Below are 56,762 nucleotides of genomic sequence, written 5' to 3'. Positions count from 1 at the left end.
CAAGGCCCGTGATAAGGCGCCAGGCATCGAAGCGCGCAGCCAGCTGCTTGCGATAAAGCGAAGGGCGCAGCAGATGACGCTTGAGCGCGAAGTGCTGGCGGATGGGGCCAAAGGTTGAGAGAAAAGCCTGGGCGCGCTCAGGCCGGCGAAATCCTCGCATGCGCCGCTCGCGCTCACGGGTGGGCTGATGGCTGTTCTCGGCGCGGTTGTTCACGCGGGCACAGGACTTCACGAACACGTGCCGCACGTTCGCCAGCTCCGGGATCTCGGCTTTCGCAGCCGGATAGCTGCGCAGTCGGTCGGTGACGATCTTGCGGGGAACCTCCGGGCAAGCCGCGAGCACGCGCTTGAAGAAGCGTTTCGCGGCCGTCTTGTCGCGGCGCTTCTGCAGAAGGATGTCGAGCTCGGCACCATGCTGATCGACAGCGCGCCACAGCAGATAGGGCTCACCGCGCAGCGTCACGAGCATTTCGTCCAGATGCCAGGTCGAGCCTGGCTTGCGACGCGCGGCCGTGGCGCGATGTGCGAAGCTCGCGCCGAACTTGTCGCACCAGCGCCGGATCGTCTCGTAGCTGACGACCACACCGCGCTCGAACAGAAGCTCCTCGATGTCTCGCAAGCTCAGTTGAAATCGAAAATACCAGCGCACCGCTTGGCTGATTACCACTGCGGGAAACCGGTGCCCGTGGTAGAGCGATCTCGTCGTCGTTTGCATTCGGCAATGCTTACGACATCGCCAACGTGACAATGCCCCGTAATCAGTTCGGCTGACATTTTGTTGGTCCAGTTTGCAGATAGGGCATTCGCCTGCTTCTTCTTGTGTCATCGAGGTTCGCTTCGTAGTTGTGAGTTGTAGGCGCCATACCAGGCGCTTCGGGCCCAAAGCAGTCATCGACTCAGGCGGAAGGCGGTCATTGCGCAGCGAGCCGAATCTCGAACTTGACTAGCGCTGGTCGGGCACCTCTCGGACGTGTTGACCTTCGTACGTGGGGATGTACTGCCGCGGGATTGGTCCTTTGATGCGGCCGCCTTGCTGGGTCTGCTCCCATGCGTGAGCAAGCACGCCGACAGACCTTGAAAGACAAAACAGTCCCCGGGCCAAGGGTGCGGGAAAGCCGAGCTCGGCGTAGATGACCGCCGTCGCCCCATCGATGTTCATTGGGATGGGCTTGCCCTTGCTCGCACTCAGCTTCGCCTCGACGGCCCGGCCGATGTGCGCGTATCGTCCGCTCACCTCTCCACGGCCAGCCGCCTCGTCAACGAGTTCCAGCAGCGGCGCGCTTCGCGGGTCGACAGGGTGGAAGCGATGGCCGAACCCTGAGATGACCTTGCCGTGCATTTCAACAAACGCCCGAAGCCCTGCGTCGACAGCGTCGTCCTCGGGCAGGCCGGCGTCGATGCGCGCAGCGATGTCCTGATAGAGTTTGACCGTCTGCTCGCCAGCGCCGCCATGGACATCGCCAAGGACGTTGACCGCAGATGCCATTGCGCTGTTCAACCCCACGCCGCAGGTCGCAGCCATGCGCGCAATCGCGATGCTCGGCGCCTGTGGGCCGTGGTCGACCGCGGACATCAGCGCGGCCTCCAGCAGTAGGCCTTGGGTGCGGGTCGGTAGCTCGCCCCTCGTCATCAGCCAAATCATCTGGGCCAAGCTCACCTTCTGGCGAATCAAGTCTTCGATGGGGTACCCGCGGTAGCGGATGACCCCGGGAGACATGTCGATGATGCTCGTGCGCCACCAGTCTTCCGTGGTCTTTCGAGCGTCCGAGGACGTGGCATCGGTCATATCGCTTTCTCCGTTCTGAGAGCTTCGATTTCCGAAGCCGAGTGGCCAAGGCTCGCCAGGATTTCCTCGGAATGCTGACCCAGCGTCGGCGGAGGCGAGTCGACTCGCGGCGCCTCCCCGTTGACCTTGAAACCAGTGCGGAGGAGGCGGATGTCGCGACCGACACCCGGCGCGTCCAGGAAGGTTCCCACCATGCCGCGCTCGGCAACCTGGGGATGCTCCAGGGCCTGCGGCACGCTGTAGACCGGCCCTGCCGGCACGCCGGCCTGATTGAAGAGCTTCCACCACTCGTCCGTGGAGCGAGAAGCCATGGCCTCCTCGAGGATGGCCTTCAGCTCGAAGCGATGCTGGAGCCGACTCTGTCGTTCGTTGAAGCGGCCATCTTGAATGAGCTCCGGCCGGCCGACCACATGGCAGACGGCTTCGAACTGTTCTTTCTTGTTCGCTGCAATGTTCAGAAGTCCATCGCCCGTTCGAAACGTTCCCGACGGACTCGCAGTCACGTTCTCATTGCCCATCGGCTTGGGTTCTCGTCCAGCGACCAGGTGATTCGAGACCGCCCAGCCCATCGTCGACATCACGGCCTCCAACATGGAGACGTCGATGAACGTGCCACCCTCGCGGCTTCTGTCCGCCAGCGCTGCAGCAACGGCGAACGCGGCTGTGATGCCTCCAATGGTGTCCGCCATGGGATAGCCGACGCGATACGGTGCGTTCTCCGGCGCGCCCGTGATGCTCATGACACCGGACATGCCCTGGATGATTTGGTCGTATGCCGGCAGGTCCCGAAGAGGCCCCTCTTGTCCGAAGCCCGAGATGGCGCAGTAGATGAGCTTTGGGTTTTCCTTCAGCAGCTCTTCGTAGCCGAGGCCCAGGCGCTTCATGACCCCCGGCCTGAAGTTCTCCACGAGCACGTCGGCGGTGCGCACGAGCTTGCGAAAGACATCCTTCCCCAACGGATGCTTGAAGTCGATGGTGATGGAACGCTTGCCGGGGTTCTGCGCCAAGAAGGACACGCCCATGTAGCGCTTGTTCAGTTCGGCGTCGGCGCCGAGCTGGCGTGCCAGGTCTCCGCCATCGCGAGTCTCGACCTTGACGACGTCGGCGCCCATGTGAGCGAGCTGGTGACAGGCGAAGGGACCGGCGAGCACGTTGGTCAGGTCCAGGACGCGGATGCCGCGAAGGGCGTTGGTCATTTCAGCCTCCTCATTCGGCCTTGATGCCGGCCTGCTTGATGACAGTAGTCCAGCGCTGGATTTCGCTGTTCCCCAGTTGCGTGGCCTGTGCTGGCGTGTTGGCGACGACGGTCATGCCCATCTCGGCGAACTTCTTCTTGGCCTCGGGTTGAGCAAGTGCAGCGTTGAACGCCTTGTTGAGCTTGTCGATGGTCGCCTGGGGCGTACCTGCCGGCGCACCGATGCCAATCCAGTAGTCGATGTCCATCTTGGGGATACCGGCTTCCTTGGCGCTGGGTACATCGGGGAGCATTGCGTTGCGCTCGGCGCCCGTCACCATCAGGGCACGCAGCTTGCCGCTCTTGATGTGCGGCAGCGCGGTGGGGACGGAAGTGAAGAGCGCCTGCACCTGGTTGCCCATCAAGTCCGTCAGCACAGCGCCGGCGCCCTTGTACGGAACGTGCACGATGTCCACGCCCGTGGTGCTCTTGAACAGCTCGCCTGCAAGGTGGGTGTTCGTGCCATTGCCGCCTGACCCGTAGTTGAGCTTGCCCGGCTGCGCCTTGGCCAGTGCGATGAACTCTTGAACGTTCTTCGCCGGCACGGCGGGGTTCACGACCAGCACGTGAGGAACCTTGACCGCCGTCGTGACTTGCGTGAATGCCTTCTGTGGGTCGAACGGGAGCGTTGGAATCAGCCCAGCAGCGATGGCATACGACAGCTCGACCGTCATCAGAGTGGTTCCGTCTGGTGCGGAGCGTGCGGCCGCACCCCAGCCAACTACACCACCGCCACCGGTGCGGTTGTCCACCACCATGGGCGCATCGACGCCGGGTGCGGTGAACTGAGCGAGTGCGCGCGTTGCCAGGTCGGCGCTTCCGCCGGGTGCGTAGGGAACGATGATGGTGATGGGTTTCTGAGCAAGCGCCGATGCACTGAGCAGGCCGGCCGCACCGGCAAGAACCAAGGCGCGACGGATAGAGCTGAATTTCATGATGGTCTCCTGAATTGGTTGAAGGAAATCTCAGTCGAGCTTCGCGCCCGACTCCTTGACCGCGACGCCCCAACGGGTGTTCTCCGTCTTCAAGAACGCACCGAGTTCTGCGGGCGTGCCGCCGCGCGCGACGCTGCCCTCATCCTTCAGGCGGGCAACGACCTCGGGTCGCGCGAGTGCGGTGTTTATGACCTGATTCATCTTGGCAATCGCCTCCGACGGCGTGCCGGCCGGGGCGACGAGCGCCTTCCAGTCTTCCGCGACGAAACCCGGATAGCCGGATTCAGCGACGGTCGGGACGTTCGGCAGGACGTCGATGCGCTTGAGCGACGTGACAGCGAGCGCGCGCAGCATGCCGCCTTTGACCATCGAGATGATGCTGGGCGGGGTCGCGAAGTAGATGTCGGTCTGCCCACCAAGCAAGTCATTCGTCGCCGGGCCGGCGCCCTTGTACGGCACGTGCATGACCTTGATGCCTGCCCGTTTGGCGAACATCTCGCCGCCGACATGGCCTACGGTGCCGGTGCCCGCGGACGCCATCGTCAGTTGCTTGGCCTGACCCTGCGTCTTGAGGTCTGCGAGGGATTTGATGGGCGAGTCTGCGCGCACCACCAGAACGAGGGGTTGCGAGGCCAGCAGTACCACGGGCTCGAAGTCCTTCAGCGCGTCGAAGGGCATCTTGGTATAGAGCGTCGGGTTGATGGCCAGGTTGGCCGTCTGCCCCGTGCCGAAGGCGTAGCCATCCTTTTTGGCCTTGGCGACGGCGTCCATGCCGATGTTGCCGCCGGCGCCGGGCTTGTTGTCGACGATGAAGGTCCACTTGTCTTTCAAGGTCACCTCGTTCGCGACCAGGCGCGTCAGCACGTCGGTGCCACCGGCGGGCGGGAACGGCACAACGAGCTTGATGGGCTGTGACGGATAAGCGGCTTGGGCGCTGGCGGCCGCCCCGCAAAGCGCGAGTGCGGCGAACATGACGAGGCGGAAGGCGTGCTTCTGGGATTCCAAGGGAAGTCTCCTGATGGATGTAGACAGCGGGAAAGGGCCGGGGCGTCAGGCAAGTCGGTACACGCGACTTGCCGTCCCCTCGAACAGCGCTCGCCGCTCATCGGCACCGGCGCTGGAGGTCAGTCGTTTGAAGGCGTTCCAGCACGTGGCATAGCTGTAGGAACCCTTGTCGACAGGGAAATTGCTTTCGAACATGCAGCGGTCTGCACCGAACAGCTCGATGCAGGGCTCCATCCATGGGAGCCATGTGTCGACCAGTTGGTGGGAAGTGGGCGGTGTTGCGCCCTTCTCGAACTCGAAGCCGTTGATGCGCATGCCGAGGCCGCCGAGCTTCGCGTAAACGTTGGGCAGCTTCGCGAGCTGGCGCATGCCATGCAGCCATGTCTCGAACACCTGCGGGCGGAGGCCCTCGTAGGCTCCGATTCGAACGATGCCGCCGCAGTGGTTGATGACCACAGGGGTGTCGGGGATGGCTTTGGCGAGCTCGAACAGCTCGGGCAGTTGGTGAAAGAACAGCCAGGCGTCGTAGGAAAGGCCAAGCTCGGTTAACTGCGCGACGCCCTGACGGTAGCCCTTGTCCACTAGCAGGCCTCTGGGCGCGGCGGACAGCGGGTTGACGAGGGACGAATCCGCGTCCCAGGTGCTCAGGTGGCGCACGCCCTTGAACCGGCCTTGGCCCGCTTGGACATGAGCCTCGAGGACTTCGCGCACGTCAGCGCCCAGGCGAAGGTCGGCATGGCCAACGATGGCCTTGGCCACTTCGGGAACGCCACTGGCGTACTGCCGGGCAACCGCGGAAACGAACTCAGTTTCGCCAACCGGCTTGAGGGCGGCGGGCCCATCCACTCGATAACGGGTCTGAGCCTGCATGTAGACCGATGCGACGACGTTGTGGCCTGTGCGCGCGTCGTCCAGGAAGTCGTCAGCCAGGTAGGTCCAGGCGGGTCGCTCGTAGAAGTGATGATGGGCGTCGACGATGCGCAGGCCAGGCTCAAGGACTTCCTCCTCCTCCTGCAGAGCAAGCCAATCGGCGCGAACGGCGAGGTAATTGGTACTGCTCATCTTTGTCTCCTGTGCATCTGTTATAGTTCTATCCAATAGAACCAGGTTCTGCTCAATAGAACTATAAAGGCGAACTTTCCCTATTCGAATGCGGGTAAACCCTTTGATTGCGCTTCGTGAGCCCGTGGCGGGCGCCGTGTCACACTGCGGTCCGCAGCTCTGAAAGAAGCGCGTCCACGATTGCCTGGTGATTCCCATGACCGAAACAAAGCCCGCCGTTCAAACTGCCGATAGCGCCGAATCCAGCGGCGTTGCGGTGTTGGACAGGGCCTTTTCGCTGCTCGCCGCCTTCGGCGCGACGGACGCGGCGTTGACGCTCACCGAACTGTCAAAGAGGACCGGGCTGTACAAGAGCACGGTGTTGCGTTTGCTATCGGCGCTCGAACACGGTGGCTTCATTCGCAAGCTGGCCGATGGGCAGTACGCCATCGGTCCGCAGCCGCTTCGCTTGGCTTCGATTTATCAGCGCTCGTTTCAGGTGGGGCATGTCATCGAGCCCATCCTGAAGCATCTCAGCGTTGCGACAGGCGAGACCGCATCCTTCTACGTCAGGCACGAGGACAAGCGAATCGCGCTCTTCCGGGTCGAACCTTCCAGGGCGGTGCGTGCGTCGGTGCAGATAGGCCAGGAATACGCGGTCGCGCAGGGTGCATCGGGCAAGGTCCTGCTTGCGTTCTCGCTACCTGCAGCCCCCGAATACCAAGCCATTCGCGAGCAGTTCTGGGCAGTGTCCTATGGAGAGCGAGACCTCGAGACCGCATCAGCTGCCGCACCGGTGTTTGGCGTGACCGGAGAACTCCAAGGGGCGTTGGCTATTTCGGGGCCGCGGGCGCGGCTCGCCCCTTCCGAGGCCATGTACGAAGCATGTCGTCATGTGCTGGAGGCCGCTCGCGAGGCAACGATGGCCCTCGGAGGGCTTGCGACTCACTATGCGCAGAGTCTTGAGCGAATCACTGCCGAAAGCTTCGACGCGCCCACAGCGGTCTTGGTCAGCTGACAACCACATCATCGCCAGGAAGCGACCAACGTTCTGCGCAAGTTCTGCGACGACTATGAAGGTCGGCTACTGGCCTCTCTGGCGACATCACGCGGGCGTGAGGAGGATCGCGTTAGAGAAGACCGTGACGCCTGTCGCTGGCGTGGAAATGGTCAACTGCCTCAGCGATCGACCTTGATGCCCGACGTCTTGAAAATGCGCATCCATTTGCTTGCTTCTGCTGTGATGAAGGCCGCGAAGTCTGCTGGCGAACGCCCGTCGATGCTGCGGTAACCGGTCTTGATCAGCCGTTCTTGGGTGGCCGGTTCCTGCAGGATCTGCTTCAACGTGACAATGCCCCTTAAGCCTGCATCCGATCGTGGACAACTACGCCACGCACAACCACCCCGACGTGCAGAAGTGGCTGGCGCGGCATCCGCGCTTCGTCATGCACTTCACGCCCACCAGCGCATCGTGGCTGAACATGGTCGAGCGCTTCTTCCGCGACATCACCGACAAGCGCATTCGGCGTGACAGCTTCACCAGCGTGGCAGAGCTGGAACTGGCCATTGACCTTTACGTCGCCCATCACAACATCGAGCCGAAGCCGTTCATCTGGACCGCACGCGCCTCTGACATCCTCGCCAAGGTCACGCGGGCCAAAGCTGCTTTCGCGGCCACTGCGGGATAAGTACAGAACAGAGTGGCGCACTGCACTAGGACGGACGGCCATGGGCGGCGGCGCCGCCGAGGCCACAGGTTCCATCGGATACTTGGCCCCACACAGGCTCGTCAAGAACCTGCGCTGATGCGCGCGTCACCTAGCGACGACGACTCATTGCATAGGACTCGAGCGGTATCGCCTTGATTCGGGACGCTTTTCCTGCGCAGCCGAAGGCCTCGAAGCGGTCGACGCACAATTCGCTTGCTGCCGCCATCGCTTCCTTCAGGAACTTTCGCGGATCGAATTCGCCACGATCCTTCATCATGGCGCGCCGCATTGCACCAGTCATGGCCAGGCGAATGTCGGTATCGATGTTGATCTTGCGTACGCCGTGTCGAATTCCCTCCTGGATTTCGGCGACGGGCACGCCGTAGGTCTGCTTGATCTCGCCGCCGTTGTCCCGGATCACCTGCAGCCAATCCTGCGGAACCGACGAAGAACCATGCATCACCAGATGCGTATCCGGAATGCGCGCGTGAATCTGCTTGATCCGGTCGATCGCGAGGATGTCGCCCGTCGGCTGACGGCTGAACTTGTAGGCGCCGTGCGATGTGCCGATGGCGATGGCCAGCGCATCGACACCTGTTCGGGAGACGAAGTCGGCAGCCTGGTCCGGATCGGTCAGCATCTGGTCGTGCGACAGCACCCCGGCGGCGCCGACGCCGTCTTCCTCGCCCGCGGTGCCCGACTCCAGCGAACCCAGGCAGCCCAGCTCGCCCTCCACCGAGACGCCGACGGCATGCGCCATCTCCACCACCCTGCGGGTCACGTCCACGTTGTAGTCGTAGCTGGCAGGGGTCTTGGCGTCTTCTTCGAGGGAGCCGTCCATCATCACGCTCGTGAAGCCGGAGCGGATGGATTGCATGCACACGGCCGGGCTCGCGCCGTGGTCCTGGTGTATCACGATCGGGATGTCCGGGTACATCTCGGCGGCGGCCTCGACCATCTTACGCAGGAAGGGCTCGCCCGCATACTTGCGCGCGCCTGCGGAAGCCTGAAGGATGACGGGGCTGTCCGTCTTCTGCGCCGCCTGCATGATCGCCTGGATCTGCTCCAGGTTGTTGACGTTGAAGGCCGGCACGCCATAGCCATGTTCTGCGGCGTGGTCGAGAAGTTGACGCAAGGAAATCATTGCCATTCAAAGCTCCATGAGTTTCAGGTTGTTGAGGGCATCACGCAGTGCGCTCTTCGAGCGCCTGCACAGCGGGCAAGGTCCTGCCCTCGAGAAATTCGAGAAACGCACCGCCGGCAGTGGACACGTAGTCGATCTGCGCCGCCACGCCAAAGGCGTTGATGGCGGCCACGGTGTCGCCGCCCCCGGCAATGGTGAAGGCCGGCGACCGGGCGACCGCCTCCGCCAGGCTTCGCGTCCCGGTGGCAAACGGCGCCAGCTCGAACACGCCCAACGGGCCGTTCCATACGATGGTCTTGCACCGGTCGAGCTCGGCGACCAGTTGCCGCATCGACGCCGGACCGAAGTCCAGCACCATTTCGTCCCCGCGAATCTGGTCGATCGACCGCACACAAGACCCGGCATCGGCCGACAACTCGGTTGCCGTAACCACGTCGCTGGGCATGAAGAGCTTCGCCCTCCGGGCGTGGAGCGTGGCGAGGACTTCGTGGACCTCGTCGACCATCCCCGGCTCGCACAGTGACTTGCCGACCGGGTGTCCGGCCGCCAGCAGGAAGGTGTTGGCCATTCCGCCCCCCACCACCAGCAGTTCGACCTTGGCCGCCAGCGCGTTCAGCACCGACAGCTTGGTCGAGACCTTGGCACCGCCGACGATGGCCGCCATCGGCCGCGCCGGCGTCGCCAGCGCGCGACCCAACGCCTCCAGCTCGGCGGCCATGAGCGGCCCGGCGCAGGCTTCGTCGGCGAGCCGCGCCAGCGCTTCCGTGGTGGCCTCGGCCCGGTGCGCCGTAGCGAACGCATCGTTCACGTAGACGTCGAGGAGCCGGGCCATCCGTGCGGCGAGCGCAGGCGCGTTGGCCTTTTCGCCGACATGGGCCCGGGTGTTTTCCAGCAGCACCACACTGCCCGGCCGCTGGTCGAAGCCGCCATCGAGCCAGTCGACCACCAGGGGCACCTGCACGCCCAGCAACTCGCCCAGTCTCGCCGCAACCGGCGCCAGCGAATCCTTCGGCGCCAATGCGCCTTCGGTCGGGCGTCCCAGATGCGAAGCGACCATCACGCGGGCGCCTTGCTGCAACGCATAGCCGATGCCGTCGAGACTGCTGCGGATGCGCGAGTCGTCGGCGATCTGGCCCGCCGCGTTCAAGGGAACGTTCAGGTCGCAGCGGATGAAGACCCGCCGGTCGCGCATGTTCACCTGCTGCATCGTCTTGAAGGCCATGGGCTTGCTCACGCCCTCGCCATGGCGGCTGCCGTGTCGATCATGCGGTTGGAGAAGCCCCACTCGTTGTCATACCACGCGCAGACCTTCACGAGCCGCCCCGACACCTTGGTGCAGGTGGCGTCGAAGATGCTCGAGCGTGCATCGTGATTGAAGTCCATGGACACCAGGGGCTCGTCGCTGTATCCGAGCAGGCCGTGCAGGGGCCCCGTCGCTGCCGCGTCCTCCACGAGACGATTGACCTCCTCGACCGACGTGTCGCGCTCGGCCAGGAACACCAGGTCGACCAGCGAGACGTTCAGGGTCGGCACCCGCACCGAGAACCCGTCGAGGCGGCCCGCCAGCTCGGGCAACACCAAGCCTACCGCGGCGGCAGCACCGGTGCGGGTCGGAATCATGGACTGCGTCGCCGATCTCGCCCGGCGCAGGTCCTGGTGATAGACGTCGGTGAGCACCTGGTCGTTGGTATAGCTGTGGACCGTCGTCATCAAGCCATAAGCCATGCCCATGCCGTCGTTCATGACCTTCGCCACGGGAGCCAGGCAGTTCGTGGTGCACGAGGCATTCGAGACCACGGTGTGCGACGCGCGCAGGGTCTCGTGGTTCACGCCGTAGACGACAGTCGCATCCACGTCGGTACCGCCCGGTGCGCTGATCAGCACGCGCTTCGCGCCGGCCGCGAGGTGCGCCGCCGCCTTGGCCTTGCTCGTGAACAGGCCGGTGCACTCCATCACGATGTCGACGTCGAGCTCGCGCCAGGGCAGGTCGGCAGGGCTGCGCATCGAGAAGACCTTGATTCTCCGGCCGCCCACCACGAGTTCGTCGCCTTCGTGCGAAACCGGCAAGGCGAGGCGTCCGTGGGTCGTGTCGTAGCGCGTCAGATGCGCATTGGTCCGTGCATCGCCCAGGTCGTTGATGGCCACGATCTCGAGCACGTCGTACTGATCCGATTCGAACAGCGCGCGCAGCACGTTCCGGCCGATTCGGCCATAGCCGTTGATGGCAATTTTGATCGTCAATTCAAACTCTCTTTGCGTCGGTTGGATTGAAAAAAGGGCATCACTCGGAGATCAGCGCGCAGGCCGCGGAAGATTGCTCCCCCAGTTCCAAAGCACGTGCCAACAGCGCGCAGGCCGAGGAAGATCGCTCCACCAGTGCCAAAGCACGTGCTGCGACCGTCTCTGCGTCGATGCCGAACAGCCTGAAGAGCGCCGAGGCGGGCGCCGAATCGCCGAAGCGATCGATGCCGACGACGTCGCCGTCCTCCCCGACGAACTTCCACCACAAGCCGGTGCTGCCCGCCTCGACCGCGATGCGCGGCAGGTGGCGCGGGATCGTCTCGCGCCGGTAGGCCGCGTCCTGGCGTTCGAACGCTTCCAGGCAGGGCACCGAAACTACGCGCGCCTCGATGCCCCGCTGCGCCAGCAGATCGGCCGCCGCCATGACCACGGCCACTTCGGAGCCGCTGGCCAGCAGTGCCACGCGTTCGTCCGACGGGCGGCGCAAGATGTATGCACCGCGGGCGATGGACGCCAGGCGTGGCGTCGAATCCCCGGCGTGCGGCAGCGCCTGGCGCGTGAGAAGCAGGCAGCTCGGCCCGTCGGACCGGTGCATCGCCTCGCGCCATGCCACCGCGGTCTCGGTCGCATCGGCGGGCCGCCACACGTCGACGCCGGGAATGAGGCGCAGGCTCGACGTGTGCTCCACCGGCTGGTGCGTCGGACCATCCTCGCCCAGGCCGATCGAGTCATGGGTGAACACGTACACGACCGGCAGCTTCATCAGGGCTGACATGCGCACGCCGTTGCGGGCGTAGTCCGAAAAGACCAGGAAGGTGCCGCCGAACGGTCGGAAGCCGCCGTGAAGTGCGACGCCGTTCATCACGGCGGCCATGCCGAACTCGCGAACGCCGTAGTGAATGTGGTTTCCCGTTCCCTTGGCCAGCAAGGGCGTGTGCCCACGCCAGTCGGTGAGGTTGGAGCCGGTCAGGTCGGCCGAACCGCCGAGCAGCTCCGGCGTGGCGGGGCCCACGCGTTGCAGCACATCCTGCGAGGCCTTGCGCGTGGCCACGGTGGCACGAACGGATTCAGCCGATTCGCACGCCGCAGCCAGGGCGGCCTCCGTGTCGCGACTCGGCATCGGGGATCTTCTGCAGCGTCGCAGCAACTCCGCCGCCAGTGCGGGATGCTCGCCGGCATAGGCGGCCAATCGCCCACGCCATGCGGCATGGGCGGCCGCCCCGCGCTCTACCGCGGACCAGGCAAGCCGTATCGGCTGCGGCACGTCGAAGGCGCCCTCGCACCAGCCCAGTGCCGCCCGGGTTCTCGCAATCTCCTCGGCGCCCAAGGGAGAACCATGGACCTCGGCTGTGCCGGCACGGTTCGGCGAGCCGTGGCCGATCGTCGTCCGGCAGCAGATGAGCACCGGCTTGTCCGCGGCGTGAGCGATGGCGATGGCGCGGTCCAGTCCAGCCCAGTCGTGCCCATCGACCTGACGCACGACGGTCCAGCCGTAGGCCTCGAAACGCGCCGGCGTGTCGTCGCCGAACCAGCCGCGCACGTCGCCATCGATCGAGATGCCGTTGTCGTCGTAGAAGGCGACCAGCTTGTTCAACCCCCAGGTTCCTGCCAGGGAACAGGCCTCGTGGCTGATGCCCTCCATGAGACAGCCGTCGCCCAGGAACACATAGGTGCGGTGGTCGACCACGCAGTGGCCGGGCCGGTTGAATTCCGTCGCCAGCAGCTTCTCGGCGAGCGCCATGCCGACCGCATTGGCCAGGCCCTGGCCAAGGGGTCCGGTCGTGGTCTCGACACCCGGCGTCACACCGACCTCCGGGTGGCCGGGTGTACGTGAATGCAGTTGACGGAAGCGCTTGATCTCGTCCATCGGCAAGTCGTAGCCGCTCAGATGCAGCAGCGCGTAAAGCAGCATCGAGCCGTGCCCGTTGGACAGTACGAAGCGGTCGCGATCGATCCAGTCGGGAGCGGCCGGGTCATGGCGCAAGTGATGGCGCCACAGCGCTTCGGCGATGTCGGCCATTCCCATCGGCATGCCGGGATGGCCCGAGTTGGCTGCCTGCACGGCATCCATCGCCAGCACCCGCAGGGCATTGGCGCAGGCGGCGCGGTCGGGGGTCGTCGTTTTCTCGTTGGTCATGAAGGCTCCGGCTTCGGCTCAGGCGCCGAGTAGGTTCTTGCGACGCTCGACCAGGCGCATCACCATCGGGGTGAAGATCAATTGCATGGCGAGCTCCATCTTTCCTCCGGGCACCACGAGCGTGTTGGCGCGCGACATGAACGAGTCGTGCAGCATCGACAGCAGGTACGGGAAGTCGAAGCCGCGCGGGTTCGCGAAGCGGATGACGACGAGGCTCTCATCGGCGGTGGGGATGGTGCGCGCCACGAACGGGTCCGAGGTGTCCACCACCGGCACGCGCTGGAAGTTGATGTGGGTGCGCGTGAACTGCGGGCAGATGTAGTGCACGTACTCGTGCATGCGACGCAGGATCACGTCGGTGACTGCCTCGGTGCTGTAGCCGCGAGTGCTGCGGTCACGTTCGATCTTCTGGATCCACTCGAGGTTGATGACCGGCACCACACCGATCAGCAGGTCGGCGAAGCGGGCGACATCCACGCTCTGTGTGGTCACGCCGCCGTGCAGGCCCTCGTAGAACAGCAGATCACTGGCGGGCAGCGGCTGCCACGGCGTGAAGGTGCCCGGCGACTGACCGAAGGGCCGTGCCTCCACTTCGTTGTGAAGGTACTTCCGGCTCTGGCCGGTGCCGCTTTCGGCGTAGCTGGCGAACAACTGCTCCAGCTCGGCGAAGAGATTGGCGTCTTCGCCGAAGTGACTGAAGTGCGGCTTTCCTTCGGCTTCGGCCGTTGCCATGGCCTGCTTCATCGCCTGGCGGTCGTAGCGATGGAAGCTGTCGCCCTCGACGACCGCGGCCTCGACGCCCTCTCGCCGAAAGATATTCTCGAAGGTCCGGGTCACCGACGTGGTGCCCGCGCCGGACGAACCGGTGATGGCAATGACAGGATGCTTGACTGACATGCTCGATGCTCGCTGGTTGGGTTTGCGGGTCAGGTGATGGCGAACAGGCCGCGACTGCCGAACAACGGCGAGCCGAAGGATGGCGGCGCATCACCCTTGTGGTAGCTCTCGATGCGGACGACTTCCTGCGCCGATCCGAAGATGAAGCCGATGCGCTGGTGCAGCGCGTCGGGCTGCACATCCAGCAGGCGCGAACGTCCGGTGCTGGCGGCGCCGCCCGCCTGCTCCACCAGGAACGAAATCGGGTTGGCTTCGTACAGCAGTCGCAGCCGCCCCTCGCGCGCGGGGTCCCTCGAGTCGCGCGGGTAGAGAAACACGCCGCCGCGCATGAGAATGCGATGCGCCTCGGCCACGAGCGAAGCAATCCAGCGCATGTTGAAATCGGCGCCGCGCGGACCGGCCAGCCCCGCCATGCATTCGTCGACGTAGCGCTTGACGGCCGGCTCCCAGAAACGCGCGTTGGACGCATTGATCGCGAATTCGCGCGTGTGATCCGGGATCTTCAGGTTTGGGTGGCTCAGGACCCATTCGCCCAGCTGCGGGTCGAGCGTGAAGGCGTGGGTGCCCCTGCCCAAGGTCAGGACCAGCATGGTCGACGGACCATAGATCGCGTAGCCCGCGCACACCTGGCGCGTTCCGGGCTGCAGGAAATCGTCCGGCGCGGGATCCTGTCCCGGCGACTTCGCCCGCAGCACCGAGAAGATGCTGCCCACCGACACGTTGACGTCGATGTTCGACGAACCGTCGAGCGGATCGAACAGCAGCAGGTACTTGCCGCGCGGATGTTCGGGCGGCAGTGCATACGGCGCTTCCATTTCTTCCGACGCCATGCCAGCCAGGTGACCACCCCACTCGTTCGCGCGAAGGAACACGGCGTTGCTCAGCACATCGAGCGTCTTCTGATCCTCACCCTGCACATTGCCCGTGCCGGCACTGCCGAGAACGCCGCCCAACGCGCCGTACGCCACCTTTCGGGCGATGGCCTTGCAGGCGAGCGACACGTCCGTGACGAGCGCATTCAGATCCCCGGTCGCTTCCGGAAATCTTCTGCGTTCCTCGATGAGGAACTGGGTGAGGGTGGACTTTCCTCCGGTAGGCATGGTGCATTTCTCCTGGTTTCTTCGTATCGAATTCGGCGCGTTTCAGGCCTGGGCCAGCAGCGGGATCAGCTCCGCCGGCGTGTCGAGGTGCCATCGGGCCGCAGCCTCCCCGGAAGCAGGCTGGCCATAACCCCATCTGACCCAGGCGGCGGGGCAACCGGCCGCGGACGCGGCCATCGCATCGCTGTGCGCATCGCCCACCATCAACATGTCGCCGGGAACCACATCGAGTGCCCGCGCGGCCTGCTCGATCAGCAGGGGCGAGGGTTTGCGCTGCGCGGCCTCGTCGGCCCCGTGCACGCTGTCGAAAAGATGCAGCAACCCCGCTCCCTCCAGCACGGCGCGTGCCAGCAGGGTCGGCTTGTTGGTCACCACCGCCAGTGGACGGCTGAAGACGAGTTCAATCAGCAGCGCCTCGATGCCGGGGAAGACCGAACAGTCAGCGAACGGAGCTTCCAACGTGGCGGCGTCGAAGCCGCGACGCACACAGCCAGCAAGCCAGGTCATGTTTACATCGGGGAGATCGCAGGCGTCCAGTGCGCGCGCGATGAGCGCGTCCGGACCATCACCGATCCACGCACGAACCGTGGACACGTCGAACGGGGGCAGCGCCGCGTCGGCCAGCGCGGCGTTCAGCGCCTTCGCAACGCCCCCGGCACTGTCGACCAAGGTGCCGTCGAGGTCGAAGGCAACGGCGCGGATGGCGCCATGACCGTGATTGACCGTCATGCGGCACGCTCCTGCGCTGGCGCGCAGCGCGTCGCTTCCGCCCGGATCGCGGCGATCGCGCCGCGATAGTCCGTCTTGCCGAAGACGGCCGATCCGGCCACCAGTGTGTCGGCACCGGCCTCGGCAACGCGGCGCGCATTCGTGGCGTTGATACCCCCGTCGACTTCCAGCCAGACCTCGCGCCCGCAGGCGTCGATCCTCTTTCGAACGGCCGCGATCTTGGGCAGCACCGTCTCGATGAAGGACTGGCCGCCGAAGCCCGGGTTGACCGACATCAGCAGTACCAGGTCCAGTTCGTCCAGCACATGGTCCAACCCATGCAGCGGCGTGGCCGGATTGAGCGCCAGGCCGGCCTTGATGCCGAAGGACCGGATCAGCCGCACCGTCCGGTCGACGTGCTCGCTGGCCTCGGGATGAAAGGAAATGATCGATGCTCCCGCCTCCGCGAACAGCGGCACCAGCGCGTCGACCGGCTTGACCATCAGGTGAACGTCGATCGGCACCGGCGTGCTCCCCCGGCGGCAACGGCTCCTGATGGCCTGGCACACCATCGGGCCCATGGTCAGGTTGGGCACGTAGTGGTTGTCCATCACGTCGAAATGGATGAGGTCGGCGCCGGCCTCGATGACGGTCTCGACCTCCTCGCCCAGCCGCGCGAAATCGGCCGCGAGCAGGCTGGGCGCGATGCGAACGATGTCGTTCATTGCGCGCTCCCTTCATACAGCTGCGCCAGCGCCGACTTCCGCCGAGGCGCAGCCAGCGAGGCCAGTTCGTCGAAAGTCAGCCACGCCGCATCGCGCAGTCGATCGCCGGGTTCGCCCTCGAGCGGCTGTGCCGGATCGCCCAAGCTCGGCAGCACGAGTGCGGCGCCCTCGAAGTCGGAACCCTCCGTCCAGAAGGTCGGCGTCACGACCGTCCACAGCCCCGCGGCACAGGCCGAGCGCAGGCCGTTCGTGGAGTCCTCGATGGCCACCGCGCACTCGGGTCCGATTCCGAGGTTGGCCAGCGCCAGCCTGTAGATGTCGGGTGCCGGCTTCTTGTGGTGGACCTGGTCGCCACAGGCGATGACGCTGAAGAAGTCGAGCCCGCGCGGCCCGAGCGCCGAATGCAGCAGCGCGTCGACATTGGCGGCGCTCGTCGTGCTCGCGATCGCCAGCCGACAGCCTGAATCCAGCGCTTCGTGCATCAAGCGCTCGACGCCGGTCCGCAGGCGCACGCCGCCGTCGCGGACGATGCCGGTGTAGACGCGGGTCTTGTCTGCGTGCAGCGTGGGCACGCGTTCGAGCAGCCGTCGGCGCTCGCCGTCGAACACCGGCAACGCATCGATGTAGCTCCGGATGCGTTCCTTGCCGCCAGTCACGTCAAGCAGCCGCCGGTAGTGCTCGGGCTCCCAGCGCCAGCCGAGCCCTTCGCGCTCGAACGCCACGTTGAAGGCGATACGATGCGCCTCCTCGGTGTCGGCCAGCGTGCCGTCGACATCGAACAGCAGAACGTCAATCGCCATCTCGTTCTCCATCGGTTGCGCCATCGCCGAACACGCGGCTGGCCAGGACGTCTTCCGCCGCGAGGGTGCGCAGCTGGTCGGGGTTGAGTACGGTGTTGAGGCCGAACAGGCGCGTCGCGTGCCGCAAGCGGATCCGGTCGAGCGCATTGCGGATCGAGCGCGCGTTCGCGAAGTGCGGTTGCTGCCGACGCCGGCCCACATAGCGGCTGAACGCCGTGGCCGCCGGATCGTCGAAGCGGTAGTTCAGCTGCTCCAGCATCAGCTGGGCGATCCGCATCAGTTCGTCCTCGCTGTAGTCCGGAAAATCGATGTGGTGGGCGATGCGCGACGCCATCCCCGGATTGCTGCCGAAGAACGAATCCATGCGGTCCCGGTAGCCGGCAAGGATCACCACCAGGTCATCGCGGTGGTTCTCCATGGTCTGCAGCAGGATCTCGATCGACTCCTGGCCGTAGTCACGCTCGTTCTCCGGCTTGTAGAGGTAGTAGGCCTCGTCGATGAAGAGCACGCCGCCCATCGCCTTCTTCACGATCTCCTTGGTCTTGGGCGCCGTGTGGCCGATGAATTGACCCACCAGGTCGTCTCTCGTGACGGCCACGAGATGGCCCTTGCGCACATAGCCCAGTTGCTTGAGCACTTCGGCCATGCGCAACGCCACGGTAGTCTTGCCGGTGCCAGGGTTGCCGGTGAAGCACATGTGCAGCGAAGGCGGCGTGGATTGCAGGCCGATCTCGGCGCGCAGCCGGTCGATCAGCAGCAGCGCCGCGATGTCATGGATGCGCGACTTGACGGGCGCCAGGCCGATTAGCTCGGCATCGAGCCTGTCGAGCACGGCGCGTGCGCCGGAGGCTTCCATGAGCCTTCCGGGGTCGCGGTCGGAGGAGATGTCCATGGCGGTGGGTCGGATTCAGCGATTCAGTAGCGCTTGCCTTCGGGCTGCGCCTGGACCGTGTAGCTCTCGATGCTGTAGCGCACCGTTCGGCCGGCCTCTTCGGTGCGGATCAGCCGAAAACCGGGCTCGTCGCTCGGCCGGTTGACCATGAATGACAGCGCCACCGATTCGGTGCCGTGCGTCGAGTCGAACGCCGCGATGCGGATGTAGTGCCGCGGGAAGGCCTTCCGGCAATCGGCCAGTTCCGCCATGATTCCCGCCGCATCGCGCAGATCGAACATAGGATTGCCGAACATCTCCCAGTAGGTGTTGCGGGGATGCGGGTCGTCGGTGTATTCGAGTCCGATAGCCCAGCCCTTCGACAGGCAGTGCTCGACCTGGCAGGTGATCTGCTCATCGCTCAGGTCGGGAAGAAAGGAAAAGGCGCCTTGCGTGATTCGCATTCGTTGCTCCAGGGTGGAAGGGGGTTTGAATGGAGAGCCGGGACGTCAAGCCACCGACGCCGTTGTGGCGTAGTCCGACGTATCCGTCGAGGCGTAGTTGAAAGTAATCTCGCCCCAGGTATCGAGCGCCGCCTGCAGCGGCGAGCACCAGCGGGCGGCATCGCGAAGGATCTGCGGTCCTTCGTTCTCGATGTCTCGCCCCTCGTTGCGGGCCAGCACCATCGCCTCCAGCGCCACTCGATTGGCGGTCGCACCAGCCTGGATGCCCTGCGGGTGGCCGATCGTGCCGCCGCCGAACTGAAGCACCACGTCGTCGCCGAACAGATGCAGCAGCTGATGCATCTGCCCGGCATGGATGCCGCCGGATGCAACCGGCATGACCTTCTTCAGCGCGCCCCAGTCCTGATCGAAGAAGATGCCGCGCGCCAGATCGACCCGCGTGTGCGTGTCGCGGCAGATGTTGTAGTAGCCCTGCACCGTCATCGGATCGCCTTCGAGCTTGCCGACGGCGGTTCCGGTGTGCAGGTGGTCAACCCCCGCCAGCCTCAGCCACTTGGCGATCACCCTGAAGCTCACGCCGTGGTTCTTCTGCCGGGTGTAGGTTCCGTGGCCAGCACGGTGCATGTGCAGCATCATGTCGTTCTGTCGGCACCAATGGCTCATCGACTGGATGGCGGTCCAGCCGACCACCAGGTCGACCATCACGATCACCGAGCCGAGTTCCTTCGCGAACTCGGCCCGCCGGTACATCTCTTCCATCGTGCCGGCGGTGACGTTGAGGTAGCTGCCCTTCACTTCCCCGGTGGCCGCGCTCGCCTTGTTGACGGCATCCATCACGCACAGGAAGCGGTCTCGCCAATGCATGAAGGGCTGCGAATTGATGTTCTCGTCGTCCTTCATGAAGTCAAGGCCGCCCTTCAGGCCCTCGTAGACCACGCGGCCATAGTTGCGTCCCGACAGGCCAAGCTTGGGCTTGGTGGTGGCGCCGAGCAACGGCCGGCCGAACTTGTCGAGGCGCTCGCGCTCGACCACGATGCCGGTCGGCGGACCGGCGAAGGTCTTCACGTAGGCCACCGGGAACTTCATGTCCTCCAGGCGCGCCGCCTTCAACGGCTTGAAGCTGAAGACGTTGCCGATAATCGAGGCCGTCACGTTGGCGATCGATCCCTCCTCGAACAGCGAAAGGTCGTAGGCCACGTAGCAGAAGTACTGGCCGGGGTTGTTCGGCACGGGATCGATGCGGTACGCCTTGGCGCGGTACATGTCGCAGGCCGTGAGGCGGTCCGTCCACACGACGGTCCAGGTGGCCGTGCTCGACTCGCCGGCCACTGCGGCGGCGGCTTCGATCGGGTCGACGCCGTCCTGGGGCGTGATGCGAAAAAGCGCGAGCACGTCGGTCGCCTTTGGCTCGTAGTCGCCGTCCCAATAGCCCATCTGGGCATACTTCAGGACGCCCGCGGTGTAGCGCTTGACGCTGTCGGTGATCTGCTTCGGCTCGGTCATCTGTCCCATGGGGTTCTCCGTGTCAGGTTGCTCGCTGGTGTGTGAGGAACCCAATGTACGAACCAACGATCATTTGTAATAGTTAATAATTTTGCGAAATACATTTGCAATGACTAATGATTAAGAACGCGACATTCAGGCAGCTGGCAGCCTTGCATTCGGTGGCCCGTCTCGGCAGCGTTTCGCGTGCGGCGAGCGAGCTGCATCTCACGCAGCCCGCGGTCTCCATTCAGATCAAGCTGCTCGAGGAGAGCGCCGGCACGCCGCTGGTCGAACGCGTCGGCCGTGGCGTGCGGCTCACCGACGCGGGCGAACTGCTGGCCGGCTACGCGGCCCGAATCCTCGATCTGTGGCGCGAAGCCGGCGACGAGATGTCGACCCAGCGCGGGGGCATCTCCGGCACCCTTCGCGTGGGTGCGGTGACCACGGCGGAATACCTGCTGCCGCCGCTGCTGGTGGCCTTCGCCGACGGACGGTCCGAAGTCGAGATCAAGCTCAGGGTCGGCAATCGAAACGAGATCGTCCACATGTTGGCGGGCCAGGAGATCGACATCGCGATCATGGGCCGTCCCCCGGCCGAGATGAAGACGACCGCCCTCCCCTTTGCCAAGCATCCGATGGCCTTCCTGGCCTCGCCGGCGCACCCGCTCATGGCGCGGCACAAATTGACCGTCGCCGATCTCGCCGGCGTCAAGCTGCTGGTGCGCGAGCGTGGCTCCGGCACGCGCACGACGATCGAGACGCTCTTCAAGGAGGCCGGGCTGCCGCTGCGCGCGGGCTCCGAACTGTCGAGCAACGAAGCCATCAAGCAGATGTGCGCCGCGGGCTTCGGCGTGGCCTTTCTCTCGATGCACACCTGTCGCCTGGAACTCGAAGCCGGCATGCTCGCCCTGCTGCCGATGACCCCGAATCCGATCGAGCGCGACTGGTACGCCATGCATCTGACGACGCGGCGGTTGCCGCAACTGGCAGCGGCCTTCATGCAGTTCCTCCGAGACCACGGCCAGCGGCTCATCCTGGCGCAGCTCCGGCCGATGCCGCGGACGCCGGAAAAGCCCGCCCGGAAGGTGGCACGCTCAAGGTAGCTGCCGCAGGTCTTCCGCGTTTGCCGCCCCTCGCGGCGCAGGGGTGGAAACGAATCTTCCAGTGCGGCATGAGAACTGGAAGGAAGGCGTCACCTCGGGTCCGCGCCGCTGCGGAGGGCGTCCGCGAGCGTCCTCTTTTTTCCAATCGAATCAAGCACTTGCCGTGAGCTGCACGGGGTTTTCCCGCGCTTGCACGAAGTTGGTCCGCGAGTTGCAAAGACGTAGCGCCGCTCACCACATTCGCCGCCAAGGCAAGGAGACACGATGGAAACGTTCTACGACGTCATGCGACGTCAGGGCATCTCGCGCCGCAGCCTGCTCAAGTACTGCTCGCTCACCGCCACGTCGCTCGGCCTCGGCCCGGCCTTCGTGCCGCAGATCGCCCATGCCATGGAGACCAAGCCGCGCACGCCGGTGCTGTGGCTGCACGGGCTCGAATGCACCTGCTGCTCGGAATCCTTCATCCGCTCGGCGCACCCGCTGGCCAAGGACGTGGTGCTGTCGATGATCTCGCTCGACTACGACGACACGCTGATGGCCGCCGCCGGCCACCAGGCCGAGGCGATCCTCGAGGAGATCATGAAGAAGTACAAGGGGAACTACATCCTCGCGGTGGAGGGCAATCCGCCGCTCAACCAGGACGGCATGAGCTGCATCATCGGCGGCAAGCCCTTCATCGACCAGCTCAAGCACGTCGCCAAGGACGCCAAGGCGATCATCAGCTGGGGCTCCTGCGCAAGCTGGGGTTGCGTGCAGGCCGCCAAGCCGAACCCGACCCAGGCCACGCCGATTCACAAGGTGATCTTCGACAAGCCGATCATCAAGGTGCCCGGCTGCCCGCCGATCGCCGAGGTCATGACCGGCGTGATCACCTACATGCTGACCTTCGACCGCATCCCCGAACTCGACCGCCAGGGCCGTCCGAAGATGTTCTACAGCCAGCGCATCCACGACAAGTGCTACCGCCGCCCGCACTTCGACGCCGGCCAGTTCGTCGAGGCCTGGGACGACGAATCGGCGCGCAAGGGCTACTGCCTCTACAAGGTCGGTTGCAAGGGCCCGACCACCTACAACGCCTGCTCGACGGTGCAGTGGAACGAGGGCACGAGCTTCCCGATCAAGGCCGGCCACGGCTGCATCGGCTGCTCGGAAGACGGCTTCTGGGACAAGGGCTCGTTCTACAACCGCCTGACCGACATCCACCAGTTCGGCATCGAGGCCAATGCCGACCGGATCGGTGCCACGGCCGCAGGCGTGGTCGGGGCGGCAGCGGTCGCGCATGCCGCCGCATCGGCCATCAAGCGGGCCGCACAGCACAAGGCCGAAAGCAAGACGGCCGACACCGCCGAACGCTGAAGAATTCGATGCCCCAACGGCAAGGACCACGACAATGAGTGCATACGAGACACAAGGCTTCAAGATGGACGATACGGGTCGCCGTATCGTGGTGGATCCGGTCACCCGGATCGAAGGTCACATGCGCTGCGAAGTGAATGTCGACAGCGACAACGTCATTCGCAACGCGGTGTCGACCGGCACCATGTGGCGCGGGCTCGAGGTCATCCTGAAGGGCCGCGACCCCCGCGATGCCTGGGCCTTCGTCGAACGCATCTGCGGCGTGTGCACCGGTTGCCATGCGCTCGCCTCGGTGCGCGCGGTGGAGGATGCGCTTGGCATCACGATCCCGAAGAACGCCTACCTGATCCGGGAGATCATGGCCAAGACGCTGCAGGAGCACGACCATGCGGTGCACTTCTACCACCTGCATGCGCTCGACTGGGTCGACGTGGTGTCCGCACTGAAGGCCGATCCGAAGAAGACCTCGGAGTTGCAGCAGACCGTGTCTCCATCGCATCCGATGTCGTCGGCAGGCTATTTCCGCGACATCCAGAACCGGCTCAAGAAGTTCGTCGAGAGCGGCCAGCTCGGCCCGTTCATGAACGGCTACTGGGGCAGCAAGGCCTACGTGCTGCCGCCCGAGGCCAACCTGATGGCGGTGACGCACTACCTCGAGGCACTCGACCTGCAGAAGGAGTGGGTCAAGGTCCACACCATCTTCGGCGGCAAGAACCCGCACCCCAACTACCTGGTAGGCGGCGTGCCCTGCGCCATCAACATCGACAAGGACGGCGCCGCGGGCGCGCCCGTCAACATGGAGCGGCTGAACTTCATCGAGGCGCGCATCCGGGAAATGATCGAGTTCAACAACAACGTCTACATCCCCGACGTGCTGGCGATCGGCACCATCTACAAGCAGGCCGGCTGGCTCTACGGCGGCGGCCTCGCCGCGACCAACGTGATGGACTACGGCACGTACGAGAAGGTGATGGGCGACCACCGGACCCAGCAACTGCCCGGTGGCGCGATCCTGGGCGGCAACTGGGACGAGATCCTCCCGGTGGACCCGCGCGACCCTGCGCAGGTGCAGGAGTTCGTCAACCACAGCTGGTACAAGTACGCCGACGAGTCGAAGGGGCTGCACCCGTGGGACGGCGTGACCGAACCTAATTACGAGCTCGGCGCCAGGACCAAGGGCACGCGAACGAACATCGAGCGACTGGACGAAAGCGCAAAGTACTCGTGGATCAAGTCACCGCGCTGGCGCGGCCACGCGATGGAGGTCGGTCCGCTGTCGCGCTACATCCTGGGCTACGCGCACGCGCTGAAGGGCCATCCGCACTGCCAACGGGTGAAGGAGCAGGTCGACCGGTCCGCGGCGATCATCAACAAGGATTTCCCGCAGGCGCTGGGCATGCCGCAGACGCAGTTCACCGTGAAGCAGTTGCTGCCCACGACCATCGGCCGGACGCTGGCGCGCGCGCTCGAGGCACAGTACTGTGCCGAGATGATGCTCGACGACTTCAACGAACTGGTGGCCAACATCAAGGCCGGCGACACCAGCACGGCGAACGTCGAGAAATGGGACCCGTCCACCTGGCCGAAGGAGGCCAAGGGCGTCGGCACCGTTGCTGCGCCGCGCGGCGCGCTCGGCCACTGGATCCGCATCAAGGACGGCCGCATCGAGAACTACCAGTGCGTGGTGCCGACCACCTGGAACGGCAGCCCGCGAGACACCAAGGGCCAGATCGGCGCCTTCGAGGCGAGCCTGATGAACACGCCGATGGCCAACCCGGAGCAGCCGGTCGAGATCCTGCGCACGCTGCACTCGTTCGACCCGTGCCTCGCCTGCTCGACCCACGTGATGAGCCCGGACGGCCAGGAACTCACCAGCGTCACCGTGCGCTGAACCACCCCCCAAGGAACGGAGACAAGCACATGCAGATTCAGACAGCACGCAGCACCCGCGCTCGGGTGTCGGTGGCCAAGGCCCTGGCCGCGGCCTTCGCGCTCGCGCTCGCCTCGGCGGCGCAGGCCCATCCCGGCCACGGCACCGAAGGCTTTGCCGCCGGGCTCGCACACCCGCTCGGCGGCCTCGATCATCTGCTCGCCATGGTGGCGGTGGGAATGTGGTCGGTGGTCGCGCTGCCGAAGGGCTGGCGCGCCGCAGGTCCGGCGGCATTCCTCGCGACGCTGCTGCTCGGCGCCGGGCTGGCCATCCGCGGCATCGGGTTGCCGGCGGTCGAGGCGGGCGTCGCGCTGAGCGTGGTCGCGCTCGCGGCGTTGCTGCTGGGCGCCCGGCGCATCGCACCGATGGCCGGCCTGGCACTGGTCGCGCTCGCCGGGGTGCTGCACGGCCATGCACACGGCGGTGAATTGGCCGGCGGCCATTCGTTCATGGCCTACGCGGCCGGTTTCCTGCTGGCCTCGACGCTGCTGCACGCCGTGGGCCTGGGCGCCGGCGCCGCGCTGCAGCGGTTGCCGGGCTGGGCCTGGCGCACGGCGACCGCGCTGATCGGCGGCAGCGGGCTGCTGATGCTCGCGGCGCGCCTCTGACGCCGGCGCGCACACCATCCCGGGACCAAGCCATGAATACAACCTCCTCCCCCGTTGCCCCGGCCCGCGGCGGCGACGACAGCGCCGTGGCGCACGGCCGGTCGATCAAGTCGGTCTATGTGTACGAGGCACCGGTGCGCATCTGGCACTGGATCAACGCGCTCGCGATCACGGTGCTGGCCATCACCGGCTACTTCATCGGCTCACCGCTGCCGACCCAGCCCGGCGAGGCCAGCGCGAACTTCCTGATGGGCTACATCCGCTTTGCCCATTTCGCGGCGGGCTACTTGCTGGCGGTCGGGCTGCTCGGGCGCATCTATTGGGCCGTGGTCGGCAACCACCACGCGCGCGAGCTGTTCTGGGTGCCGATCTTCCAGCGCGTCTACTGGCAGGAGATCTGGGGCATGGTGAAGTGGTACGCGTTCGTCAGCGCGCGACCCGGGCGCTACGTGGGCCACAACCCGCTGGCGCGTTTCGCGATGTTTTTCGGTTTCCTCCTGCTGATTGTCTTCATGATCGTCACCGGCTTCGCGCTGTATGCGGAAGGCGCCCAGCGCGGCTCCTGGCAGGACCGACTGTTCGGCTGGGTCATCCCGCTGTTCGGGCAGTCGCAGGATGTGCATACCTGGCACCACCTCGGCATGTGGGGGCTGATCGTGTTCGTAATCCTGCATGTGTACGCCGCGATCCGGGAGGACATCATGGGCCGCTCCAGCGTGGTCAGCACGATGATCTCCGGCCATCGCACGTTCAAGGACTGAGCCCATGTCGCAGGATGAATCCGTTTGCGTGCTCGGCATCGGCAACGTGCTGTGGGCCGACGAGGGATTCGGCGTGCGCTGCGTCGAAGCCCTGCAGCAACGCTGGGAGTTCGCACCGCATGTGGCGCTGATCGATGGCGGCACGCAGGGCCTCTACCTGATCCAGCACATCCAGCAGGCCAGCCGCCTGCTGATCTTCGACGCCATCGACTACGGCCTGCCGCCCGGCACGCTCAAGCTGATCGAGGACGACGAAGTGCCTCGCTTCATGGGCGCCAAGAAGATGAGCCTGCACCAGACCGGCTTCCAGGAAGTGCTCATGCTGGCGCAACTCACCGAGCGCTATCCACGGCACGTGCTGCTTGTCGGCTGCCAGCCCGAGGAGCTGGACGACTACGGCGGCAGCCTGCGCCCGACCGTGAGACTTGCGATGGAGGATGCCCTCGCGCTCGGCGTCGACGCACTGCGGCGCTGGGGTGCCGCCCCGCGACCGCGCAGGCAGCCGCTGGACGGCGCCGAAGTCGTGACCTTCCGCCAGCTCGACCTCGGGCGCTATGAGGCCGGACGACCGGCCGAGGACGCCGCCTGCCGCCGCGGCGACGAACGCTTCCTGCCGGCGCCAGCGCGGCAGGAGGCCTGAGCGCGCCATGTGCATCGGGATCCCCATGCAGGTCATCGCCGTCGAGCCTGGACACGCCCTCTGCGCCGGACGGGGCGAGCAACGACGCGTCCGGACCGCGCTGGTGACGCAGCCGGCTGTCGGCGACTGGGTGCTGGTCTTTCTCGACAGCGTCCGCGAGCGCATCGATGCGCGGCGCGCCAGCGAGATCGACGCCACGCTCGACCTGCTTGCGGCGGCGCAGGCCGGCGCCGCGAGCGGTGCATCGGCTGCGTTCGACCTTCCTTCCAGCGCCAGCGCGCAAGACCTCCTCGCGCTGTGCGGCCAGCAGCCGCCGCGCCTGGCCACCGAACTCACCGAAAGACTTCCATGACACCCGAAATCACCGGCAGTGAAACGCTCGTCAACCTGCCGGTCCAGGCGCCGGAGCCCCGGCGCGAGGGCTCGGCCCTCATTGCGCGCCTGGTCGACGACTTCGGCGCGACCTGGGTCGACGACCAGAGCATCGACGCCTGGTCGGCCCTGGGGGGTGACCGCGTCGTGCTGTTCGCGGGCGACCCCGTGCGCTTTCCCGAGGGCCAGGACGTGGCCGCGGTGCTGCCCGAGTTGCAACGCAGCTTCCAAGGTCGCTTTGCCGTGGCTGTGGTGCCGCGCGACCTGGAGGAAAAGGTCGCGCGCCGTTTCGGCTCACAGCGCTGGCCCACGCTTCTGTTCCTGCGCGACGGCGGCTACGTCGGCACCGTGTCGGGCATGCACGACTGGGAGGTGTTCCTCCAGCGGGTCGAGAGCGCATTGGCGAGTCCGGTGACGCGCGCACCGACGATCGGCATCCCGGTGGTGAGCGCCACCGGCGCGGCCGCCTCCTGCCACTGAGGACCGCATGATGAAAGACTTCCCGATTCCCGTGCACACCATCGGCCCCGGCTCCCAGCCCGAAGAAGAAGAGCTCGCCTACATGGCGATGCCGCAGGGCATGGAAACCTTTCGCGCACCCGTGCTGCCGGAACCCGAGGAAATCGCAGCCCACCAGCCGGCGCACGCTGCGCTGCGCGACGCGCTTGCGCAACTGGCGGTCGTTTGCCGCGAAGGCGGCAACCGCCGCATAGCGCTCGACGGTCTTGCACCGGGCGACCTTGCCCTCGTCAACCAGGTTCTCGGCGAGGGCGAAGTCAGCGCCCTGGTGCGGCACGAGGGCTCGCCGCAGCGCGAGCTGCGGGCCCAGGAGGCGGTCTTCGCCGGCGTCTGGCGCGTGATCGGATCGGTCGACGGCGTGGTTGCGACCGATTGCATCGAACTTGGCGCCATTCCCGATGCGCTGAAGGAAGTTGCACGCGAAGACGTTGCGCCCGTCGTTGCGCGCTGGTCGGGTGCGTTGCCGCCCAACGTGCAGAACGCGCCGGCCGTCCTGGCCGAGATCGAGGACCATTGGCGCGCCTGGGTGCCGGGCCGCCCCGCGCAGGTCATCAACCTCACATTGCTGCCGATGTCGGTGGAGGACATCGGATTCCTCGATCATCACCTGGGCACCGGCCGCGTGCTCATCCTGTCGCGCGGCTATGGCAACTGCCGCATCACGAATACACGAATGCCGCACTGCTGGCGCGTCGTCTACTACAACTCGCAGGACGTGGTGATCCTGAACACGGTCGAGATCGGCGACCTGCCCGAAGTTGCCCAGGCCGCGCGCGAGGACCTGGAGGACTCGCACGAGCGGTTGGCGGAGGTGCTGCAGTGGCTCGAGAGCGCATGACCGCCAGCAGTCCTGCCCGGTTCGAGGGCAGCTATCTCGGCGACCGCGCCAAGCTGGGCGCCTCGGCACGGCTCGAATGCAAGATCTGCTGGTGGGTGTACGACCCGGCGCTCGGCGACGACATCTGGCAGATCGCCCCCGGCACCGCGTTCACCGCGCTGCCGCCCTACTGGCGCTGCCCGCAATGCGACGGCGACGCCGACCAGTTCATGGTCCTCGACGACGCGAGCCCGCCATGACCGGCGCCGATCGCACCGGACACGCCGAGCTGACGCTGCGGACGCGGGCGCTCCAAGCGGTGTTCGCGGACATCTCGCGCTCGCGCGTGGCCGGCCTGCCCTTCATGAACACCGCACTGCAGGTGGAAGCGGTCGGCTTCGGGCTCGAACCGGCACCCCCGCGCGATGATGCGCAACACCGGCCGGATCCCCGGGCCGCGACCGGCATCCTGGTCACGCCCTGGTTCATGAACCTGGTGTGGCTGCCGGTCGCGCGATGCGACACGCCCGCACTGAGCGGCACGACACGCGTGCGCAACATCGGGCACGCGCAGTTCATCTTCACGGGCTCGCACGAAGACGGTCTCGGGTCGTTCGAAGCCTGCTCGATGTTCTCGCCCATGTTCGAGTTCGCAACGCAGGCCGACGCGATCGCCACCGCCTGGGCGCTGCTGGCTCAGCTGCGCCGACGTGCCGACGCACCGCCCGACGCACGCCCGGACTCCGCGTTGGCGGCGCCGGCCCGGCGCGCTTTTCTGCTCGGGTGCGCTGCCCAGGAACATGCGCCGTGAATACGGTCCAGGTCCTCGGGGGCATGCTGCAGGTGCGGCCGGGGCTGCGACGCCCGCACACCCTCGCCAGCAGCCGCCACGCCCTCGCCGGCCTGTTGTTGACGGGTCAACCTGCGACCGCAGCGCCGCGCATGCTGAGCAGTCTGTTCACCTTGTGTGGCCACGCCCACGCCTTGTGCAGCGCGCTGGCGCTGGCGGCGGCGCAAGGGCAGGAAGCATCCGCATCCGTGGCGCAGTTGCATGCGCTGCGATGGGAGACGGCGCGCGATCACGCGCTGCGCATCGGCCTCGACTGGCCGGTCGAATTGTGCGTGCCAGGCGCAGTACAGGCATCGGCCGACGACGACCGCAATCCGCTGCTGGGCTGTCCGTGGCTGGCCGGCGCGGCGCGGTCGCAGGGCGATGTCGATCGGGCCGCCTGGCTCTCGCATCTGCTGGGCACCTCGCCGGCCGCCTGGCTGGCACTCTGGGAACAAGAAACTGCCGGGTGGCTCGCTCAATGGTGTGAGCGCAATCACGGTTGGCTGCCCGCATTGCTGCGCGCCTGCGCTCCGCTCGCGATCGACCCGTTGCTGCCCGCGGCGCCGCTGCGTCCGCACACCAGCCCGGCGGACCTGCATGCTCTCGCGGCCGGAATGGGCACCACGTTCGACGCCACCGCGCCCACCTGGCGCGGCCAATGTGCCGAGACCGGAAGCTGGACCCGGTTGCACGACCGGCGCACCGAACCGCCTGCGAACGCATGGGAACGGCTCGGCGCACGCATCGCCGAACTGGCACGGCTTTCCCTGCCGGACACGCCAAGTCGCAGCGGCGCAGCGTGGCTGGCCACGGGCGCGTTGCAGACCGGTCCTGGCGAAGGGCTGGCATGGGTCGAAATGGCGCGCGGCCTGCTGCTCCATCGCGTGCGCGTCGAAGGACCGCCCGGTGACCGGCGCGTGGCCGGCTACGAGGTCGTGGCCCCGACAGACTGGAACTTTCATGCCCACGGCGCCGTGGCGCATGCGCTCGAGCGCATGCCCGCAACGGGCAGCGAAGCGCAGGCGTCGGTGCGCATCCTGATGGCGGCGTACGATCCGTGCGTGCGCTTCGCGATCGAAGCGCACGCAGCGACCACGGAGTACCACCATGCATGAAGCCAGTCTGGCCGGCGGCATCCTGAAACTTGTCGAAGACGCGGCGCGCCGGGAGGGATTCCAGCGCGTCACCGCGCTGCGGCTGGAAGCCGGACGGCTCTGTGGCGTGGAGACGCGTGCCCTGCGTTTCGCGCTGGAGGCGATCGCACCTCGAACCTGCCTGGAGGGCGCGTCGATCGACATCCGCGAGCCGCCCGGCACCGCATGGTGCCTCCCATGTGGCGCCAGCGTGGAGATCCAGCGGCGCGGCGATGCCTGCCCGCGCTGCCGCAGCCATCAGCTTCAGGCCACGGGCGGCACCGAGCTGCGCGTGCTCGAGCTGCAAGTCGAAGATCTATAAGGAGACCCACCATGTGTGTCGTTTGCGGATGCGCTGAAACTGAACACGAACACGGCCATGATCATGATCATGATCACGATCACGGGCACGGGCGAGATCATTCCCCCCACGGCGACCTGCATTTCGGTTCAGGCGCGGCCCGCGTATCGGTGCCTGGCCTGAGTCAGGAGCGCACGATCCGGCTGGAAGCCGACATCCTCGGCGAGAACAACCGCATCGCCGCGCGCAACCGCAGCCACTTCGACGCTCACGGCGTGCACGCGCTGAACCTGCTGTCCAGCCCCGGATCGGGCAAGACCACCCTGCTGTGCGCCACCATCGACGCACTGCGGGCGCGCCACCCGGAGATGGATATCTCGGTCATCGAAGGAGACCAGCAGACGAGTTTCGACGCCGAGCGAATCCGCGCGACCGGCGTGCCGGCAGTCCAGGTGAACACCGGCAAGGGCTGCCACCTGGACGCGCCGATGGTCGCGCATGCCTTCGCGCAGTTGCACAGCCACGCCCATGACCCCGCGCACGCGGACGACCGCAGCCTGCTGTTCATCGAGAACGTCGGCAACCTCGTCTGCCCGGCCCTGTGGGACCTCGGCGAGGCCGCCAAGGTGGTGCTGCTGTCGGTCACGGAGGGCGAAGACAAGCCGCTCAAGTACCCGGACATGTTCGCGGCCGCCCGGCTGATGGTGCTCACCAAGATCGACCTGCTGCCTCATCTGCGCTTCGACGTGGCACGCTGCATCGACGGCGCGCGCCACGTCAATCCGGCCATCGAAGTGATCCAGTTGTCCGCCACCAGCGGCGAAGGCATGGGTGCCTGGCTCGACTGGCTCGCCGGCGCGGACGACGACACCGGCCCGCTCGGCGCCTGAAGTCGATGCAACAGCCGCTTCCCGCCGTGCTGGCCTGCGGCGCATGGCTCAAGAACACCGCATGCCTGCTTGGGCATCGCCAGGCGCGCTGGTCTGCGCTGCACGGGGACCTGCAGGACCCGACAGCCTGCCGTCGACTGGAGGCCTCGCTGCGGTCGCTCGCGCGCGACGCACGTGACGCGCAGGCGCCGGTGGCCGCGCTGGCGCATGACCTGCATCCCGACTTCTTCAGCACGCGCATCGCCATCGCCCTGGCGCACGAGTGGGGCGTACCGGCAATCGCCGTGCAACACCACCACGCACACATCGCGGCCGTGATCGCCGAACACGACCTGGACGAGCCGGTCATCGGCCTCGCCCTCGACGGCGTCGGTCTCGGCAGCGACGGCACGGCCTGGGGCGGCGAGCTGCTGCGGGTCGACGGCAACGGCTGGGACCGCCTGGGCAGCCTGTGGCCGCTGGCGCTGCCCGGCGGCGATGTCGCGGCACGCGAACCCTGGCGCATGGCGGCGTCGGCCCTGCACGCGCTCGGCGCCGGCGACGGGATTGCCGACCGGTTCTCGCCGAGTGTCGGGCCTGCCTTGGCCGGCGGGGTGCAGCGCATGCTCGCCGCCGCTTTGAATTGCCCGCCCACGAGCAGCACCGGTCGCTGGTTCGACGCGGCGGCCGGCGCGCTGGGGCTGAGCGTGCGCCAGGCCCACGAGGCCGAAGCTGCGATGGCGCTCGAGGCGGCGGCCGCACGCTGGCTGGCCGGGCACACGGTCACAGCGACCGCCGCCTGGCCGGACGCCGGCAACCTGCGGCTGCTCGATCCGCGCCCGTTGCTGGAGCGACTGTTCGCCTGGCCCATGCCGCAACGCAACGCCGACGAGGCCGCGGCCTGGTTCCACCTGTCGCTAGCGCAGGGCCTGGCCGGCTGGGCCGCGGCCGCGGCACGCCAGGCCGGGTGCGGCACCGTCTGCCTCGGCGGCGGCTGCTTCTTCAACGCGATCCTGCGCATCGAGGTGACGCAGGGGCTCCAGGCGCGCGGGCTTCGCGTGCTGTCGGCCGGCCGTTCGGGTTGCGGCGACGCGGCCCTCGCGCTGGGCCAGGCCTGGGTCGCCGCCCACAGCCTGCGCGCACGAACCTTCCTCACCCCACGAAAAGCCATGCCATGTGCCTAGCCATTCCCACTCAATTGATCGAACTGCGACCGGGCGCGCTGGCGCTGGTCGAGCTCGGCGGCATCCGCAAGGAAATCTCGGTCGCGCTGGTGCCAGACGCGGTCGTCGGCGACTACGTGATCGTGCACGTCGGCCACGCGATCGGCCAGATCGACCCCGAAGAGGCCGAGCGAACGCTGGCGATCTTCGGCGCGCTGGCGCAACGCGATGCCGAGAACGGAGCGACCCTGCCATGAAATACATCGACGAGTTCCGCGACGGCGCGATTGCAAGAAGGATCGCCGACCGCCTGCACGCCGAGGCGCTGCCGCAACGCCAGTACAGCTTCATGGAGTTCTGCGGTGGCCACACGCACGCGATCTCGCGCTACGGCATCAGCGAACTGCTGCCCGCGAACGTGCGCATGATCCACGGCCCCGGCTGTCCGGTGTGCGTGCTGCCGATCGGCCGCATCGACCTGGCGATCCAGCTCGCGCTCGAACACGGTGCCATCGTCTGCACCTACGGCGATACGATGCGCGTGCCGGCTTCCGACGGCCTCTCCCTGGTGCGCGCCAAGGCGCGCGGCGGCGACATCCGCATGGTCTACTCGGGCGCCGACGCACTCGAGATCGCGCGCCGCGAGCCGGATCGCGAAGTCGTCTTCTTCGCGATCGGCTTCGAGACCACGACACCGCCGACCGCGTTGACGATCCGGACCGCTCAGCAAGAGGCACTGAAGAACTTCAGCGTGCTGTGCTGCCATGTGCTCACGCCCTCGGCGATCACGCACATCCTCGAATCGCCGGAGGTGCGGCAGTTCGGCACCGTGCCGATCGACGGCTTCGTCGGGCCGGCGCATGTCAGCATCGTCATCGGCTCGGCGCCCTACGAGCACTTCGCGCAGGAGTATCGCAAGCCGGTCGTGATCGCCGGATTCGAACCGCTGGACGTGATGCAGGCGGTGCTGATGCTGGTGCGGCAGGTCAACGAGGGCCGCACCGAGGTCGAGAACGAGTTCACCCGCGCGGTGAACCGCGACGGCAACCTGCACGCGCAGGCGCTGGTCTCGCAGGTGTTCGAGTTGCGCAGCAGCTTCGAGTGGCGCGGCCTCGGCGAGGTGCCGTACAGCGCGTTGAAGATCCGCCCGGCATACGCCGGGTTCGATGCCGAACGCCGCTTCGGCCTCGGCTACCGGCCGGTTCCTGACAACAAGGCCTGCGAATGCGGCGCGATCCTGCGCGGCGTCAAGAGGCCGACCGACTGCAAGATCTTCGGCACCGTCTGCACGCCGGAGAACCCCGTCGGTTCGTGCATGGTCTCGTCCGAAGGCGCATGCGCGGCGCACTACTCGTACGGACGCTTCAAGGACATCGCGATCAAGGTCGAAGCGGAGGCGCAAGCGTGAACACCAAGAAGGACTACGTTCGCCCGCTCGACATCCGCCACGGCCGCGTCGACATGGGTCACGGCGCCGGCGGCCGGGCGGCCGCGCAGTTGATCGAGGAGTTGTTTGTCGCCGCGTTCGACAACGAATACCTGCGCCAGGGCGACGACGGAGCGACTCTGACGATTCCCGTCGGCGCCAAGCTCGTGATGGCGACCGACGGCCACGTCGTCTCGCCGCTGTTCTTTCCCGGCGGCGATGTCGGCTCGCTTTCGGTGCACGGCACGCTCAACGACGTGGCGATGTGCGGCGCGACGCCGCTCTACCTCGCGGCGAGCTTCATCCTCGAGGAAGGCTTTCCGCTCGCCGACCTGAAGCGCATCGTCGAGTCGATGGCGGCGGCCTCGCGCGCGGCCGGCGTGCCGGTGGTCACCGGCGACACCAAGGTGGTCGAGCAGGGCAAGGGCGATGGCGTGTTCATCAGCACCACCGGCATTGGCGTGGTCGCGGCCGGCGTGCGCATCTCGGGCGCGAACGCGCGCCCCGGCGACGTGGTGCTGCTCTCCGGCTCGATCGGCGAGCACGGCGTGGCGGTGCTCTCGAAGCGCGCATCGCTCGACTTCGAGACCACGATCGAATCCGACAGCGCCGCCCTGCACGGGCTGGTGGCGGCGATGCTCGCGGCCTCGAACGGCGTGCGCGTGCTGCGCGACCCGACCCGCGGTGGCCTGGCGACGACGCTGAACGAGATCGCGCGCCAGTCGAACGTGGGCATGCTGCTCGACGAGGCGGCGATCCCGGTGCGGCCGCAGGTCGAGGCGGCCTGCGAGCTGCTCGGGCTGGATCCGCTCTACATCGCGAACGAAGGCAAGCTGATCGCCATCTGCGCACCCGACTCTGCCGACGCGGTGCTGGCCGCGATGCGCGCACACCCGCTGGGCTCGCAGGCGGCGCGCATCGGCAGGGTCACCGAAGACCCGCACCGCTTCGTGCAGATGGAAACGAGCTTCGGCGGCCGCCGTGTCGTCGATTGGCTGAGCGGCGAGCAGCTGCCGCGCATCTGTTGAGACGCCATGCACGCGCAACCCAAGCGGCGAGCTTCAGCGGCGTTCATGGCTGAAATGACGCACGTGCCGCTCCGGATCCTGCTGCTGTGCCACAGCTTCAACAGCCTGAGCCAGCGCTTGTTCTGCGAGTTGCGCGCGCTGGGCTGCGAGGTCTCGGTCGAGTTCGACATCGCCGATCGCGTCACCGAGGAGGCGATCGAACTGTTCCGCCCCGCATTGGTGATCGCGCCGTTCCTGAAGCGGCTGATCCCGGCCTCGGTGTGGCAGCGCCAGCCCTGCCTGATCGTGCACCCCGGGCCGGTTGGCGACCGCGGCCCCGCGGCGCTCGACTGGGCGGTGCGTGAAGACCACGCCGCCTGGGGGGTGACCGTGCTGCAGGCGAACGAGGCCTTCGATGCCGGCCCGGTGTGGGCCCACGCAGGCTTCGCGATGCGGGCCGCCGCGAAGGGCAGCCTTTACCGGCGCGAAGTGACCGGGGCGGCGGTCGATGCGGTCCTGCGCAGCGTGACGCAATTCGCGGCCGGCGGCACCGGCGGCGAACGGCCAGGCGAGCAAAGGGCCTCGATCTGGCGCGGCCCGCTGCGCCAGGCCGAGCGGCGCATCGACTGGTCGGGCGACACGACGGCCACCGTGCTCGCGAAGATCCGCAGCGCCGATGGCCAGCCCGGCGTCCAGGACCAGCTCTTTGGCCAGCACTGCCACCTGTTCGACGCCCACCCGGCCACCTCGCAGGCGCTTGCCACGCTACCGCCCGGCGCGTTGATCGGACGCCGCGACGGCGCCGTGCTGCGCCGCACGACCGATGGGGCGGTCTGGATCGGCCACGCGAGCCTCTCCGCGGCCTGCGGCGGCAAGGCTTTCAAACTGCCTTGCGAGCTCGCGTTCGGCGCCGCCTTCGAGGCGCTGCCTGCGCTGCCAGTACCGCTGGAGCGGGCGAGCGACGAGTGGGGCGAGATTCGCTACCGTGAATTCGGCATGCCGGGCGCGCGCGTCGGCTGCCTGTCTTTCGAGTTCTACAACGGCGCGATGTCGACCGCGCAATGCCGCCGCCTGCTCGCCGCCTGGCACGATGCCGCCAGCCGCGACACCCGCGTGCTGATGCTGCTGGGCGGCGCCGACTTCTTCAGCAACGGCATCCACCTGAACTGCATCGAGGCCGCGGCGCACCGCGAGGGCGACAGCGCCGCCGACGAATCGATGCGCAACATCGAGGCGATGGACGACCTTGCCGAAGCCGTCATCCGCACCACCGACCGGTTGACCATCGCGCTGCTGCGCGGCAACGCCGGTGCCGGCGGGGCCTTCCTGGCGCTCGCGGCCGACGAGGTCTGGGCACACCGCGGGGTGGTGCTGAACGCGCACTACAAGAGCATGGGCAACCTGTACGGCTCGGAGTACTGGACCTATCTGCTGCCGCGCCGCCTCGGCGCCGAGGGCGCGATCGCACTGATGGCCAGCCGCCTGCCCCTGGGCGCGCCACAAGCCCTGTCGATCCGACTCATCGACCGGTGCATGGGTGAAACCGCGACCGATCTCGAAGCGCTGGCAACCACCGAGGCGATGGCACTCGCCGCAGCGCACAATATTGACGATCGAATCACTGCGAAGGCACGGCGGCGCGCTGCTGACGAGGCCGCGCGCCCTCTCGCCGACTACCGCCGCCATGAGATTTCACGCATGCATCGCAATTTCTACGGCTTCGACCCGAGCTTTCACATCGCGCGGTACCACTTCGTCCACAAGCTGCCGATGGCATGGACGCCCCGGCACCTGGCCCGGCACCGCGACGGCGTGAAGGCCGCGAGCCCCGGATGATGCCCGTGACGCCGATGCCGACCGTTCTGGTCGTCGATGACGAGGTTCGCTCGCAGGACGCGATCCGTCGCACGCTCGACGAGGAGTTCACCGTGCTGACGGCCGACGATGCAGGCCAGGCCCGCCAGCAGCTCGAACGCCAGCCGGTCAGCGTGATCCTCTGCGACCAGCGCATGCCCGGCGAGACCGGGGTCACTTTCCTGAAGGAAGTGCGCGAGCGCTGGCCCGACACCGTGCGCATCGTGATCTCGGGCTATACCGATTCCGAGGACATCATCGCCGGCATCAATGACGCGGGCATCTACCAGTACCTGCTCAAGCCGTGGATCCCCGACCACCTGCTGAGCACCGTGCGCGAGGCGGCGGAAGCCCAGACGCTCCAGCGCGACATGAACCGGCTCGACCTGGAGTTGCGCACCAGCACGCCGGTACTGCGGCGCCGGGCCGCCAACAAGCTGGATCGGGCGCGCAACGCCTTCGACTTCGACCGAATCGAGCGCGCGGACGGCAGTCCGCTCGATGCGGTGTGCGAGCTGGCGGCACGCGTGGCACGCTACGACCTCAGCCTCCTGGTGCTGGGCGAGTCGGGCTCCGGCAAGGAATTGCTGGCGCGCGCGGTGCATTACGCCAGCCCGCGCGCGGCCGGACCGTTCGTCGTCGAGAACTGCGCGGCGATTCCCGATACGCTGCTCGAGTCGGAGCTGTTCGGCCACAAGCGGGGCGCTTTCACCGGCGCGTTCGATGACCACGTGGGACTGTTCCAGCGCGCCAACAGCGGCACCGTCTTTCTCGACGAGATCGGCGAAACCTCGGCGGCGTTCCAACTGCGCCTGCTGCGCGTGCTGCAGGAGGGCGAGGTGCGACCCGTGGGCTCGCCGCGCACCGTGCCGGTCGACGTGCGCGTGATCGCGGCGACCCACCGCAACCTCGAACAGCGGGTGCACGAAGGGCACTTCCGCGAGGATCTGTTCTACCGCGTCGCCTGCGTGACGATCACGGTCCCGCCGCTGCGCGAACGCGGTGGCGACATCGGGCCGATCGCTCGGCGGCTCGTGAGCGAGGTCGGCGTGGCGCTGGGGCGCCCTGGCGCCGCGCTCTCGGACGAGGCGATGGCCTGCCTCATGGCCTACCCCTGGCCCGGCAACATCCGCGAGCTGCGCAACGAGATCTCGCGCGCGGTGGCGCTCAGTGCCGACGACCTGATCGACGGCACCGCCTTCTCGTCGCGGGTCCTGCAGGGCCAGGCCGGGCGCACGGTCACGGCCGGCTCGACATCCCTGCCGGCCAGCGGTACGCTGGCCGAACGCCTCGATGCCATCGAGGCCATGGTGCTGCGCGAGACGCTGTTGCGGCACCGCTGGAACAAGACGCGGGTGGCCAAGGAACTGGGGCTCTCGCGGGTCGGGTTGCGTGGCAAGATGGCCCGCTTCGGGCTGGAAGGTTGAACCGATGGACAAGATGCCCCACTTCAATGTCCTGTGGCTGCAGTCGGGTGGCTGCGGCGGCTGCAGCATGTCGCTTCTGTGCGCCGACACGGCGGACTTCCACGGCCAACTGCGCGATGCCGGCATCAACCTGCTGTGGCACCCGTCGCTGTCGCTCGAAAGCGGCACCGAGTTGATCGACCTGCTCGAACGCGCCATCGATGGCCGCCTTCGTGTCGACGCGCTGTGCATCGAAGGATCGTTGCTGCGGGGTCCGAACAACACCGGCCGCTTCCATGTCCTCGCCGGCACCGGCATCCCGATGATCGACTGGGTCCGCCGGCTGGCTGCGACGGCGCGGCAGGTTGTCGCGATCGGCAGTTGCGCGGCCTGGGGCGGCATCACCGCAGGCGGGAGCAATCCGACCGATGCCTGCGGCCTGCAATACGACGACGATCGCCCCGGCGGCCTGCTCGGCGCGGCATTCCGTTGCGCCAGCGGCTTGCCTGTCATCAACGTGGCGGGCTGCCCGACCCATCCGGGGTGGGTCATCGACAGCCTGATGGCGCTCGCCGCCGGCCAGTTTTCCGCTGCCGACCTGGACTCCTTGAACCGGCCCCGCTTCTATGCCGACCAGCTGGTGCACCACGGCTGCACCCGCAACGAGTACTACGAGTTCAAGGCCAGCGCCGAGAAGCCGTCCGACCTCGGCTGCATGATGGAGCACATGGGCTGCAAGGGCACCCAGGTGCATGCCGACTGCAACACACGGCTCTGGAACGGGGAAGGCTCCTGCACCCGCGGCGGCTATGCCTGCATCGCCTGCACCGAGCCGGGCTTCCAGGAGCCCGGCCATCCATTCCACGAGACGCCCAAGATCGCCGGCATTCCCATCGGCCTGCCGACCGACATGCCCAAGGCCTGGTTCGTCGCGCTGGCGTCGCTGTCGAAATCGGCCACGCCCAAACGCGTGAAGACCAACGCCACCGCGGACCATATCAAGGTGGCGCCCGCGGTGCGCAAGACGCGCCTGCGCTAGCGTGCCGCCATGACACGCCTGCTCGTCGGCCCTTTCAATCGCGTCGAGGGAGACCTCGAGGTCTCCCTCGACATCGAGGATGGACGCGTGTCGTCCGCGCGCGTGAATTCGCCCATGTATCGGGGTTTCGAGCAGATCCTGCAGGGAAAGCGGCCACATGACGCACTGGTCTATGTGCCCCGAATCTGCGGCATCTGCTCGGTGTCGCAGTCCGTCGCCTCGGCCCGCGCTCTCGCGGACATGGGCGGGCTGAGGATGCCGCCGAACGGCCAGCACGTGACCAACGTGATCCTCGCCACCGAAAACCTGGCCGACCACCTGACGCATTTCTACCTGTTCTTCATGCCCGACTTCACGCGAGCCGTGTATGCCGGGCGGACGTGGCATGCCGAAGCCCTGCGTCGGTTCGACCCGACCACCGGCGAGCAGGCGCGTCGGGCCATCGCGGCGCGGCAGCGCTGGTTCACGATGCTCGGCCTGCTGGCCGGCAAGTGGCCGCATACGCAGAGCATCGAGCCCGGCGGCTCCACGCGCGCGGTCGATGGCGCCGAGCGCACGCGCCTGCTGGCGCGTATCCGCGAGTTCCGGCGCTTCCTCGAGCAGCAGTTGTTCGCGGCACCGCTGGAGCAGGTGCTGTCCCTCGCCAGCGCCGACGCGCTGTGGGCCTGGGATGCCCAGGCCCCCCTGCAGGGCGATTTCCGGATGTTCCTGGCCATCGCACGCGACACCGGCCTGATGGGCCTGGGTAGCGGCCCGGGCCGCTACCTGAGCTACGGCGCCTACCCCCAGCCCGACGGTGGGTTCGCGTTCCCGCGCGGCGTCTGGCATGCCGACGACGGCAAGCTCGGTGCGCTCGACGAGCGCAGCATCCGGGAAGACGCCACGCACGCATGGCTCGCGGACGACGGAGGCCCGCGCCATCCCGGAGACGGGCTGACGATACCCGCTGGCGACAAGCCGGGCGCCTACACCTGGAACAAGGCGCCCCGGCTCGACGGCCAGGTGGTGGAAACCGGCGCGATCGCGCGCCAGCTCGCCGCCGGGCATCCGCTGGTGGGCGAGATGGTGGGCCTGCATGGCGGCACCGTGTTCACCCGGGTCCTGGCACGCCTGCTCGAACTCGCCCGGGTGGTGCCCCTGATGGAGCAGTGGCTGCTCGCGCTGCGGCCCGGCGAACCCTACTGTGTCAGCGACGCCGTCCCCGACGAGGGCACCGGCATCGGCCTGAGCGAAGCGGCACGCGGCAGCCTGGGGCACTGGGTTTCGGTGCGCCGCGGCCACATTGCGAACTACCAGATCGTCGCACCCACGACCTGGAACTTTTCTCCAAGGGATGCCGCCGGCACGCCCGGTGCGCTCGAAAGCGCGCTCGAAGGTGCCCCGGTGCGCCAAGGCGAGACGACGCCCGTGTCGGTGCAGCACATCGTCCGCTCTTTCGACCCGTGCATGGTCTGCACTGTCCACTGATGCCGCCGCGCCGTACCGAACGCCCGAAGGCGGCGCCGAAAGGCGTGGACGATGCTACCTGGCTCGACGTGATCCAGAAGATGGACGAGGTCTACTCGCAACTGGTGCATGACGAGATCGAGCTCGAACAGAAGAACGACGAACTCGAACAATCGCAGCAATTCATCTTCAGCATCCTGTCCGCCATGTCGGACGTGCTGCTGGTCTGTACCGAAAATGGCGAGATCGAAGAGACGAACGCGGCGCTCTGCGAACTGGTGGGCCGCAGCGACATCGAACTGCGCGGTACCTCCTTGCTGGCCTTGCTGGCGGACGCCGACAGCATCGCGCGGGCCCAGGCGGTTCTGGTGAACTCCAGCCCCACGCGCCGCGGCGAGACCATCGAGCTGAATCTGTCGGCCGCCGATGGAAGCAGCGTGCCGGTCGACGCCAACTGCACGCCGCGTGTCACGCCTTCGGGCCGTCGCGTCGGCACGGTGTTCGTCGCCCGACCGACGGCCGAGTTGCGCCGCGCCTACCAGGAGCTGCGGTCGGCACACGATGCGCTGAAGCAGACCCAGCAGCAACTTCTGCACTCGGAAAAGATGGCCTCGCTGGGCAGGCTTGTCGCGGGTGTCGCGCACGAACTCAACAATCCGATCAGCTTCGTGCTGGGCAACGTGCACGCGCTGCGACGCTACAGCGAAAAGCTGCGCACCTACATGGCAGCCGTGCATGCCGGGCAGAATCTGGACGCGCTGCTGGAGCTGCGCACCCAGCTGCGCATCGAGCATCTGCTCGACGACCTGCCGTCCCTGATCGAGGGCACGCTGGAAGGAGCGCAGCGCACCGCGGCCATCGTGAACGGCCTGAAGCGGTTTTCGGCGATGGATCCGGAAGAGCGGACACGCGTCGACCTCAACGAAGTGGCCGAACGCGCCATTCTCTGGGTGTCCAAAGGCTCATCCCGGCCCCTGGAAGTCGACTGGCAGCCGATCTCTGCGTGTGTGGTCGAAGGAAGCCCCGGACAACTGCAGCAGGTCGTGATGAACCTGATCCAGAACGCCGTGGATGCAGCCAGCACATCCCAGCCGCCGCGCCCGCCGCATCTGTGGATCCAGGCCCGGGCCGGGCCGAAGGGCAACGTCCTCACCGTGCGCGACAACGGACCTGGCATCGCGCCGGAGCTTCTGTCGCGCATCTTCGATCCGTTCTTCACCACCAAGCCGGTCGGCAAGGGCACCGGTCTCGGCCTGTCCATCAGCTACGGGATCATCGAGCAGCATGGCGGAAAGTTGAGCGTTCGCAATCATCCGGAAGGCGGCGCGGAGTTCACTGTCGAACTGCCTGCCGCGAACTGACGGTGCTGAAGCCTTCCGCCAAGCGCGGTTCGCCCACCTGGCATCGCGATGTTGCCGGCCAATCGTTCCTGCACTGCGGACCTCGGTGGCGCAATCGTGCTGTAATCTCGGGACTTGCGCAAGTCAAGCCAGACCGCGTAGCCCAAGCGCAGATGGCGCAGGTGGCGAGGCGCATGGCCCCAGCCCGGGCAAAACGGAATGCGAATCCCAGGTCAAACTCTCTTGTTGAAGGCAAAGCTCGCACTCCCACCTGTTCAGCCGATGAGCTTGTCGCGTCCGCGCTTGCTTGATCTGATGTCCGAATCACTGAAGCGGCCGTTGACGCTTCTCTGCGCTCCAGCGGGATTCGGCAAGACCACGTTGCTCTCGGCCTGGGTCAACGAGACCGTGGATCGACCTGCCGTGGCGTGGCTGGGGTTGGACGAAGACGACAGCGACCCGGTGCGCTTCTTCGACTACCTGAGAGGTGCCTTGCAAGGTGCCAATGTCGACGTGGGATGCACAGCGACGGCCCCCCTCTCCGGGGCGGGGTCGCCCAGCCCGAAGGACCGGATGGCATCGTTGCTGGACGATCTCACCGAACTGGACCATCCAGTGGTACTGGTGCTCGACGACTACCAAGCGATCGACAACCCGGAACTCGATGCGGCGCTGACCTTTCTCGTCGAGCACCTGCCAGAGCATCTGCGCCTGATTGTCGCGACCCGCAAGAATCCGCAGTGGCCGCTTTCCCGATGGCGTGCTCGGCAATGGGTTGCCGAGGTCGGAATCGACCAGCTGCGATTCACGCCAGACGAAGCAATGGCATTTCTCGTGCGGAGCATGGGGCTGGCACTCGACACCGAATCGGCTCGGACGCTTGCAGCCCGCACCGAAGGCTGGGTGGCGGGGCTTCAGATCGCTGCGCTCTCGCTGCAGCGGCACGTGCAGTTGCAGGGAGAGGCGAACTTGGCACAGGTCGCCGCTGCATTCAGTGGTGAGCACAGGCACGTGATCGACTACCTGGCAGCCGAGGTCATGCGCCAGCAACCTCAGATGCTGCAGGACTTCCTGCGGAAAACCTGCATCCTCGATCGCTTCTCCGCCGATCTTTGCGATGCGGTCACCGAGCGCACCGACAGCCGGCAAATGCTGGTCCAGGTGGAGCGCGCCAACCTTTTCTTGCGGCGGCTCGATGACCAGGGCCGCTGGTTCCGGTATCACCAGCTCTTGGCGGATTTTCTTCGCGAAAGCCTTGCCGAGTCGGAGAAGATCGAGTTGCATCGTCGAGCCAGCGCTTGGTTCGAATCTCACGGGATGGGAAAGGACGCGATCAAGCACGCGCTCGCGGCCCGCAGCGACGCGGATGCAGTGAGGCTCTTTCGCAGTCTCGTGGAGGACATGCTCGCCCGCGGCGAACTGCCCACGCTGCTGGCATGGCTCGACATGCTGCCGGCGTCCCTTGTGCGTCGACATCAGGATCTTGCGGGGTATCAAGCGTGGCTTCTGTTCATGAGTGGCCGCACCGTGGAAGCCGAGGAGTACTACGCTTTGACCGGCGCGCCGAATGTGGCGGAAAGCTCCCAGGAACACAAGGGCATCCTGTTTGCACTCCAGGCCTTTTTCGCGATCACGTCGGACAATCCGGCCCGTGCGATCGAGCTGTCGCGCCAGGCGCTGGATCAGCTGGGAAATAGCACCTCGTTCTTCCGGGTTTGGGCTCTTTTCTACCAGGGGCTGGGTCTGCTTCGCACCGGCCTTCCGAAGCCGGCCACCGAAATGCTGCGGCAGGCTCTCGAGCTGGGATGGGCCTTCGGGCATCGCATGACCGCGCTCGACGCGCTAGCCCATCTCGCACCGTTGATGAGCGCTCAGGGCCAATTGCGCGAGGCGCAGTTGCTCTGCCGCGCGTCGCTGGAGCGCTGCTCGCCTTCCGACGAAGCGCAGGCGCCGATCAGCGGCCTCATCCTGATACCGATGGGCATGCTGGCATGTGAACGAAACGAATTGCATGAAGCGGTCGAGCTGCTTGAGGCGGGTGTCGCGCTATGCAGGCAGCTTGGCAATCTGTACCACACGCTGGCCGGAGAATGTTCCCTCGCCAAGGTCCACCATGCACGCGGTGCGCGCGAGCAGGCGTGGAACGCCTTGGCGGCGGCCCAGGATCTGGCAGATCGCTCCCGCAATCCACGGCGCCAGCGCATGGTGGGCATCGCTATCGCGGACCTCCAGCTTCGCGAGGGCAACGTCGCCGCGGCGAAACAGACCTTCGAGGCGATTCGCACCGCTGTCGAATCATCTGTCGAGGGTCAACTCCTGCACGCTCGCCTGCTGCTCGCAAGCAACCATGCGCTTGCCGCGCTTCGCATGCTCGGCGCGGTCGAGGTGTCATGTCGAAGCCAGGGGCAAGCCGGCATGCTCGTCACGGTCCATGTGCTACAGGCGCTGGGGCATCGCGCCAACGGCGGGCGAGCTGCAACGCTCGAACATCTCGAGAAGGCCGTGTCATTGGCAGCTTCGGGCGGCTATGTTCGCCCGTTCCTCGACGGGGATGCGGCGTTGGCCGGACTGCTGCGCCAAGTGATCAGCGCCGCTCCGGCGTTCGTCAACGGCCTGCTCGAACAATTTCGTCAGCCCTCGGAAGAAGACGTCGTCGAGGCGAACACGGCAGGGCTCACCGCGACTCAACTCGAGGTGCTGCGCCTGGTCAACCAAGGGCTTGCCAACCAGCAAATCGCGACGCAACTCGTGATCACGCTGGGTACGGCCAAGTGGCACGTCAGCCAGATCTTCGAGAAGCTCGGCGTGCGCAATCGCGCGCAGGCGATGACCAAGGCGCGCCAGTTGAAGCTCCTGTAGGTGTTTACCCCGAGACGGGCGTCCAACCTATCTTTCGATAGGTGGCGGATAGGCGAAATTTCGCTGCCGGATCACTAAATTCTGCTCTCGCGACGACGGTGGGTCGTTGCAAGAACAGGAGATACGGATGTCAGAGCCCATGGCCAGCGACACGCGCGGCGATGCCGAGTCGCTGAAGTGCGACTTGCTCGTCGTCGGTTCCGGTGCGTCAGGCCTGGCGGCCGCCGTGACGGCCGCGTGGCATGGCCTCAAGGTGGTGGTGGTGGAAAAAGAAGCCGTCTTCGGCGGTGCCACGGCCTGGTCGGGCGGTTGGATGTGGGTTCCTGGCAATCCACTCGCCAAGCGTGCAGGTATCCATGAAGACCCGCAGCAGCCGCGAACCTATCTTCGAAATGAACTGGGCGCGCGATATGACGCCGCGCGGATCGATGCATTCCTCGACAACTGCCCGCGCATGGTCGCCTTTTTCGAGGAACACACCGCCCTGCAGTTCGTCGATGGGAACGGAATTCCCGACATCCACGGGAACGTGGCAGGCGCCGGCACACAAGGCCACCAGATCATCGCCGCGCCATACGACGGCCGCGAACTTGGTCCATTGGTGGAGCGCTTGCGCAAGACAATGCGCGAAACCTCGTTCCTGGGCATGCCGATCATGGCGGGCGCCGACCTCGCGGCCTTCCTGAACATGACGCGTTCGCTGAAGTCGCTGCTGCACGTGAGCAGACGCTTCATCCGGCACCTGATGGACCTGGCGCTGTATGGACGCGCGATGCAATTGGTCAATGGCGTCGCGCTCATCGGCCGGCTGGCGAAGTCGGCCGAGAAATTGGGCGTGACACTCATCGAATCGGCCCCTGCAAAAGGCTTGATCGTGGAGGACCGCACGGTACGCGGTGCCATCGTGGCCGCGGCACGAGGCGATATCGAAATTCGCGCGGCCAAAGGCGTGGTACTCGCGGCAGGGGGATTCCCCCATGACGCGAACCGCCGCAAGGCGCTGTTCCCTCGCACACCGACCGGCGAAGAGCATCTCGCGCTGCCGCCCACCGCATGCTCTGGTGACGGTATCAGCCTCGGCGAATCGGCAGGCGGTTGCCTGGTGACGGATCTCGCGTCACCAGTGGCATGGGCGCCGGTGTCGCGGGTTCGACACATCGACGGCAGCGTCGGGCACTTCCCGCACATCATTGATCGCGCCAAGCCTGGGCTGATTGGAGTGCTGTCCGATGGCAAGCGGTTCGTGAACGAAGCCGACGGCTACTACGACTACACCGCCGCCATGGTCGCGAGAGTGCCCGAAGGTCAGGAGGTGGCGTCGTGGCTGATATGCGATCACCGCTTTCAGAGGCGCTATGGCCTCGGCCATGCGCGGCCATTTCCGATTCCCGTGGGACCTTCCATCCGCAACGGCTATCTGCAGCGAGCCGACGCCCTCGAAGACCTTGCCAAGCTCTGCGGCATCGACGCCGCGGGCCTAGTCGAAACCGTCAAGCGCTACAACACGCACGCGCGCCGGGGCGAGGACCCGGAGTTTGGCCGTGGGACCACGCCCTACAACCGCAAGCAGGGCGATCTGGAACACGAGGGGCCGAATCCGTGCGTCGCACCGATCGAGCAAAGACCGTTCTATGCCGTGAAAGTGCTCCCCGGCAGTTTCGGAACATTCGCCGGCCTGAAGACGAACGGCACGGCCCAGGTGCTCGACCGGAGCGACATGCCGATCGCCGGCCTGTACGCAGTCGGGACCGATATGGCCAGCGTGATGGGCGGCCACTACCCATCGGGCGGCATCAATCTTGGGCCGGCCATGACGTTCGGATACATCGCAGGCCGCCACGCGGCAGGCTTCGAACTTTCGCAACACAGCATGAGGAACAGCCAGTGACCACGACAGAACATCCCATTCAGACCGCCATCGTCACCGGTGGCGCCCGCGGCCTGGGGCTCGGCATCGCAAAGCGATTGGCCTCGGAAGGACGCAGGATCATTCTGTGGGATCTGGACTTCGAGAACTTCGCCACATCCCAAGCTGGCTTCGAACCGTTGTTGATGCAGCAGGTCGATGTGGCCGATCTCGAATCCGTAGTGAAGGCCTTCGATGAGGCCTTGTCGACGGCCGGACGTGTCGACATCCTGGTCAACAATGCGGGCATCAACGGCCCCATCGCTGCGACCTGGGAGTACCCCGTCGATCAGTGGCAGCGCGTGCTCGACATCGACCTGACCGGTGTCTTCAACTGCTGCCGAACGGCCATCCCGCATCTGATCGCGAACGGGTACGGTCGCATCGTCAATGTGGCATCGATCGCCGGCAAGGAAGGCAATCCGAACGGAAGCGCCTATGCCGCAGCCAAGGCCGGGGTGATCGCCTACACGAAATCGATTTCGAAAGAACTCGCGCAATCCGGTGTGCTAGTCAACTGCGTGGCACCGACGATGGCGGAGACCGACCTGCTCAAGCAAATGACGCCCGAGTTCATCGCATCGATCAAGGCGAAGATTCCGATGCGGCGATTCATGGAGATCGAGGAACTCGCGGCAATGGTCGCGTGGATCGCGAGCGCGGATTGCAGCTTCACGACCGGCTTCACCTTCGATCTGACGGGTGGGCGGGCAACATATTGAAAGGCATGACTGCCACGTCGAGCGGACAACGCCTGCGCAATTGTTTGCTCAAACGCCTGAACCCCGCGCAGCCACCCGAACTCTCGCACCAGCCATGATCAAAGAAATCGAACTTCATCACATCTCCCTGGCCAACCTCACCGTAGGTCGCACTGCGCCGACCGAATTGATCCGGGCGGCAGCCGGGGCGGGATTCGGCAAGGTCGGCTTGTCGATCATGACCGCGACCGCACAGCCGCTGCAGCATGAAGTCATCGGCCGGCCCGACGTGATCCGGGAGATCAAGGCGGCTTCCAAGGACACAGGTGTCGGCGTCTTCGACGTGGAGGCCTTCGTCCTGTCCCCGCAAACCGATATCGAGCGTTTCAGGCCCGCGCTGGAGCTCGGCGCCGAACTTGGCGCAACGCACATCTCTTCGATCGGCACGGAGTTTGCGGGCGGCGCGACCTTCTTGTCGAAGGAACAGCGCATCGACCTGTTCGGACGCCTGTGCGACGAGGCCGCCCAGTTCGGACTCACTGTCGGCGTCGAGTTCATGATGTATCGCGACATTCAGACCTGGCAAGACGCCCTGCAGATGATCGTCGCGGCGGGGCGCGCGAATGCCGGCCTGATCCTGGATGTCTTGCACTTCTTCCGTTCCGGTGCGGCGCCGTCCGATCTGCTGCAGGTGCCGGTGGAGAGAATCGCCTACGCGCAACTGTCCGACTGCCTTGCAGCGCCCTTGCCGGTGGAGAAGCTGGCCACGGAGGCGCGTACCTCCCGGCTGCACCTTGGCGAAGGCGCGATACCGCTGCAACAGATACTCGATCTGCTCCCGGCCGGCCTTCAATTGGTCATCGAGACACCCATAGGGGCCGAAACCAATTCCTCGACATTTCAGCGGGCCAAGTCAGCAGCCAAGCACACGACGGATTTCTTCCACGCGCATGCCCGCGCGCCGCGTCACCCGACCGCACCACATCCATAGGTCAATTCAAGCACCTCAACGCAACGGAGACAACAATGGTCATTCGCACACCACACAGTTCAATGCAGTCGATCCTCAGAGGGGTCGCAGCCACGCTTGCCTGCGGGCTGGCCCTGATGGGGAGCCCTGCGCAAGCCCAGATCAGGGATCACAAGGTCAAGCTGGCATTCGTCACGGCGGCTGACACCGGTGCTCTCAACGGCGTCGACAAGTTCGTGGAACTCGTGAAGCAAAAGAGCAACGGTAAGATCGATATCAAGGTGTTCCCCAACGGCACGCTCGGAGGCGATGTCCAGATGATCTCCTCCCTGCAGGGCGGCACCATCGACATGAGCGTGATGGGGACCAATGCGCTCGTCGGCGTCGTCAAGGAGTTCGGACTTCTCGATTTTCCGTTTCTGTTCGACAACGAGAAAGAAGCCTCCGGCCTGATCGATGGGCCCGTGGGCAAGCAGATGTTCGACAAGCTCGCGGCCAAGGGCGTGGTGGGCATGCCGATCTCGGCCTTCGGGTTCCGGCATCTCCACAACAGCAAGCGGCCCATCAACAAGGCGGAAGATGTCCAGGGATTGAAGCTGCGCGTCATCCAGAGCCCTGTGTACGTCGATCTGATGGGCGCACTTGGGGCCAATCCGGTGGCCATGTCTTTCACGGAGGTCTACAACGCGATGGAGCAGAAGGCCATCGACGGAATGACCAACACCGCGCTGATCGCGTCGAGCATGAAGGCGTACGAAGTGCAGAAATACATGTCGCTGACGGCACATATGTACAACTACATCGTTCTGCTCGTCAGCGGCAAGACCTGGGATCGGTTCAATGCCGACGAGAAGGCTCTGATTATCCAGGCCGCGACGGAATCGAAGGAATTCCAGCGAAAGAAGATTCCAGAGTACACCTCCGAGGCGCTGGCGGTGCTCGCCAAGAACGGCATGGTCGTGAATGACGTGCCGCCGGCCGAACGAGCCAGGCTGCGCGAGAAGGCCAAACCGGTCGTCGACAAGTACGCCGGTGTCGTCGGCGAAGCGCTGGTCAGGGAAGCCCACGCCGAACTGACAAAGATGCGCAAGTAGTCGGAGGAGCCCCATCGTGAACAGACTCATCGACGCCTTTTGCCGTCTCTTTGAAACACTGTTAGTCATCTTGCTTGCACTGATGGTGATTCTGGTGTTCGGCAACGTGGTCCTGCGATACGCGCTGAACTCGGGCATCGCCGTGAGCGAAGAAATCTCGAGGTGGCTGTTCGTCTGGATGGTTTTCCTCGGCGCCGTCGTCGCCCTGAAAGACCACGGACATCTGGGGACCGACATGCTGACTTCGCGCCTGCCGCTGGGGGGGAAGAAAGTGCTCGCGGTGGTTGCCCACGTGATGATGCTCTATGCCACATGGCTGCTGTTCTCCGGCAGCTGGGCCCAGGTCGCCATCAATCGCGAGGTACTGGCACCTGTCTCAGGCGCCTCGATGGCGATATTCTACGGGTCCGGTCTGGTCTTCGCCGCCTGCAGTGCGATCTTGCTGCTCCTGCAGCTGTGGCTGATCGTCTCGGGAACTGCCACTGAAGCCGACCTGAGCTTGAGCCAGGAAAGCGAAGACATGGCCCAGGTTGAAGCGCTGCACCTCGATCAGAGCCAAACTTTCAAGAAGCATTGAGCGCGCGGAGACAGACGACATGACAATATTCATCTTCATCGGCTCGCTGCTGGGCGTGATGGCACTGGGCGTTCCGATCGCGTATGCCTTGCTGCTTTCCGGCGTGGCTTTGATGTGGCACCTGGACATCTTCGATGCTCAGATCCTGGCCCAGAACGTCATCAACGGCGCCGATTCGTTCCCGCTGCTGGCCGTCCCGTTCTTCATGCTCGCCGGCGAAATCATGAACGTCGGGGGTCTTTCGCGACGCATCGTCAATTTGGCGCTCCAACTTGTCGGCCATCGACGCGGCGGCCTTGGCTACGTCGCCATTGTGGCCGCCTGCATCATGGCGGCGCTGTCGGGCTCGGCCGTGGCAGACACGGCAGCGCTGGCTTCGCTGCTGTTGCCGATGATGGTACGGGCGGGTCATGACAAGGGCCGCGCAGGCGGGCTCATCGCATCCGCAGGCATCATCGCGCCGATCATTCCGCCGTCCATTGGCTTTGTGATCTTCGGTGTTGCGGCCAATGTATCGATCTCCAAGCTGTTTCTGGCCGGTATCGTGCCGGGGCTGCTGATGGGACTGGGCATCGCCGTCACGTGGTACCTGGTGGCCAACAAGGAGGACATCGTTCCGCCGCCCAAGGCAACCTGGCCAGAGCGCATCCAAGCGCTGAAGGAGTCCACTTGGGCGCTGGTCCTGCCGGTCATCGTCATCGTGGGCTTGAAGTTCGGCGTATTCACGCCGACCGAAGCAGCAGTAGTTGCCGCCGTGTATGCGCTGCTGGTGTCTACATTGGTGTACCGAGAACTCTCGCTGACGCAGCTGTACGGGGTGTTCGTGAGTGCCGCCAAAACGACGGCGGTGATCATGTTCCTGACCGCAGCCGCGATGGTGTCGGCCTGGCTCATCACCGTTGCCGACATCCCGGCGCAGACGGTGGATCTGCTGAAGCCATTCATGAACAACCAGACGATGCTGCTGATCGCCATCATGGTGCTTGTCATGATGGTCGGCACGGCGATGGACATGATCCCGACAGTCCTCATCCTGACGCCCGTGTTGATGCCCGTCATCAAGGCCGCGGGCATCGACCCGATCTACTTTGGTGTTCTCTTCATCATGAACAACGCCATCGGATTGATCACGCCCCCGGTGGGTACGGTTCTGAACGTGGTGGCGGGGGTCGGCCGGATGAAGCTGGACGAGGTCACTAAGGGTGTGCTTCCGTTCATGATGGCGGAGTTTTTCGTGATGTTCGTGCTGGTGTTCTTTCCATGGCTGGTAACTGGCCCCGCAAGGTGGTTCGGCGGTTGACCCGGCGAAATTGCTCTCGATGGCTTTGTCAATCAGGAACTCATCGCGCAGCCGACGTTGAACGACTCGATCAGCCCATTGCGCGTGGGCTTTCCGGGCCGCGTGTAGTCGGCTTCAGGCCGCGCCGCCAGGCCCATTCGTCGAGCCCTGGAATGTGAACTCGGCGCTCCGACACCCCACCGGCCTTGCTGATCGACGAGTTTCGCGATCGACGAGGTGGTTGACGGCGGCTTCGATGCGGCACTGAAACTCGACGTCCACGACAAGTCGCTCTTGTTTCAGATACGGGAGTGCCGGTCGATACACCGGGGCCGCTGTTGTACCGCCCATCACGTGCCAAGCCGATGAATGCGCGCGGCATCAGCGTCGCAATACGCATCCGTGCCGCGCCGCAAGCCAAGCAATTCGACGCTGCGTTCCCGCAGCAACTCGGAGTCGCTCCTCAGAGCGCGCTGCAGGCACTCATCCAAATAGCCCCTATCGCTCTGCAGGCGTGACAGATCGACCCGCCAGCCCAAGCCAGCCATGAGCCATTTGAAGTCGACCAGGTTGAGGAAAGCGTTGGTTTCTTCCGAGCGTTTGGTATGTGTCGCATTCATGTATTCCGCCGCGTAAATCCCTACCTTGCTGAATCAGGTATCCCCAAGCGTTGCACCGCCTCAAATGCAGGTGCACGGCCTCAAGAAAGATAAGTAAAACAACTTCGACTGCCACCACCAGCCGCTCACCATGTATTGCGCAGTTCGCGCAGCCTGGCGAACACCGTCTTCGGGTCCGGCTGCTCGGGAAGATCGGGGAAGGCCTCGCGCAGCGCCGCGATGACGCTCGGGCTGCTCAGGCGCAGGAAGGTGTTGATCTGCTTTTCCTCCTGCAAGGTCGTGACCCGGGCCGTCGCCGGGTCCTGCCCCGACACCCGCGGCAGCAGCGCCTGGGCGGCCGCGTTGTCGGGCTCGCGCGCGAGCGTGAACCGCAGGTTGTTCTCGATGTAGTCGTGGCCGGGGTAGACCCGCGTGTCGGCGGGCAGCTTGGCGAGCTGGTCGGCGAAACTGGCGTACAGGGCCTCGACCTTGCCGCCGTTGTGGCAGTTGCCCGCGCCGGCGTTGAACAGCGTGTCGCCCGAGAACAGGGCCGGGCTGTCGGTGTGGGAGCGCAGGCAGATGTGGCACATGGTGTGGCCGGGCGTGTCGAGGCATTCGAGCTCGACGGTCCTGCCCACCTTGATCACGTCGCCGGCCTTGACGCCGCGGTCCACGCCGGCGATGCGCGAGCCCGACTGGTGGTGCGCGATCACCTTGGCCCCGGTCGCCGCCACCACGGCCGCATTGCCGCCGGTGTGGTCGTGGTGCTCGTGGGTGTTGAGGATCTGCGTGATCTGCCAGCCCTTGTCCTTGGCGGCGGCCAGGCATTTCTGGTGGTCCAGCGGATCGATGGCCAGGGCCTCGCCGCTCTCCGGGCAGACGATGAGGTAGTTGTAGTTGCGGTAGGCGTTGCCGGTCCAGATGCGCTCGACGATCATGCGTTGCTCCAGGTGTCAGATGCGAATGGCACTAAATCAAGACCCATTGCGTTGAGGTCAAGGCGCAAGTCTCTGAATATGAAGAGAAAGGGAGGTGGCTGGCCGAGGGATCGATAGGACGGGTGCAGCGCTTCTTGCTAGGGGTGTTCAGTTCGACACGTGCTTCGATCGGCGGCTCGGCAGGGCCTCGAGCACACATCGAGCGGCTGCATCCAAGCGGCTTCTTCCATCGCACCCGAGCGAACGACCAACTGGTGAATGAACGATCCAGCCCGGTGCAGAAATCGACACAGCCAATTCTTCATACCACCTCCCACCAGGTCGCTCTGCGCTCCCCGTTGGTTGTCAGGCAGCTGAGCCACGGCGCCTCGCGCTCCCGCCTTGTGTCTCATGCGCCAGCCCCGTGAACGCGAAATCGACCTCCGGCTTCAGCCCGCTCACGATCCGCGCGATCGACTTGCCCGAGCCGCAGGCGTGGGTCCAGCCCAGCGTGCCGTGGCCGGTGTTCAGGAACAGGTTCGGCAGTCGGGTCCCACCGATCAGCGGCACGTTGCTCGGCGTCGCCGGACGCAGCCCGGTCCAGAACTGGGCCGCGGACGCATCGCCGGCACCGGGGAACAATTCCTCGACGCGCCGCACGATGGCCTCGCAGCGCACCCTGTTCAGGTCTCGGTCGTAGCCGTTGAGTTCGGCGGTGCCAGCGATCCGCAGCCGGTCGCCGCTGGCCGAGGTGTAGCGGGAGAACACGAGCTTGTATTCGTCATCGGTCAGCGAGACCTGATGGGCCTTCGAGGCGTCCTTGACCGGCAGGGTCACCGAATAGCCCTTGGCCGGATAGATCGGCAGCCGGATGCCCAGCGGCGCCGCATAGAGCGGGCTCAGCGAGCCCATCGCCAGCACGAAGGCCTCGCCGCGGATGCGCTGGAAGCGGCCCTCGCTGTCGGTCGCCTCGACGTGGTCGATGGCACCGCCGGCTTCGCGCAGCGCGGTCACCGTGTGGCTCATGAGGAAGCGCACGCCGGCCGCCTCGGCCAGCTTGACCAACTCGCGCGCGAAGCGGTTGGCGTCGCCCGATTCGTCTTCCGCCGTGTAGGTCGCACCGGCCAGTTGTGGGCGGATGTGGGCGAGCGCGGGCTCGAGCTTCACCGCCTCGTCGGCCGAGATCACCTGGCGCTCGCAGCCCAGTGCGCGCATCTGCTCGGCCGGCTTCAGCGCGCCATCGAACTCCTTTTGCGTCGTGTAGAAGTGCAGGATGCCTTGCGTGCGCTGGTCGTAGGCTAGGCCGGTGTCGCGGCGCAGCTGCTGCAGCGTGTCGCGGCTGTAGGTGCCCAGGCGCACGATCTGCTCGATGTTGTGGCGGGTGCGCGCTGGCGTGCATTCGCGCAGGAACTGCAGGCCCCAGAGCCACTGGCGCATGTCGGCGCGAATGCGAAACAGCAAGGGGGCGTCCTCCTTGCCTAGCCATTGCAGCACCTTCAGCGGTGCGCTCGGGTTGGCCCAGGGCTCGGCATGGCTGACCGAGATCTGGCCGCCGTTGGCGAAGCTGGTTTCCGCCGCCGGCGTGGCCTGGCGGTCGATGACGGTCACTTCGTGGCCGAGTTGCTGGAGGTAGTAGGCCGAGGTCACGCCGAGCAGGCCGGCGCCAAGAACGATCACGCGCATATCGAGAATCCTTGAAGGTTGCAGCGCCCGGACGCGACGGAACGGATTGCCGACGGAAACGAAGGCAATCAGTGACCCGCAGCGCTCAAGCAGCGGACTCCGGTACGCTTTTCAACGCAGCGGCGGTGCTCGCTTCGGGGTGAGCCGTCCCCGCACGGTGCAGCGATAGCTTCGATGTTTCCGACAACATCAATCCGCCTATCGATCCCATCATTGCGATCACGACCAAATACCACGCAGGCGACATGGCGTTGCCCGTCGTCTTGATCAGCCACGTGGCGACGAGCGGCGCCGTGCCGCCAAACAGCGTAAAGGCCAGGTTGAAGGTAATCGCCGAAGCGGTATAGCGGGTGCGCGTTGGAAACACCTCGGATAGCAACGGCGGCGTCACCACGTTCGCCAACACCGCGCCCATCGCCAGCATGCACACGCCAATGACCGACGGCAAAAAATGCCCCGAACCCACCAGCGAGAAGGATGGATAGACCGTGACGATCAGGATGACGCACGCCGTAAACATGGTCTTCCGGCGGCCTGCCCAGTCCGAGTACAGACCGGCCATCGGACACAGCGCCGCAGCGAAAACCAACGCGATCACCGTGATGAGCAGCGAAGTCGCGCGGTTCATCCCGCCAGCCACTTGCAGGTAAGTCGCATAGTAGGTGGTGAACATGTAGAACGACAACGCCGTCACCGAAATGAACGCCCCCAGTTTCAGAATGCCCGCTGCCTGCGTGCGCAGCGTGTCGCGCAACGGCGCATGCGCGACCTTGTGCTCGCCTTCAAGCGCGCGAAACGCCGGGGTTTCGCTGAGATTCATCCGTAGGTAAAGACCGATAAGACCGGTGGGCGCGGCGGCCAGAAACGGCACACGCCAGCCCCAGCTGCTCATGGCATCGGCGGAAAGCGAAGCGTCGAGCGCGTAGGCCACGATCGCAGCCAACGCGAAAGACGAGAACGTCGATACCGGTAGAAAGCTACCGTAGCGCGCTCGCTTGTGCTGCGGCGCATGCTCCATCACGTAGGCGCACGCGCCCGCATATTCACCGCCGGCGGAGAAACCCTGCACGCAACGCAGGACCGTGAGCAGGAACGGCGCGAACGCGCCGATCGCGGCATACGTCGGCAACAAACCGATCAGCGTGGTCGCCGCGGCCATCATCAGGATGGTCAACGCGAGAGTGCGTTTGCGGCCAATGCGATCGCCAACCACGCCAAACACAATGCCGCCCAGCGGCCGGAAGGCAAATGCTACGGCGAAAACGGCGAAGGTATTGAGCAGCCCGACTGCCGGATCGTCACTCGGGAAAAACTCGCGCGTGAGGATGGTCGCGAGAAAGCCATACGCGGCAAAGTCGAACCACTCGACAAAATTGCCGACCGATGCCGCGAAGATCACCTTGCGCAGCGTTTTCAGATCGACTTCAGGGGGTGACGCTTCCGACATGATCGACATTCGATGTCTCCAGGGAAAAAGAACGGTGATGCGGGATGTTTTTCTGGCGAGCGCCGACCCGGCCGGCAAGATAGGCGGGGTTACCGTGGACGCCTGCGTTGCTCATGCGGGCGCCCGGTTCGATGCGCTGAAAGCTGGCGAAATCTACGCAGATTCAGGCACGTCGCCCTTCGCCGCGCATGATCGACTGCGCGAACGAGACAAGCACAGCCGCGGCCTCGGAGACCTTCTCCGGAAGAAGCGCGTGGCCGGAGCCATGAATGATCTCCATCGTCGTCAGGTGGCCAACACGATCTCGCAGGAAGTCTTCTTCGGGTACCGGTGCAATCTTGTCGAATTCAGGCGCCACATAGAGCACCGGAAGATTTTTGCCAACTTCGGTCCAACTGCTGTCGGCCGTTGCGTTCGTCGCTGCCAGCTGGAATTTGGAGACCTCCGTATGCCACCCGCTCAACCATACGGAAGCATCATGCCCTGGGGCGAAGAAGTGAAGCATCATGCCCTGGGGCGAAGAAGT

General features: G+C 65.8%; 54 protein-coding genes and 2 pseudogenes (1 of these 56 running past the window's edge). 32 read left to right on the top strand and 24 right to left on the bottom strand.

What is annotated here, in order from left to right; translation table 11 throughout:
* The 6 genes from AC1DYD_RS26685 to AC1DYD_RS26660 form a co-directional block, all read right to left on the bottom strand.
* Positions 1-715: the 5' portion of an IS6 family transposase gene (locus AC1DYD_RS26685; RefSeq protein ID WP_478175767.1), read on the bottom strand. It extends 26 nt beyond the left edge of the window; 715 of the gene's 741 nt are visible here — the first part of the coding sequence; it begins with the start codon at positions 713-715; its stop codon lies beyond the left edge, outside the window.
* Positions 716-943: 228 nt separating this feature from the next.
* The gene (locus AC1DYD_RS26680; RefSeq protein ID WP_478175766.1) at positions 944-1,786 is read right to left on the bottom strand and encodes a citryl-CoA lyase; all 843 of its coding nucleotides are present in this window, start codon (positions 1,784-1,786) and stop codon (positions 944-946) included.
* The gene (locus AC1DYD_RS26675) at positions 1,783-2,982 is read right to left on the bottom strand and encodes a CaiB/BaiF CoA transferase family protein (RefSeq protein WP_478175765.1); all 1,200 of its coding nucleotides are present in this window, start codon (positions 2,980-2,982) and stop codon (positions 1,783-1,785) included. Before AC1DYD_RS26675 ends, AC1DYD_RS26680 begins: the two co-directional genes overlap by 4 nt.
* Positions 2,983-2,992: 10 nt before the next feature.
* Entirely contained in the window at positions 2,993-3,955 is a 963-nt protein-coding gene (locus AC1DYD_RS26670) for a Bug family tripartite tricarboxylate transporter substrate binding protein (protein ID WP_478175764.1), read from the bottom strand.
* A gap of 30 nt (positions 3,956-3,985) precedes the next feature.
* Entirely contained in the window at positions 3,986-4,927 is a 942-nt protein-coding gene (locus AC1DYD_RS26665) for a Bug family tripartite tricarboxylate transporter substrate binding protein (RefSeq protein ID WP_478175786.1), read from the bottom strand.
* 78 nt (positions 4,928-5,005) lie between these two features.
* Positions 5,006-6,022 (bottom strand): amidohydrolase family protein, encoded by a 1,017-nt coding sequence (locus tag AC1DYD_RS26660; protein ID WP_478175763.1) that lies wholly within the window; start codon positions 6,020-6,022, stop codon positions 5,006-5,008.
* A gap of 196 nt (positions 6,023-6,218) precedes the next feature.
* Between AC1DYD_RS26660 and AC1DYD_RS26655 the strand changes: the two genes are divergently transcribed.
* On the top strand, positions 6,219-7,019 hold the full coding sequence (locus AC1DYD_RS26655) for an IclR family transcriptional regulator (protein ID WP_478175762.1): 801 nt from the start codon (positions 6,219-6,221) through the stop codon (positions 7,017-7,019).
* Positions 7,020-7,180: 161 nt separating this feature from the next.
* On the opposite strand, the gene AC1DYD_RS26650 is transcribed toward AC1DYD_RS26655, so the two are convergent.
* On the bottom strand, positions 7,181-7,345 hold the full coding sequence (locus AC1DYD_RS26650) for a hypothetical protein (protein WP_478175761.1): 165 nt from the start codon (positions 7,343-7,345) through the stop codon (positions 7,181-7,183).
* 20 nt (positions 7,346-7,365) lie between these two features.
* Here AC1DYD_RS26650 and AC1DYD_RS26645 point away from each other — a divergent pair.
* Positions 7,366-7,689 (top strand): annotated as a pseudogene (locus AC1DYD_RS26645) (transposase); the annotation flags it as partial.
* Positions 7,690-7,819: 130 nt separating this feature from the next.
* On the opposite strand, the gene fba reads toward AC1DYD_RS26645, so the two are convergent.
* Genes fba through AC1DYD_RS26585 form a run of 12 tightly spaced genes read right to left on the bottom strand, consistent with a single transcriptional unit; the run spans position 7,820 to position 20,309 of the window.
* Positions 7,820-8,860 carry a class II fructose-bisphosphate aldolase gene (gene fba / locus AC1DYD_RS26640; protein ID WP_478175760.1) on the bottom strand — a complete coding sequence of 347 codons (1,041 nt, stop codon included), beginning with the start codon at positions 8,858-8,860 and terminating at the stop codon, positions 7,820-7,822.
* Between the two features lie 34 nt (positions 8,861-8,894).
* Complete coding sequence (locus AC1DYD_RS26635) at positions 8,895-10,076, bottom strand: phosphoglycerate kinase (protein WP_478175785.1); 1,182 nt, start codon at positions 10,074-10,076, stop codon at positions 8,895-8,897.
* Between the two features lie 8 nt (positions 10,077-10,084).
* Entirely contained in the window at positions 10,085-11,095 is a 1,011-nt protein-coding gene (gene gap, locus AC1DYD_RS26630; RefSeq protein WP_478175759.1) for a type I glyceraldehyde-3-phosphate dehydrogenase, read from the bottom strand.
* A 40-nt stretch (positions 11,096-11,135) separates the two neighbouring features.
* Entirely contained in the window at positions 11,136-13,232 is a 2,097-nt protein-coding gene (gene tkt, locus AC1DYD_RS26625; RefSeq protein ID WP_478175758.1) for a transketolase, read from the bottom strand.
* Between the two features lie 18 nt (positions 13,233-13,250).
* On the bottom strand, positions 13,251-14,129 hold the full coding sequence (locus tag AC1DYD_RS26620; RefSeq protein ID WP_478167105.1) for a phosphoribulokinase: 879 nt from the start codon (positions 14,127-14,129) through the stop codon (positions 13,251-13,253).
* 29 nt (positions 14,130-14,158) lie between these two features.
* Complete coding sequence (locus AC1DYD_RS26615) at positions 14,159-15,229, bottom strand: class 1 fructose-bisphosphatase (protein WP_478175757.1); 1,071 nt, start codon at positions 15,227-15,229, stop codon at positions 14,159-14,161.
* Between the two features lie 42 nt (positions 15,230-15,271).
* Positions 15,272-15,958, bottom strand: a complete 687-nt coding sequence (locus AC1DYD_RS26610; protein WP_478175756.1) for an HAD family hydrolase — start codon at positions 15,956-15,958, stop codon at positions 15,272-15,274.
* Complete coding sequence (gene rpe, locus AC1DYD_RS26605; RefSeq protein ID WP_478175755.1) at positions 15,955-16,662, bottom strand: ribulose-phosphate 3-epimerase; 708 nt, start codon at positions 16,660-16,662, stop codon at positions 15,955-15,957. The genes AC1DYD_RS26610 and rpe overlap by 4 nt, the downstream gene beginning before the upstream one ends.
* Entirely contained in the window at positions 16,659-17,462 is an 804-nt protein-coding gene (locus AC1DYD_RS26600) for an HAD-IA family hydrolase (RefSeq protein WP_478175754.1), read from the bottom strand. Before AC1DYD_RS26600 ends, rpe begins: the two co-directional genes overlap by 4 nt.
* Positions 17,452-18,354, bottom strand: a complete 903-nt coding sequence (cbbX, locus tag AC1DYD_RS26595; RefSeq protein ID WP_478175753.1) for a CbbX protein — start codon at positions 18,352-18,354, stop codon at positions 17,452-17,454. Before cbbX ends, AC1DYD_RS26600 begins: the two co-directional genes overlap by 11 nt.
* Before the next feature lie 23 nt (positions 18,355-18,377).
* Positions 18,378-18,797 (bottom strand): ribulose bisphosphate carboxylase small subunit, encoded by a 420-nt coding sequence (locus AC1DYD_RS26590; RefSeq protein WP_478175752.1) that lies wholly within the window; start codon positions 18,795-18,797, stop codon positions 18,378-18,380.
* 45 nt (positions 18,798-18,842) lie between these two features.
* Complete coding sequence (locus tag AC1DYD_RS26585) at positions 18,843-20,309, bottom strand: form I ribulose bisphosphate carboxylase large subunit (RefSeq protein WP_478175751.1); 1,467 nt, start codon at positions 20,307-20,309, stop codon at positions 18,843-18,845.
* A gap of 107 nt (positions 20,310-20,416) precedes the next feature.
* Here AC1DYD_RS26585 and AC1DYD_RS26580 point away from each other — a divergent pair, with 107 nt between their 5' ends.
* From AC1DYD_RS26580 to AC1DYD_RS26435, 30 genes are all read left to right on the top strand, one after another.
* The gene (locus AC1DYD_RS26580) at positions 20,417-21,385 is read left to right on the top strand and encodes a LysR family transcriptional regulator (RefSeq protein WP_478167113.1); all 969 of its coding nucleotides are present in this window, start codon (positions 20,417-20,419) and stop codon (positions 21,383-21,385) included.
* A 264-nt stretch (positions 21,386-21,649) separates the two neighbouring features.
* Positions 21,650-22,741, top strand: a complete 1,092-nt coding sequence (locus AC1DYD_RS26575; protein ID WP_478167114.1) for a hydrogenase small subunit — start codon at positions 21,650-21,652, stop codon at positions 22,739-22,741.
* 34 nt (positions 22,742-22,775) lie between these two features.
* Positions 22,776-24,632, top strand: a complete 1,857-nt coding sequence (locus AC1DYD_RS26570) for a nickel-dependent hydrogenase large subunit (protein ID WP_478175750.1) — start codon at positions 22,776-22,778, stop codon at positions 24,630-24,632.
* A 29-nt stretch (positions 24,633-24,661) separates the two neighbouring features.
* Complete coding sequence (locus AC1DYD_RS26565; protein ID WP_478175749.1) at positions 24,662-25,279, top strand: HupE/UreJ family protein; 618 nt, start codon at positions 24,662-24,664, stop codon at positions 25,277-25,279.
* Between the two features lie 32 nt (positions 25,280-25,311).
* Entirely contained in the window at positions 25,312-26,040 is a 729-nt protein-coding gene (gene cybH, locus AC1DYD_RS26560; protein ID WP_478093646.1) for a Ni/Fe-hydrogenase, b-type cytochrome subunit, read from the top strand.
* Between the two features lie 4 nt (positions 26,041-26,044).
* Positions 26,045-26,680, top strand: a complete 636-nt coding sequence (locus AC1DYD_RS26555; protein ID WP_478175748.1) for a HyaD/HybD family hydrogenase maturation endopeptidase — start codon at positions 26,045-26,047, stop codon at positions 26,678-26,680.
* Positions 26,681-26,687: 7 nt separating this feature from the next.
* Positions 26,688-27,032: a HypC/HybG/HupF family hydrogenase formation chaperone gene (locus AC1DYD_RS26550; protein ID WP_478175747.1), complete on the top strand. Its 345-nt coding sequence runs from the start codon at positions 26,688-26,690 to the stop codon at positions 27,030-27,032.
* Complete coding sequence (locus AC1DYD_RS26545) at positions 27,029-27,532, top strand: hydrogenase (RefSeq protein WP_478175746.1); 504 nt, start codon at positions 27,029-27,031, stop codon at positions 27,530-27,532. The genes AC1DYD_RS26550 and AC1DYD_RS26545 overlap by 4 nt, the downstream gene beginning before the upstream one ends.
* Before the next feature lie 10 nt (positions 27,533-27,542).
* Positions 27,543-28,409: a hydrogenase expression/formation protein gene (locus AC1DYD_RS26540; RefSeq protein WP_478175784.1), complete on the top strand. Its 867-nt coding sequence runs from the start codon at positions 27,543-27,545 to the stop codon at positions 28,407-28,409.
* The gene (locus AC1DYD_RS26535; protein ID WP_478167122.1) at positions 28,406-28,648 is read left to right on the top strand and encodes a rubredoxin; all 243 of its coding nucleotides are present in this window, start codon (positions 28,406-28,408) and stop codon (positions 28,646-28,648) included. The genes AC1DYD_RS26540 and AC1DYD_RS26535 overlap by 4 nt, the downstream gene beginning before the upstream one ends.
* The gene (hybE, locus tag AC1DYD_RS26530; RefSeq protein WP_478175745.1) at positions 28,645-29,199 is read left to right on the top strand and encodes a [NiFe]-hydrogenase assembly chaperone HybE; all 555 of its coding nucleotides are present in this window, start codon (positions 28,645-28,647) and stop codon (positions 29,197-29,199) included. The genes AC1DYD_RS26535 and hybE overlap by 4 nt, the downstream gene beginning before the upstream one ends.
* On the top strand, positions 29,196-30,335 hold the full coding sequence (locus AC1DYD_RS26525; protein WP_478175744.1) for a hypothetical protein: 1,140 nt from the start codon (positions 29,196-29,198) through the stop codon (positions 30,333-30,335). Before hybE ends, AC1DYD_RS26525 begins: the two co-directional genes overlap by 4 nt.
* Positions 30,328-30,675 carry a hydrogenase maturation nickel metallochaperone HypA gene (hypA, locus tag AC1DYD_RS26520; RefSeq protein WP_478175743.1) on the top strand — a complete coding sequence of 116 codons (348 nt, stop codon included), beginning with the start codon at positions 30,328-30,330 and terminating at the stop codon, positions 30,673-30,675. Before AC1DYD_RS26525 ends, hypA begins: the two co-directional genes overlap by 8 nt.
* A gap of 11 nt (positions 30,676-30,686) precedes the next feature.
* A complete protein-coding gene (gene hypB / locus AC1DYD_RS26515; protein ID WP_478175742.1) occupies positions 30,687-31,544 on the top strand; it encodes a hydrogenase nickel incorporation protein HypB in 858 nt (285 codons plus the stop codon).
* A 5-nt stretch (positions 31,545-31,549) separates the two neighbouring features.
* Positions 31,550-32,707: a Kae1-like domain-containing protein gene (locus tag AC1DYD_RS26510; RefSeq protein ID WP_478175741.1), complete on the top strand. Its 1,158-nt coding sequence runs from the start codon at positions 31,550-31,552 to the stop codon at positions 32,705-32,707.
* Complete coding sequence (locus AC1DYD_RS26505; RefSeq protein WP_478175740.1) at positions 32,698-32,943, top strand: HypC/HybG/HupF family hydrogenase formation chaperone; 246 nt, start codon at positions 32,698-32,700, stop codon at positions 32,941-32,943. The genes AC1DYD_RS26510 and AC1DYD_RS26505 overlap by 10 nt, the downstream gene beginning before the upstream one ends.
* Positions 32,940-34,094 carry a hydrogenase formation protein HypD gene (gene hypD, locus AC1DYD_RS26500; RefSeq protein WP_478167129.1) on the top strand — a complete coding sequence of 385 codons (1,155 nt, stop codon included), beginning with the start codon at positions 32,940-32,942 and terminating at the stop codon, positions 34,092-34,094. The genes AC1DYD_RS26505 and hypD overlap by 4 nt, the downstream gene beginning before the upstream one ends.
* Before the next feature lie 53 nt (positions 34,095-34,147).
* Positions 34,148-35,140: a hydrogenase expression/formation protein HypE gene (gene hypE, locus AC1DYD_RS26495; protein WP_478175783.1), complete on the top strand. Its 993-nt coding sequence runs from the start codon at positions 34,148-34,150 to the stop codon at positions 35,138-35,140.
* Positions 35,141-35,146: 6 nt separating this feature from the next.
* A complete protein-coding gene (locus AC1DYD_RS26490) occupies positions 35,147-36,955 on the top strand; it encodes an enoyl-CoA hydratase-related protein (protein ID WP_478175739.1) in 1,809 nt (602 codons plus the stop codon).
* Positions 36,952-38,400 carry a sigma-54-dependent transcriptional regulator gene (locus AC1DYD_RS26485; protein ID WP_478175738.1) on the top strand — a complete coding sequence of 483 codons (1,449 nt, stop codon included), beginning with the start codon at positions 36,952-36,954 and terminating at the stop codon, positions 38,398-38,400. The genes AC1DYD_RS26490 and AC1DYD_RS26485 overlap by 4 nt, the downstream gene beginning before the upstream one ends.
* Before the next feature lie 4 nt (positions 38,401-38,404).
* Complete coding sequence (locus AC1DYD_RS26480; RefSeq protein ID WP_478157720.1) at positions 38,405-39,418, top strand: NADH-quinone oxidoreductase subunit B family protein; 1,014 nt, start codon at positions 38,405-38,407, stop codon at positions 39,416-39,418.
* Between the two features lie 9 nt (positions 39,419-39,427).
* The gene (locus tag AC1DYD_RS26475) at positions 39,428-40,885 is read left to right on the top strand and encodes a nickel-dependent hydrogenase large subunit (protein ID WP_478175737.1); all 1,458 of its coding nucleotides are present in this window, start codon (positions 39,428-39,430) and stop codon (positions 40,883-40,885) included.
* Positions 40,885-42,225 carry a sensor histidine kinase gene (locus tag AC1DYD_RS26470; protein ID WP_478175736.1) on the top strand — a complete coding sequence of 447 codons (1,341 nt, stop codon included), beginning with the start codon at positions 40,885-40,887 and terminating at the stop codon, positions 42,223-42,225. Before AC1DYD_RS26475 ends, AC1DYD_RS26470 begins: the two co-directional genes overlap by 1 nt.
* Before the next feature lie 282 nt (positions 42,226-42,507).
* Positions 42,508-45,063, top strand: a complete 2,556-nt coding sequence (locus AC1DYD_RS26465; RefSeq protein WP_478175735.1) for a winged helix-turn-helix domain-containing protein — start codon at positions 42,508-42,510, stop codon at positions 45,061-45,063.
* Positions 45,064-45,202: 139 nt separating this feature from the next.
* The gene (locus AC1DYD_RS26460) at positions 45,203-46,951 is read left to right on the top strand and encodes an FAD-dependent oxidoreductase (RefSeq protein ID WP_478175734.1); all 1,749 of its coding nucleotides are present in this window, start codon (positions 45,203-45,205) and stop codon (positions 46,949-46,951) included.
* Positions 46,948-47,691, top strand: a complete 744-nt coding sequence (locus AC1DYD_RS26455) for an SDR family NAD(P)-dependent oxidoreductase (protein ID WP_478175733.1) — start codon at positions 46,948-46,950, stop codon at positions 47,689-47,691. The genes AC1DYD_RS26460 and AC1DYD_RS26455 overlap by 4 nt, the downstream gene beginning before the upstream one ends.
* Positions 47,692-47,785: 94 nt before the next feature.
* A complete protein-coding gene (locus AC1DYD_RS26450) occupies positions 47,786-48,661 on the top strand; it encodes a sugar phosphate isomerase/epimerase family protein (protein WP_478175732.1) in 876 nt (291 codons plus the stop codon).
* A 62-nt stretch (positions 48,662-48,723) separates the two neighbouring features.
* Positions 48,724-49,734 (top strand): DctP family TRAP transporter solute-binding subunit, encoded by a 1,011-nt coding sequence (locus AC1DYD_RS26445; RefSeq protein ID WP_478175731.1) that lies wholly within the window; start codon positions 48,724-48,726, stop codon positions 49,732-49,734.
* A 16-nt stretch (positions 49,735-49,750) separates the two neighbouring features.
* A complete protein-coding gene (locus AC1DYD_RS26440) occupies positions 49,751-50,311 on the top strand; it encodes a TRAP transporter small permease (RefSeq protein WP_478175730.1) in 561 nt (186 codons plus the stop codon).
* A gap of 19 nt (positions 50,312-50,330) precedes the next feature.
* On the top strand, positions 50,331-51,611 hold the full coding sequence (locus tag AC1DYD_RS26435; RefSeq protein ID WP_478175729.1) for a TRAP transporter large permease subunit: 1,281 nt from the start codon (positions 50,331-50,333) through the stop codon (positions 51,609-51,611).
* Positions 51,612-51,940: 329 nt separating this feature from the next.
* On the opposite strand, the gene AC1DYD_RS26430 is transcribed toward AC1DYD_RS26435, so the two are convergent.
* The 5 genes and pseudogenes from AC1DYD_RS26430 to AC1DYD_RS26410 all read right to left on the bottom strand — a co-directional run.
* Positions 51,941-52,210 carry a hypothetical protein gene (locus AC1DYD_RS26430; RefSeq protein ID WP_478175728.1) on the bottom strand — a complete coding sequence of 90 codons (270 nt, stop codon included), beginning with the start codon at positions 52,208-52,210 and terminating at the stop codon, positions 51,941-51,943.
* Positions 52,211-52,335: 125 nt separating this feature from the next.
* Complete coding sequence (locus tag AC1DYD_RS26425; protein ID WP_478175727.1) at positions 52,336-53,127, bottom strand: hydroxyacylglutathione hydrolase; 792 nt, start codon at positions 53,125-53,127, stop codon at positions 52,336-52,338.
* Between the two features lie 345 nt (positions 53,128-53,472).
* Positions 53,473-54,789 (bottom strand): D-amino acid dehydrogenase, encoded by a 1,317-nt coding sequence (locus tag AC1DYD_RS26420; protein WP_478175726.1) that lies wholly within the window; start codon positions 54,787-54,789, stop codon positions 53,473-53,475.
* 85 nt (positions 54,790-54,874) lie between these two features.
* The gene (locus AC1DYD_RS26415; RefSeq protein WP_478175725.1) at positions 54,875-56,245 is read right to left on the bottom strand and encodes an MFS transporter; all 1,371 of its coding nucleotides are present in this window, start codon (positions 56,243-56,245) and stop codon (positions 54,875-54,877) included.
* 154 nt (positions 56,246-56,399) lie between these two features.
* Positions 56,400-56,762, bottom strand: a pseudogene (locus AC1DYD_RS26410) (hypothetical protein); the annotation flags it as partial.

It is taken from the genome of Variovorax sp. P4_B11 (genome assembly GCF_056402355.1).
The sequence above is the reverse complement of the archived record's forward strand: the minus strand, read 5'-3'. Positions and strand labels throughout refer to the sequence as shown.

Coding starts and splice junctions, on each gene's coding strand:
- AC1DYD_RS26680 (WP_478175766.1), bottom strand. CDS start 1,786: ATGACCGATGCCACGTCCTCGGACGCTCGAAAGACCACGGAAGACTGG.
- AC1DYD_RS26675 (WP_478175765.1), bottom strand. CDS start 2,982: ATGACCAACGCCCTTCGCGGCATCCGCGTCCTGGACCTGACCAACGTG.
- AC1DYD_RS26670 (WP_478175764.1), bottom strand. CDS start 3,955: ATGAAATTCAGCTCTATCCGTCGCGCCTTGGTTCTTGCCGGTGCGGCC.
- AC1DYD_RS26665 (WP_478175786.1), bottom strand. CDS start 4,927: ATGTTCGCCGCACTCGCGCTTTGCGGGGCGGCCGCCAGCGCCCAAGCC.
- AC1DYD_RS26660 (WP_478175763.1), bottom strand. CDS start 6,022: ATGAGCAGTACCAATTACCTCGCCGTTCGCGCCGATTGGCTTGCTCTG.
- AC1DYD_RS26655 (WP_478175762.1), top strand. CDS start 6,219: ATGACCGAAACAAAGCCCGCCGTTCAAACTGCCGATAGCGCCGAATCC.
- fba (WP_478175760.1), bottom strand. CDS start 8,860: ATGGCAATGATTTCCTTGCGTCAACTTCTCGACCACGCCGCAGAACAT.
- AC1DYD_RS26635 (WP_478175785.1), bottom strand. CDS start 10,076: ATGGCCTTCAAGACGATGCAGCAGGTGAACATGCGCGACCGGCGGGTC.
- tkt (WP_478175758.1), bottom strand. CDS start 13,232: ATGACCAACGAGAAAACGACGACCCCCGACCGCGCCGCCTGCGCCAAT.
- AC1DYD_RS26620 (WP_478167105.1), bottom strand. CDS start 14,129: ATGTCAGTCAAGCATCCTGTCATTGCCATCACCGGTTCGTCCGGCGCG.
- AC1DYD_RS26615 (WP_478175757.1), bottom strand. CDS start 15,229: ATGCCTACCGGAGGAAAGTCCACCCTCACCCAGTTCCTCATCGAGGAA.
- AC1DYD_RS26610 (WP_478175756.1), bottom strand. CDS start 15,958: ATGACGGTCAATCACGGTCATGGCGCCATCCGCGCCGTTGCCTTCGAC.
- rpe (WP_478175755.1), bottom strand. CDS start 16,662: ATGAACGACATCGTTCGCATCGCGCCCAGCCTGCTCGCGGCCGATTTC.
- AC1DYD_RS26600 (WP_478175754.1), bottom strand. CDS start 17,462: ATGGCGATTGACGTTCTGCTGTTCGATGTCGACGGCACGCTGGCCGAC.
- cbbX (WP_478175753.1), bottom strand. CDS start 18,354: ATGGACATCTCCTCCGACCGCGACCCCGGAAGGCTCATGGAAGCCTCC.
- AC1DYD_RS26590 (WP_478175752.1), bottom strand. CDS start 18,797: ATGCGAATCACGCAAGGCGCCTTTTCCTTTCTTCCCGACCTGAGCGAT.
- AC1DYD_RS26585 (WP_478175751.1), bottom strand. CDS start 20,309: ATGGGACAGATGACCGAGCCGAAGCAGATCACCGACAGCGTCAAGCGC.
- AC1DYD_RS26580 (WP_478167113.1), top strand. CDS start 20,417: ATGATTAAGAACGCGACATTCAGGCAGCTGGCAGCCTTGCATTCGGTG.
- AC1DYD_RS26575 (WP_478167114.1), top strand. CDS start 21,650: ATGGAAACGTTCTACGACGTCATGCGACGTCAGGGCATCTCGCGCCGC.
- AC1DYD_RS26570 (WP_478175750.1), top strand. CDS start 22,776: ATGAGTGCATACGAGACACAAGGCTTCAAGATGGACGATACGGGTCGC.
- AC1DYD_RS26565 (WP_478175749.1), top strand. CDS start 24,662: ATGCAGATTCAGACAGCACGCAGCACCCGCGCTCGGGTGTCGGTGGCC.
- cybH (WP_478093646.1), top strand. CDS start 25,312: ATGAATACAACCTCCTCCCCCGTTGCCCCGGCCCGCGGCGGCGACGAC.
- AC1DYD_RS26555 (WP_478175748.1), top strand. CDS start 26,045: ATGTCGCAGGATGAATCCGTTTGCGTGCTCGGCATCGGCAACGTGCTG.
- AC1DYD_RS26550 (WP_478175747.1), top strand. CDS start 26,688: ATGTGCATCGGGATCCCCATGCAGGTCATCGCCGTCGAGCCTGGACAC.
- AC1DYD_RS26545 (WP_478175746.1), top strand. CDS start 27,029: ATGACACCCGAAATCACCGGCAGTGAAACGCTCGTCAACCTGCCGGTC.
- AC1DYD_RS26540 (WP_478175784.1), top strand. CDS start 27,543: ATGAAAGACTTCCCGATTCCCGTGCACACCATCGGCCCCGGCTCCCAG.
- AC1DYD_RS26535 (WP_478167122.1), top strand. CDS start 28,406: ATGACCGCCAGCAGTCCTGCCCGGTTCGAGGGCAGCTATCTCGGCGAC.
- hybE (WP_478175745.1), top strand. CDS start 28,645: ATGACCGGCGCCGATCGCACCGGACACGCCGAGCTGACGCTGCGGACG.
- hypA (WP_478175743.1), top strand. CDS start 30,328: ATGCATGAAGCCAGTCTGGCCGGCGGCATCCTGAAACTTGTCGAAGAC.
- hypB (WP_478175742.1), top strand. CDS start 30,687: ATGTGTGTCGTTTGCGGATGCGCTGAAACTGAACACGAACACGGCCAT.
- AC1DYD_RS26510 (WP_478175741.1), top strand. CDS start 31,550: ATGCAACAGCCGCTTCCCGCCGTGCTGGCCTGCGGCGCATGGCTCAAG.
- AC1DYD_RS26505 (WP_478175740.1), top strand. CDS start 32,698: ATGTGCCTAGCCATTCCCACTCAATTGATCGAACTGCGACCGGGCGCG.
- hypD (WP_478167129.1), top strand. CDS start 32,940: ATGAAATACATCGACGAGTTCCGCGACGGCGCGATTGCAAGAAGGATC.
- hypE (WP_478175783.1), top strand. CDS start 34,148: ATGGGTCACGGCGCCGGCGGCCGGGCGGCCGCGCAGTTGATCGAGGAG.
- AC1DYD_RS26490 (WP_478175739.1), top strand. CDS start 35,147: ATGCACGCGCAACCCAAGCGGCGAGCTTCAGCGGCGTTCATGGCTGAA.
- AC1DYD_RS26485 (WP_478175738.1), top strand. CDS start 36,952: ATGATGCCCGTGACGCCGATGCCGACCGTTCTGGTCGTCGATGACGAG.
- AC1DYD_RS26480 (WP_478157720.1), top strand. CDS start 38,405: ATGGACAAGATGCCCCACTTCAATGTCCTGTGGCTGCAGTCGGGTGGC.
- AC1DYD_RS26475 (WP_478175737.1), top strand. CDS start 39,428: ATGACACGCCTGCTCGTCGGCCCTTTCAATCGCGTCGAGGGAGACCTC.
- AC1DYD_RS26470 (WP_478175736.1), top strand. CDS start 40,885: ATGCCGCCGCGCCGTACCGAACGCCCGAAGGCGGCGCCGAAAGGCGTG.
- AC1DYD_RS26460 (WP_478175734.1), top strand. CDS start 45,203: ATGGCCAGCGACACGCGCGGCGATGCCGAGTCGCTGAAGTGCGACTTG.
- AC1DYD_RS26450 (WP_478175732.1), top strand. CDS start 47,786: ATGATCAAAGAAATCGAACTTCATCACATCTCCCTGGCCAACCTCACC.
- AC1DYD_RS26445 (WP_478175731.1), top strand. CDS start 48,724: ATGCAGTCGATCCTCAGAGGGGTCGCAGCCACGCTTGCCTGCGGGCTG.
- AC1DYD_RS26435 (WP_478175729.1), top strand. CDS start 50,331: ATGACAATATTCATCTTCATCGGCTCGCTGCTGGGCGTGATGGCACTG.
- AC1DYD_RS26430 (WP_478175728.1), bottom strand. CDS start 52,210: ATGAATGCGACACATACCAAACGCTCGGAAGAAACCAACGCTTTCCTC.
- AC1DYD_RS26425 (WP_478175727.1), bottom strand. CDS start 53,127: ATGATCGTCGAGCGCATCTGGACCGGCAACGCCTACCGCAACTACAAC.
- AC1DYD_RS26420 (WP_478175726.1), bottom strand. CDS start 54,789: ATGCGCGTGATCGTTCTTGGCGCCGGCCTGCTCGGCGTGACCTCGGCC.
- AC1DYD_RS26415 (WP_478175725.1), bottom strand. CDS start 56,245: ATGTCGATCATGTCGGAAGCGTCACCCCCTGAAGTCGATCTGAAAACG.